Genomic DNA, 41,936 nt, shown 5'->3' with positions numbered 1-41,936 from the left:
ACAGGGGGAAATCTACTTCGGTAGAGATACCGTGTTGTGCCACTGGGCGACGGTTTCGGCGCTGATACTCACCCCGCCACACACAATCACCACCACATCCTCAACCCCGGCAATCGCCGGGTGATCCAGATACGCCACCGCCAACGATACCCCGCATGCGGGCTCTACCAATTGGCGCAAATCATCGGCATAACGCGCAACGCCCATCATTGCCTCGGCATCACTGAGCACCACGCATTGATGGGCAAATTTGCCGATATGCTCCACCGGCCACGCCGCCACCTGGGTCGCTGCCAGGGACTTGGCGACCGTATCAATCTTCGCCAATCGCACCGGTTGCCCAGCCTCCACAGCGGCAGCAAACGACGCCGCGCCTGCCGTTTCACACGCGATCACCTTGCAGTCATAACGCGCATGACGTTCAAGCCCCGTCAGCACACCCGCCAGCAGCCCACCGCCGCCCACGGAGGTGACGACGGCGCCGACTTGAGGGCAGTCCTCCAGAATCTCGTCGATCATACGGCTATGGCCTTCCCACAGCAGAGAATGGTCGAAGGCCGGTACATACAGGGCATCCGGTGCTTCAGCCAATTGCAAAGCGAGTTGATTGGACTCATCCCAAAGATCACCGTGCACGATCACTTCAGCCCCGGCCTGCTGGATACGGACCCGGGTCGCTTCAGCCGTGGTGGTCGGTACCACGATCCGCGCCTGCAAGCCCAGGCCACGCGCCGCAAAGGCCGTGGCCAGTCCGGCATTGCCACCGGAAGGGCAGACCACCGTGGTCTTGCCCTGGCTCGCTGCATAGGCACACAGGGTGGTCATCCCGCGCAGCTTGAACGAGCCACAGGGTTGCAGGTTTTCCAGTTTGAGCCAGATCCGCCTGCCAGAGGTAGACAGGCCTGGGTGCAGAATCAATGGGGTGCGAATCGGCAGCATCGGGCAATTTCCTTATTGGTAGGCTGCCATCGTACATCAGCTCGTGGCTTGCACCAGTGGCTCGGCCGGCGTCTTGCGTCGTGTCACATGGCTGATGCCCATGATGATCAGCGGCGTGAACAGCGCGATGTAGGCGTTATCAATGCCCCACGGATTACCGGCGAGGAACCAGCTCACCGTCGCCACCAGGGAGGCGACGATGCTGAGGAACGCACCCGTTGCCGTGCCGAATTTCGGCGCATAAAACACCATCAATACCAAGACGGCGAGGGAGGCGCGCAGGGCTTTGCCGAGGAAGGCGATCATCAGCACCTTGTCCGAGGTCAGCGCCAAGGCAATCGGCAACAGGCCGACGGCGATGGTCGCCAGGCGCACGAAGCGCAGGGATTTGGCATCGCTTTTTTCCGGGTTGAACCAGGGCTCGTAGAAGTCCCGCAACAGCAACGTGGCCGAGCCCATGCTCACCGCCGAGATGGTACCGAACAGCGAGCCGGCCAGCCCTGCGACTACCAGCCCGGCGGTCAGTTGGTCCATGCTGGCGATCAGTGTAGGGAAGGCTTGCAGTGAGTCGACGTTGGGGAACAGCACGGCGCTGCACATGCCGATCAACGCAGCACCGATGCCGAACGGCACCATCAGGATTGCCACATAGAAACAGGCGTGTTGAGCCTTGCCCGCATGACTGACGGTGTTCACCGCCTGGATCACGTACTGGGTGGAGAAGATCGAGCCGATACCGGCAATCATCCAGGCGATGATCTGGCCCCAACCGATGGCGGTCCAGTCGAACATTCTGGCAGGCAGTTGCGCCTGCAACTGGCCGATGCCGCCCACTTGTTTGAGGCCGAACCACAGGGCCAGCCCCACACCCAGGTACTTCAGGGCGGCATGGACGAAGTTGGTGTAGATCACCGAACGCATGCCGCCAATGCTCACGTACAGCACCGAGACCACACCGACTATGACAATCGCCAGGGTCCGGTCCACTTGCATCACGCTGGCCAATACCGCGCCACCGCTGGCATAGATCGATACCGCGACGATCTCCAGGGCAAAGATGGTGATGATCGAGGTGGCGAAGCGGGTGCGTTGGCCGTAGTTACGCGCGAGCACGCCAGAGATGGTGTTGTCTCCCAACTCTTTGTACTTACGGGCCAGCAACCAGGCGAAGAGCACAAAACCCAGGGCCAGGGCGAACAGGTTCCAGGCGGCCGAGATGCCTACCTTGAAACCGGTCTGGGCGGTGCCGATGCTCACGGCGGTGCCGATGAATTCGGAGAGCATCAGAAAACCAATCAGAAACGCCGGGAAATGCCCGCCGCCGGTGGTGTAGTTGGTGGCGCTGCGCGAATGGCGGCGTACGCCATAACTGATCAACGCGAGGCTGAGCATGTACAGGCCGGTAATGGACAGGACGATCCAGGAGGAGTGGGTGGGCATCTTGATACTCTTGAAGTATTTTTATAATTGGCGCTAGTTTCCTCCCTAGGTTTTGCTCTCGTCTAATATCGAACGAGTATGGTTTGATGCTTATTAGGTATTGATCGGGCGCGGCAGGTACCCTTTCAATAATCCATATGCTAGCGTTCCGGGCTTCTCTGATCCGTAGAGGGCTCGACCTTGATTCGACTTGCCGATTACCTCCCGCACATTGCCGATTCGGCGCTGGCACCCTGGGCCGACCTGACGCCGTGGGACCTGGTCACCCAGGCGCCCGCCATTGTCCGGCAACTGTTGGCCGGGCTGCCCGCTGCCGACTACGACATTCGTGACGATATCGCCGTCCATCGCTCAGCCACAGTGGAGGCCGGCGCAATACTCAAGGGCCCGCTGATCATCGGTGCTCACTGTTTTATCGCCGCTGGCGGCTATCTGCGCGGTGGTTGTTGGGTGGATGAAGGTTGCATCTTCGGGCCCGGTGCCGAGTTGAAAACCTCGTTTGTGTTCAAGGGCAGCAAGCTGGCGCATTTCAACTTTGTCGGGGATTCGGTGCTGGGTGTCGGGGTCAATCTGGAGGCCGGCAGTATCGTCGCGAACTATCGCAACGAACGGGCGGACAAGGAGGTGCAGGTGCGCATCGATGGCCGGTTGCAGCGCACCGGGTGCGACAAGTTTGGCGCGCTATTGGGGGATCAGTGTCGGGTCGGTGCCAATGGGGTATTGGCGCCGGGCGCGGTGCTCAAACCGGGCAGTGTGGTGGGGCGTGGGCAAGTGTTTGATGGTGAAGTACAGGGCGACTGACGGGCAGGGCATTGAAAAGAATATGGTGTGCTGGCGGGATATTAAATAGAATGAATCTCATTTGAGATTAACTCGCGCCGCGCAGGTCTGTTTGCCATGAATGATGCTGTAATGCCGACGGACCTCCCTGAGCCCAGTCTCCACACCTTGTACCGTGACCATCGTAGTTGGCTGGAAAGCTGGCTGCGGCGGCGGTTGGGTAATGCCTGGGATGCGGCCGACCTGAGCCAGGATACTTTTCTGCGGGTGCTCGCCAGCGCCCAGCCGATCGCGCAATTGCAGGAGCCACGGGCCTACCTGGTGACGGTAGGCAAGCGTCTGCTGGTCAATTTTCATCAACGGCGCAGCCTCGAGCAGGCTTATCTGAATGCCTTGGCACGTTTGCCTGAAGATTGTGTGCCGTCCCCCGAACAGCGTTGGTTGCTGCTGGAAACCCTGCAAGCCCTGGATGAGCTGCTCGATGGACTGGCGTCGCCAGTCAGGCGGGCGTTTCTCTGGAGCCAACTGGAGGGCCTGGGTTATCGGGAGATTGCCGAGCGGTTGAAGGTGTCCGAGCGCACGGTAAAACGCTACATGGCCCAAGCGTATGAGCATTGTTTGCTGGTGGCGCTGTGACGGAGCCTTCTACGCAAGCACGGGAGGTTGCTCGCGCCGCCGCGCAGTGGTTGGCGTTGCTTGAGTCGGGCAATGCCAGCGAGCGTGATCATGCGGGCTTGCAGCACTGGCGGGACAGTCACTCCAGCCACGAGCAGGCGTGGCAAAAGGCGCAATTGCTGCGCCAACGCTTTGCCGAATTGCCCCAGGCCTTGGCCATGGCCAGCCTGGACCGCCCGCAACCGGGCCGGCGTGCCGTGCTCAAGCGCGCCCTGGGTGTCGCGGCCGTGGTGCCAGCGGCGTGGTTGCTCAGCCGGCAATTGCCGATCGATGCCTGGCGTGCAGACCTGCACACCGCCACGGGTGAGCGTAAACGCGTGCAACTGGCCGAGGGCGCTCTCCTGCAGCTCAATACGGCCAGTGCAGTGGATGTTGATTGGGCACAACGACGGCTGACGCTGGTGGAGGGTGAGCTGGCGTTGAAGGTGCCGGGTGACGCGACGTTGATGGTGCAGACGCGTTACGGGCAAGTCAGTGTCGGTGAAGCGGATGTCGGTGTGCGCCAACTGTCTTCCGGTTGCCGGGTGTCGGTCTACAAAGGTGCGGTGCGGGTGCGCGATTTACGTGGGCAAGACTCGATTGTGCAAGCCGGGCAACAAGCGCACCTGCTGACCACGGGCCTGGGTGTGATGACGCTGTTCGACACGCAGCAACTGGGCTGGCAGGACGGTGTCCTGACGGCACAGGACCAACCACTGGGGGACTTCCTGCGTGAGCTTGAGCGTTATCGCCCGGGTGTATTGCGTTGGGATCCGGCCCTTGAACCGTTGCGGGTGACCGGCAGTTTTCGCCTGGAAGACACGGATCGCATTCTTGCCTTGCTGGCTTCGACCCTGCCGTTGCAAGTGCAGTCGCGTACGCGCTATTGGGTGACGTTGATGCCGAGTAAAAAACTTGCCTGAGGGCTGTCCCTTTTTTTCACCTCGCCTGTCATCCAAGGCAAGTGAACGAAAACAGAGAGCCTCTTCAATGCCCGTCGTCCCGCCATCGCCGTTGCGCCCGTTGTGGCGCTTGAGTCTGCTGCTGAGCCTGAGTGCCAGCCCGTTATTTGTTGCTGTGAGCTGGGCCGAGGACGCGGCCCGACGCAGCTATGAGGTGCCGGCCGGCAACCTGGGCACTGCCTTGACCCGGTTTGCCGGGTTGGCCGGGGTTAACCTGTCGGTGGACCCCGCCCTGGTCAGCGGCCATAACAGTGCTGGCATCTCCGGCGAGTTTGCGGTGGAAGAGGGGTTTGCCCGGTTGCTCCAGGGTTCCGGCTTGCAATTGCAGGTGCTGGGGGATCGTGCCTACACCCTGGTCCCGGCTCCGCAAAGCGGCACCTACCAACTGCCCGCCACGTCGATTCTCGGTGTTGGCAACACGCCGGTGGCTGAAACCTACGCCGGCGATCAAGTCACCCGCAAAGGCGCCCAGGGCATGTTGGGCGAGGCCGACTTCCTGGACACGCCCTTCAACCAGACGTCCTATACCGCCAAGGCCGTGAAAAACCTGCAGGCGCGGACCCTCGGCGAGATGGTTGCCAGCGATCCTTCGGTGCGTATCACCAACCCGGCAGGCGGGCGTTTCGAGCAGTTTTCCGTGCGCGGTTTCAGTCTGTTCAACAGTGATGTGTCCTATGGCGGCCTGTACGGCGTGCTGCCGACCTACGCCATTGACATGGAAATGGTTGAGCGCGTCGACATCCTCAAAGGCCCGGGTGCCTTGCTCGGCGGCATCGCGCCCCGGGGCAGCGTTGGCGGTACGATCAATATTGAACCCAAGCGCGCCACCGACGCGCCAATCACCGAATTCACCGGCAGCTATGCGTCGGCGGGGCAGTTCGGTGGCGCAGTCGACATTGGCCGGCGCTTTGGTGACGAGCAGGAGTTTGGCGTGCGTTTCAACGGCGTGAAACAGTCCGGTGATACCGAGTGGGACCACCAGAGTGTTGATCGGGAAATGGCCGTGATCGGCCTGGATTTTCGCAAGGAACGGGTGCGCTTGTCCCTTGACCTCGGTCGCCAGGAACGCACCGCCGATGCCCCTCAGGAACGGGTCGAGATCGCCAAGGGCAGCGTGATGCCAAAGGCCGAGGACATTCGCCGCAACTTCGCCCAGGCCTGGACCTATGCCCATACCAAGGACACCTTTGGTGCGGTGCGCGGTGAGTTTGATGTCAACGATTCGCTGATGGTCTATGCCTCGGCGGGGGCGCGCAAAGGTAACTATGACTTCCTGCGCCATGGGGTGCAGAGCACCCAGAGCAACGGTGATTTCACGGTTGTACCGCGCAGTTTTCGCCGTGATGAAGAGGTCAAGACCATTACCGTCGGCGCTCGCAGCTGGTTCAGCACCGGGCCGGTGGGGCATACGATTAACGTCAGCCTGAACCGCTTCAACATGGATTTCGACAATGCTGGCGAGCGCTACACTCCAGGCAAAAGCAACCTCTACAACCCAATTGTATTGCCCAAGCCCGGCAAGGCGGTGCGCTTCGATACCAGCACCCACACCGAAGACCGCTTCACCAGCCTGGCGCTGGCGGACACCTTGAGTTTTCTCGATGAGCGCGTGTTGTTGACCTTGGGCGCACGTTTGCAAAAGGTCGAGGTGACGTCGTGGAGCAACGGGGTGAAGGACCAGCCGGAATACGATGAGCAAGCACTGTCGCCTGCCCTGGGGCTGGTGGTGAAGCTCACCGATCAGTTCTCGCTCTACAGCAACTACATGGAAGGTTTGAGTCAGGGCGAGACGGCCCCGTCCAGCGGGGTCAATAATGAAAACGCGATCTTCCCACCGACCAAAAGCAAGCAGGTGGAAGTGGGTGCCAAGTACGACATGGGCAGCTTCGGGATGACCGCCAGTGTGTTCCGCATCAAGCAACCGGCGTACGGCATCGACGCACAGAACAACTTCAAGCCCAACGGTGAATTGCGTAACCAGGGCGTGGAGTTGAGCGTATTCGGCGAGCCGGTTGAGCATGTGCGCTTGCTCGGTGGCGTGATGTTGCTGGACAGTGAGCAAACCAAGACGGCCCAGGGTCTGACCGATGGCAAGCGCGGAACCGGTTCGCCCATCTCCAACATCAACCTTGGCGCAGAGTGGGACATCGAACGCCTGCATGGCCTGACCCTTACCGCGCGCGCCATTCACACCGGCTCCCAGTACCTGGACCCGGCCAACGAACAGAAGATCGACAGCTGGAACCGCTACGACCTCGGGGCGCGCTACGCCTTCAAACTGGACGACAAGCAGATCACCCTGCGTGCCACCGTGGAGAACGTGTTGAACACCACGTATTGGGCTTCGGCGGCCACTTCGTCCGACAGCGCCCCGGGGTTGACCTTGTCGACGCCGCGCACTTGGCTGGTGTCGGCGACGGTGGGGTTCTGACCGTTTAATGTTTTGGCGAAGGGTTTGTTGTGGCGAGGGGACAAGCCCTCTCGCCACAGGTGTTTTGTCGGCTCACTAAATCACATGCGCCCGCTGCAACTCGGTCAAGCTCAGCACCTTGAGTTGCGCCAGCAGCGGGTCGCGCCTGTCCCTCGGATGCGCCAGATCCACTGCCAGTTCCTGGCGAATGCTGCTGGGCCGGTTATCCATCACCAGCACCCGATCACTCAGGTACAGCGCTTCATCCACATCGTGTGTCACCAGCAACAGGGCGATGGCGTGGTGTTTGGCCAGTTGCAGCAACAGGTCTTGCAGCTTCATCCGGGTGAAGGCATCCACCGCGCTGAAGGGTTCGTCCAGCAGCAGAACGTGCGGGCGTGAGTACAGGCCGCGAGCGATGGCGACGCGCTGGGCCATACCGCCGGACAGGGCCTTGGGCAAGGCCTGGGCGAAGCCGCTGAGGCCGACTTCGTCGATCAGTTGTGTTACCCAGGCTTTGTCATAGTGCTGATCGTCACTGAAGCCGATGTTCTGTTCGACGGTCAGCCATGGCATCAAGCGCGGCTCTTGAAAGACGAACGCCACTTCACCGCCCGTGCGAAGTAACTCGCCTTGAAAGTCCTTCTCCAGGCCGGCGATGATCCGCAGCAAGGTACTTTTGCCACAACCACTAGGGCCCAGCAGGCTCACGGTTTCCCGTGGCTGCAAGGTCAGGTGGATGTTGGTCAGTACAGTGGTGCTGGCGAAGCTTTTACGCTCCACATGAATATCCAGTAGCGGTTCGCTCATGGTCAGTTTCCTGCGCCTTGGCCGTTGAAGGTGTCACGCCAGGCCAGGCAGCGTTTTTCCAGGGCGGCCAGCAGACCGTCGCTGATCTTGCCCAGTAGGGCGAGGACGATGATCGCGGCCAGCACGATGTCTGGTCGTGAGGTTTCCCGACCGTCGCTGAGCAGATAACCCAAGCCTTTGGTGGCGGCGATCAGTTCGGCTGCCACCAGGAACATCCAGGCCAGGCTCAGGCCGCTGCGCAATCCGGTGAACAGGCCGGGCAGGGCGGCGGGCAAGAGAATTCGTCGCACCAGGCGCCGGCGGTTGAAGCCATACATCTGCCCGACTTCCACCAGCTTGCGGTCGATGTCGCGAATCGCCGCCACGCCATTGAGGTACACCGGAAAGAACGCGCCGATGGCGATCAGCACGATTTTCGAGGTTTCATCGATCCCCAGCCACAGCAACAACAAGGGTACCCAAGCCAGGCTCGGGATCGAGCGCAAGCCCGCAAAGGTAGGTTCCAGGTACGCCTCGGCTTCGCGGCTCAAACCGACCCAGGCAGCGAACACCAGGGCCAGGCTGGCGCCGATGGCGAACCCGAACCCAACCCGCAACAGGCTGGCGCTGATGTGCTTCCACAAGGCGCCTTGGGCAAGGTCGGCGAGAGTGACGGCGATCTCGCTGGGCGCCGGCATCTGGTAGGACGGCAGCCAGCCGATCCGTACGATCACCTCCAGCAGCATGATGATCAGCACCGGCAAGGCCAGGCCCTTGAGGCGGCGCGGCCAGGTACTGCGGCTGGCAGGCGACGGGATCAGGGCCAAGTCGATGGGCAGGGATTTGATTTTGCTGGTCATGACTGGCTCCCTTATGGATGCGCCAGCGCTTGGCCGAATGAGCGGTCGATCAATTCGTCGATCACCTGATCGACATTGACCCCACGACGGACCAGTTCTTCGGATATCAGAATCGGTGCGGCCGCTTTTGACGAAACAACGTCCTGGGCGGTCAACAACGGGCTGCTCAAGTCAGTGCGCGACAGTTGCAGCCTGGCCACTTCCAGGGGCAGGCCGGACTCATCGGCCAGCAGTTTCGCCAACTCATCGGGGTGTTTCACTGACCAGTTCCGGGCCTTTTCATAGGCGCCCAACACCGTGGCGATGGTCTGCGGATGCTCCTTGGCATAGCGCTCGGTCACGCTGATCACGCCGTAACTGTTGAAATCCTTGTTGCGATACAGCAGGCGCGAACCGGCCTGGATCTCACTGGCCGCCATGTGCGGGTCGAGGCCGGCCCAGGCATCGACATCACCTTTCTCCAGCGCGGTGCGACCGTCCGGGTGCTGCAAGTGCACCAACTCCACGTCGTCCTTGGTCAGCCCGGCCTTTTGCAGGCTGCGCAGGGTAAACAGATACGGGTCGGTGCCCTTGGTGGCGGCGATCTTTTTGCCTTTGAGGTCAGCGATGCTTTGGTACGTCGAGTCCTTGCGCACCACCAGGGCTGTCCACTCGGCGCGGCTGTACACGTAGATCGATTTGATCGGGCTGCCATTGGCCCGGCTTAACACCGCAGACAGGCTGGCGGAAGAGGCGAAATCGACACCGCCGCTGTTGAGGTACTCCAGGGAGCGGTTGCTGCCCTGGCTCAACACCCAGCCGACCTTGGTTTGCGGCAGGGCCTGTTCCAGCCAGCCGAAATGCTTGAGCACCAGGCTGACGGGGGAGTAATAGGCGTAGTCCAGATGGACTTCGGCAGGTGCGGTTTCAGCGGCCTGGGATTGCAGGCTGAAGGCAAGGGCGCAGGCGCCCAGGAACAGGTTGGCGAAAGGCTTCATGGAACGGCTCCGGACAAGGCGGGGAGAGAGAAGGCAGTCTTATATTCAGAAGAATAAGTCGGCATGTTCCATCATGCATTTAGGGAATATGCAGTCTCTGTGCCATTGGATACGCAGGTGTCATGAACAGGTTCAAACATCCATGCGTAGCAGCTGTCGAGCCCCGGCGAGGCTGCGTATGCGGTACATCAGACACACCGCATACGCAGCCTCGCCGGGTTCGACAGCTGCTACGGGGAGGTGGGGAAGTCGGGCACTTTGTTGAATGAGTGTTGGCCAGGCAACAGTGGTGAGATTGAATGCATATGTTTTTATGGAATAAATAAAGAGTTATATATTCCTTTTAATGTTTTTGCGGAGCGTGCATTTTGAACGCCTGCGCATTCGTGCGGATTGACCCATCAGCTAAAGGAAAGCCGACATGACCATTAAAGCGATCAACGTGCGCAATCAGTTCAAAGGCGTGATCAAGGAAATCCTGCTGGGTGAAGTGGTGTCCGAGATTGACGTGCAAACGGCGTCCGGCATCGTCACTTCAGTGATTACTACGCGCTCGGTGCGGGATCTGGAATTGAAGGTGGGCAGCGAGGTGATTGCGTTTGTGAAGTCGACTGAAGTCTCCATCGCCAAGTTGTGAACCCCACCAACGGTGGGAGAGGCGTATCGCCGCTCCCACACTGATTGACGTCTACACGCCCTGAAGGCTGCGCTCCATGCGCTGCAAACCTTCTTCAAGCATCGACCTTGGGCAACCGAAGTTCAGGCGCACGAATTGCTGGCTGTCATCGCCAAACTCCAGACCGGCGCTGAGGCCGACCTTGGCCTGTTGCAGAAAGAACTGCTGCGGATCATCCAGGCCCAGGGCGCTGCAATCCAGCCACGCCAGGTACGTGCCTTGCGGGGCATGCATCACGATCCCCGGCAGGCGGGTTTGCACCGCGTTCAACAGGTAATCCCGGTTGGCTTGCAGGTACTTGACCAACGCCTCCAGCCATTCCCCGCATTGGCTGTAGGCCGCTCGCGTAGCTTCCAGGCCCAACGGGCTGACGCTGTCGACCATGCCGCAGCGGGCATGATTGAAGCGTTCGCGAATGGCCGGGTCCTGGATCACCGCAAAGCAGGTTTTCAGCCCGGCGATGTTATAGGCCTTGCTCGCCGACATCAGGGTGATGGTGCGCTGGGCGATCTCGGGGCTGAGGCTTGCTGTGGGGATATGCCGGCGGCCGTCAAAGCACAACTCGGCATGGATTTCATCGGAGATGATCAGCGCGCCCTGGTCCAGGCACGCGGTGGCTACCGCCAACAATTCTTCTCGAGGGAAGACCTTGCCGATCGGGTTGTGGGGGTTGCTCAACAGCAGCGCACCGGCACCGGCCAGCGCCTGACGCAGGGCCGGCAAGGGCGTGAAGTATTCCCCTTCGGCGCTGAGTTCGAACGGCACCTCGATCTTCGGTAGGTTCCAATGGCCGGGTGCCAAGCGCAACGGACGATAGTTGGGGGTTTGCAACACCACCGGCTGCCCGGGTTGAACAAAGGCGTGCAGAGCCATGTTGAAGCCCGGCTCTACACCGGGCAAAAACAGCAGTTCATCAGGCTGTACACGCCAGGCGTACTTGGCCCACAGATCGTCCACGATGGCCTCGCGTACCTTGTTGCACGCCACACTGTAGCCGAGGATTTGCTGGTCCAGGCGCTGGTGCAATGCCTCAAGGACCGCCGGTGGCGCAGCGATGTCCATGTCGGCAATCCACATCGGCAGGACGTCTTGCGGGTAGCGACTCCACTTGGTGCTGCCGGTGCCGAGGCGGGAGTGGATCGTATCGAAATTAAAGTGCATGGGGGCTCGTGTCAGTGAGGCTGTCGGAGTGGGGTAGATTCTAACGACTTCCGGCGTTGGCACCATGGGTGATTGGAATTAGCCGAAAGCGCTCTGCTCAAAACGCTTTCGGCGAGAGGGGCTTAGTCAAAATGGCTCACCGCGAATTGACCGGAGTTACCCTAAGTAAAGTCTTCGTAATCACCGAAATCAGTATTGTTGTTGATGGCATCTTGTTCAGCACGCTGGGCACTCGCGACCCGTTTGTTGTGCTGTTCGATTTCAGCCTTTGTCACTGGTCGCGGGGTTTTGGCGGTAGAAGGTTGAACAACCCCTTCGGCAGAAAATTTCACGGGTTTGTATCTGGGATCCGGGTAGTACTTCATGACGCCGTTATCCATTACGCCTATCTCAACGTACTTGTTTTCTACTTTTCGTGTAGCACCCAGAAACCGATCGTCCAGATAATCTCTGCGAGCAGCCCTGTTGGGGAAATTATCCAGATGCATGGATTCCACATTAGGGTGCACATACATTGTTCCTTCATAGCCTTTCACCGGTTTTTTCGTGAGTTTTGCAAACTCCGCAGCAAATGAATTGGTGCCGCCGTTAGCAGAGTGGCAAACGGTCAGGCGTATTTCGTCATAGTCTTCAATCTTTACCTTACAACTTTTTAAATGCGCTAAAAATTCATTGGGCGTCAGGTTCTTACCGTTAACCAAAATGGCTGTGGAATCATAGCCTGGAAATAGAACGCCATGAGCATCCAGAGTGAGACGCTTGGCTCCGCCATGAAGATCCTCAAATAACACAAGACCTTCATCCAATACCTTGATGTTTTTAATCTCGCCGCCCATTGCGATGCTGTTGGGATTAAACAAAGCCAGTGGTTTTCCATAGGGGGCCTTGTTCACCAGACTATAGGGGTACCATTTGCCCTTGAAGAAAACGGCGGTCCCTTCGAACACTTCGTCCATGACCTTGAACGTGCCGGTGGCGGCAGCATCGAAGCGTTTGCTGGCTGCCACCAAATCATGATTATTCATTGACCCAAGCAATCGTCTGGAACCTGTCAGGTCACCGATAGCTCCCCCCATTTTTGAAGCCAGCCGGCCTCCCAGAGAGAGCGCCTTTTGGCCACCTCTCACAATCAGTCGACCCAGGTCATCAATACCGCCCAAGGGGTTGAGGGCACTGAGCGTCAGTCGGCCGATGACCCTTGCCCCCAGGAGCGCGCGCGCGGCTCTCGAGGCACCGGCGGCGGCTTTGGCGCCAATGGAAGCACCTCCAGTCGCAAACGTCATGACAAGGCCCAGGATATCCAGGCCCAAGTCGACGAGACCGTCGCCAATCTTGCCTTGTTGAAAATTGACAATCGCCGACCTGAGTGGAATGAGGTTCATCACCGTTTCATGCAGGAACTTGGCGGTGTTGAATTCGGTATCGAAGGTTGTCACACCTTTTGCCTGGGTTTGCAGCCTGTCGACAGCGGCGTCCTGGATCGCGGTACCGGCAATATAAGCAGTTCTGTCGCTGAAGTAACTCTTGGGTGTGGTGTCGGTGTTGGCTTGTTCCAGGAGCAGAGTCCGCAGTGCATTTGAGGGGGCAAGGGGCTGCATGTATTCAGTGTCGACTTCGTACTCGCTAACAATTCCGGCCTTGACATCATTAAGATCACGCCGATGGCGGAAGCCGGCCTCTTTCAAGTCAAATTCAAACGTCTTGGATACTCCGTCGAGCGTGGTTTTTATGATGAGGCGGTCCGGGTCTGGCTTATAGGTATAAGTGGGGGCCGCTGAGATACCAAGACCCTTGTTTTTGTGGGCATCAGTTACTTTAAATAGCTCCAGCTTTCCAAACTCAATGCGCTTGCGGTCATCCAGGGGCATCTGTGAAATCAGATGCTTTACGACAGTTGGCAAGTGTTGTTTAAGCTTGGGCCTGTAGGTGGAGAAGGCTTGATCGAATTTACTGGTTATGTTGGGAAGCTCCCGCTGCCGGGCGAGCAGGTTGCCGATGTCGACCTTGCTGTTAGAAGACACCCAGTAGTTCAGCTTCAAGCGATCACTCGTGTTGGACCCTGTACCCAGCGTTCCGTTTACAACGGTGTCTGCAGGTTTGAGACTACCGGCAGGCGGCCCCAGTTTGTCCGCCATATACAGATCCAGAAACGAGTAAGGCCCCTTATAGTCCCGATGAGGTGAGGCCACATTGATGCATTTTTCTTCGAACGGTATCTGATCACCGAAGACCCTTTTCAGCTCGGCCAATGCCATGGTCTTTCGATTCGGCATGTCGATATGCAGGATCGTAGACGCGGCTTTCAACTCGGTGATTTGGTTGTTAAACGCGTTGAGAACGGTATTCAGTTGCTCGTCGGTATACTCGTCCTGAGCGTTAACCGTCAGAAGGCCTTGGGCGACCCCCCAATCCTTCAATGCCGATTTTCTGGCCGCTTGCTCGGTGCCTTGTGCCGACAGGGTAATTGGGGCCAAGTCTGCGTAAGCCATTATTTGGGCAAACGTCATTTTCGCTGAGGCACCCGGTGCTTGCGCCTCGACGCGGGCGACGGCTGTCGTAAAGGTGACCCAGGTATGTGAACCCATGGTGACGGTTTTGGGAATATCTTTAACCAGTAACGCCGGGGCCTTGCGTGACAACAGTAAGACTGCGGCTGCGTAGGCCATGTCCCGAGTGATTCTGCGACTGTTGACCAGATGATCGGTCAGGCCCTTGACCAAGACAGAGGGGGGAGTGCTCCAGTACATGCTATCGGTCAGGTCAAAACCCGCAACGGTTGTTCTTGTCGGGGAGGCCGGGCGTTCAAGGTCGACACTGAGCGCCGCGAGGACCAGGTCATTGGCACTCGATGGGGAGGCGATGCCTTTATATTCATTTTGAAGGGCTATTCCCAGCGCCTTGGCGCCAGGTGTGTCGAGCACTTGGTTGAGCCATTTTCGGGCGTTGTCCAACGTTATTTCGAGACTGCCATGAGGGGGGGTAAGCGTTGAGCCCAGGCTACCGAGCAATCCTTTCGAGGGGTCGTAATCCTTGGATAGTTTCAGGGAGGCTTCCAGCCCGGCGCGAGCTTTATCATCTAGAGGGATAGGCCAGGACAGGGCACCACCGAAATTGCCATGCAAAGCAGAGGTCAATGGATGGCGCTTGAGATGGCTGACCAGATTGATCAGTTCTTCAGTGTTTTGTGGTTGAAGCCAGCCATTCGTATGGATGAACTGTTCCAGGCTGACGGACTTCGGAGCCGAAGCCAGCGCTGAAGACAGGAAAGAATCGGGTACAAGTGTGATCATGGTGGTTTTCAGCGCATTGGCCAGCGCTTGTTTGAGCTTGGTGTCCACTTGCGTTGCTTGAAGATGCTGAGGGTCATTGGCCGCCAATTCGGCTCGCGCGTTCAAGGCTGTAGCAAGCTCAGTTTGAGTGTCGCTGATGGTGCTTAACTGACGGGTCAGGGAATGTTCATTCAGAATGACGCCCAAGCGTCTCTGTGCCACCTCAAGGGCTGTTTCCGATCTTGACGGGGAGGCTGCATATGAAGAGCGATTTTGCAGGGCGGGAAAGGCCTTGGTCTTGCCAAGTATCGCAACCCGTTGCGCCAAGTTGGCCTCTGACCACCCAGGTGGCTCATCGTAAAAAGCCGCTATCTCTTCGAGAGTGGCGTCTTCGGGGCTGTCGGACAGCGACAGTTGCGAAACCAGTATCCGGTCGGCGGCGGCGCAGATCAGCGGCCAGGTCGCCGGCAACGATTCTGAGGCTGGGTCGCCAAACACTTTAGGCGTGCCGTTGACATAGCATTTCAGTTCGCCGTCATCGGTGATCTTGATTGGCTTGGACAAGTCCACTTGGTTAAGGCTTGCCCAGCTTTTGAACTCCGCATTATTGAGCAGCGAGTGAAGGTGAGCCTTCCATTGCCCGAGTGCTGAGTGCCGTGGAATGTTTTTGACAACGTGTTGAAGATCGGTAGGGGTTTTGCTTTCTGCATATTCGTCCAACTCATTTGCGTAAAGCTGTGCCAACTCACTGTCACCGACTTCTCGCAGAGTACCGTCAGTCAGCTCGATGGAGCCCAACCGCTCGGACAGCGCGATAACAGTTTGCCTGTCGATCGGCAGGGGCCACCCGTTCGCTTTTATGAAGTCTGCGACACTTGCGGTCTCGTCAGCATTCACCGTCCGTTGGCTATACGTGCTGTCTGGATCTATAGGGATGCGTTGCGCCGTTAACCCGGTCAACAGCGAACTGATAGAGTGAGTTGATTTCGCGTCAGGGCTCAGAAGGGCGGCTATGGAATCGAGCGCTTTGATCAATGCTCGTTGATTGGCTATGTTGCCAAGAGCGACTTTGGCAGTCGCCAGGGTTGCCTCGTTGCGGGGGTCGGCAGGGCTCAGTGTCAATGCGCCCTTGGTACTGCTCAAGAGAGTATCCAGGGTTTCGTAAGAGCCCCTATGACCGAGCTCGTTATGACGATAAAAGTGACTCACTTCATACAGGGGGGCGATGCTCTCCCAGCCATCTTTCATCTGATAACGATCTACCCCCAGCGCTTTGGCAGCATTCATCAACAAACGCCACCACTGTGGCGGATTTTGGATGAAGGTATACAGCACCGTTTCGCCATTCTCGTCATACATGATCCCCCCTGCACCTCCGGACTCTCTGGGGTCGACCACAAACGTCTTGGTCAGGTCAATCCCTTCCTTGGCGGCCCAGTCCTTGACGTCTGTCGTATCGAGGATCTTTTTGAAGTGGGCCCGCCATTGTCCGAACAGTGAGTCTTTCGGGATATTTTCAAGTGTTTGAAAACCGGGATAATTGTTTGGGTAACTTAACATCTTCTGATGAAACAGCACGGCCAGGGCGCTGTTCCCGGCAAGATGGGGGTTAACCGGCGGCGTTGACAAGGAGGCGCTTTGAGTTTCGTCCGGGGTGTTAGCTGTGCGCTTAATGAACGTTTCCAGCGCCTGTTTCTGGATGTTGAGATGATCTTCACCGCGTGGATCGTCCAGCTTCAGGTTGAGCGTGCCCCCGTTGTTTTCCAGGTCGAGGGCGCGCTGTTCCAGTCCCGCTTTGGTCGGGTGTGAGGTCCAGTCATTGCCATGGAATAGACCCACTTCACGCACGGTGACCCGATTAATATCGGGGTGGACACCAATAGAGTTTCTGCCGGGTGCCAGCACCTTGGCTGCCGCCAATAGTAAGTTCCACTCCTTCGGATTTGCCCTTCTCGCCTCCAATCCAAAGACAGACGTTGCGCTTCCGTCTGCCTTGTGCTGAAGGACGCGGGCGTTCGATGGGTAAATACTAAAGCCCTGTGATAAATCGAATCCGTTTGCGACAAGCCATGAGTTCAAGGCAGGAAGCTGCAATACATTGTGCAAGTGAGCTCGCCACTGACCGAAGAGTGACGCCGGTGGGATACCGGGCATCACGTCAGCCAGAGGGAGCGTGGAAGGCAGTTCGTTTGCGTATTTGCGCAGTGCTGTGGCGTAAGTCGTTGCGAGGTCTTTGTCGGCTTGGGTCCGGGGCGTCAGAGCGTTCGTCTCTGAGGCACGCTGAGAGTCTGTTTCTTCCAGCTGCATATCCCTCAACATGGCAGCAGCAGGTTGTGGTGCGATATTGCGTAAGGTGTCGACGCTTCTCATGGGGAGGCTTCTCGCGTTACCGAAATAGTTGCCCTCAACAGGGGTCTTGTTGAGTGGCTACTGAGGCGAGGAGATTCCAGCGTTTGTGGAGGTTGTTATGTGAATGGATGCTACCCCGTCACTCACCAGAGCCACGGGGTATTTTTCCAGGCGTTACCGGATGACTTTTTACCGACTTGGCAAGACGAACAAGGCTCAACGATTCACCAGTTTCGCCGGCAGGGCGATCACCAGGAAGCTGCTGAAAATCAGGCAACCGGCGAAAAACCACAGGGCGCCGGCACTGCTGCCGGTGACGTCGATTGCGACCCCCATCAACGAGTTGCTCACCAGGCCCGCGATGTTCGCCACGGAGCAGGCCAAGGCGAAGCCGGTAGCGGCGGCGGTGCCTTTGAGAAAGGTCGCCGGCAGGCTGAAAAATACCGGCACCGCACCAATGATTGCCGCCGAGGCGATCGCAAACAGGGCCACGGTGGCAACTACGTTGTGGGTGAAGAACGTGCTGGTGGCCATGGCGGCGGCGCCTACAAAGAACGGCACGATGATGTGCCAGCGTCGCTCGCGGTGCTTGTCGGAACTGGCGCCGATCAGCAGCATGCCGAGTAACGCGGCAACGCTTGGCAGGGCGGTGAGGATACCGATGTGGAAGGTGTCGATGATCCCGGCGTTGCGGATGAAGGTCGGCATCCAGAAGCCCATGGCGTAGGCACTGAGCAGGATCGAGAAGTCGATGCCGCCGAGCATCCACACCTTGAGGTTGAAGAAGCCGTCACGGAAGCTGTGCTGGCTGCCGGCACCGTCGGCGTCGTCTTTGCGCAGCTCGCTTTCCAGCAAGGACTTTTCTTGCGGCGAAAGCCATTTGGCTTGTTGGTAGTTGTTGGGCAGTGCCCAGAAGGTCCAGATGCCGAGCAACACGCTGGGCACTGCTTCGATCAGGAACAGCCACTGCCAGCCACGCAGCCCGCCCATATGGTCGAAGTGGCCCATGATCCACCCGGACAATGGCCCGCCAATCACGCTGGATAGCGGCAGGCCGATCATGAACAGCGCGATGATCCGGCCCCGGCGGTAGGTGGGGAACCACGTGGTCAGGTAATACAGCACTCCCGGCAGGAACCCGGCCTCGGCGGCGCCGAGCAGGAAACGCAGGATGTAGAACTGGGTGGTGGAGGTGACCAGCATGGTGCAGGCCGAGAGCAGGCCCCAGGTGATCATGATGCGGGCGATCCAGATCTTTGCGCCGACCTTCTCCAGCACCAGGTTGCTCGGCACTTCGAAGAGGATGTAGCCGACAAAGAACAGGCCGGCGCCGAGGCCGAAGGCAGTTTCGCTGAACTGCAACTGGTCGAGCATTTGCAGTTTGGCGAAGCCGATATTGATCCGGTCCAGGTACGCGGCCAGGTAGCAGAAACACAGGAAGGGAATCAGTTTCCAGGTGATCTTGTGGTAAAGCGCGTGGATCGGGTCGGCGAGGGTGGTCGCCGGTGCTGCATTCGCAATGGGCATGGGTGTCTCCTGGCGGTGACTTATGGTTTTTATACAGCCGCTTTTTCAGCACTTCGGCGTGCTGTATCAGCGACGTCCAAAGGCAGTGTCAGAAGACTGAGTTGGCCCTGCTGGAGGCGATCCATGCAGGAGCTGGCTCCCACACAAACCAACTCCCACATTTGAATGCATTCCAAAGTGGGCGCTCAGTTTTTTGCAAGACCACGCTCTATGGCGCGGTTCTTGATGAAGCCTTATTGCTCCCTGAACTTGTCCATCGCCTCCTGCTTGCTCACGACGTCGCCATACTTGCTGTCGATATCAAACAAGTTCGCTTCGTGGGGCGCCGGGTGTCGGTCACCGACGCATTCGCGCACGACGATGGTGCGAAAACCATGCTGCACCGCATCCACGGCGGTCGCGCGGATGCAGCCGCTGGTTGAACAGCCGGCCAGCACCACCGTATCGATCCCTTGGGCGTGCAGCATGGGGGCCAGGCTGCTGCCGAAAAATGCACTGGCGTACTGCTTGCTGATCACTACTTCATCGTCCCGGGGCAACACCTCGGTGCAGAACGCAGCAAGGGGATTGCCTTCGACCATGTCTTTCATCACCGGGGCTTTTTTCACCCAGATACCACCGTCGGCGAAATGGCCGGGATGATAACGGATATTGGTGTGCACCACCGTAATCCCGTAGCGCCTTGCGCTGGTCAACAGCTCAACGCTTTCAGCCACGGCGCTGACCACGCCCGGTGCAAACAGCGGCGCGCCCTCAGTGGTATAGCCCTGCATGAAATCGATCATCAGCAGCGCGGCTTTTTTGCCGAAGCCGATGCGATTGCCCCACACGCCCTGGTAGTTGGCGTCGGCAGATTGTTCACTCATCGCGCGGTTCCTCAGTAAGCGCCCGACAACAAGGCACCGGCGCCGGGAACGATGGGCTCCAGGTCCAGGGCCTTGAGCATGGCGTAGGTGGTGGCGATAGCGGCGGTGAGCACCGGTTTGCCGGTTTGCGCTTCGACCTTGGCCACCACTGGCAGCGACTGCATCTGCACGCAGGCTGACAGGACGATAACGTCGACGCCTTCCAGGTTCATGCCAGCGACGATGGCCGGCAGGTTGGCCGGGTCGTGGCGGGCCACTTCGAGGTTGTCGGGGATCTCCAGGGCGCGCCAGTCCACGACTTCAAAGCCTTCTTCGCGAATGTAATCCACCACCAGTTCGGTCAGGGGCTTCATATAGGGCGCGACGATGGCGATGCGTTTGGCACCCATCACTTTCAAGCCTTCGATCAACGCGCCGGCACTGGTGATCACCGGGGCGTTGCCGTCGTTATCGGCGGTGGCCTTGCGCAGGCGCTGTTCGGAATGGCGGTGGTAACCCAGACCCATCGCCATGATCGCCACCAGGCAGGCGTAGCCCAGCACGTCGACCTTGGCATCGGACAGTTCAACGGCGCAACGATCGGACTCGCCATCCATCGCCGCCAGTTCTTCCTTGCGTACCTGCTTCATGCGCATGCGGCTGGAGTGAAAGGTGAAGCGCTCCGGGCGGATCAACTGGCGTGCAGTGAGCATCGCCGGAATCTCGGTTTCCATGGTGGTGTTGGAGCTCGGCACGATCTGGCCGATGCGGTAAGGCTTGAGCATGGTGGTCTCCATTATTCAGTTCAGGCGCGGGCCAAGAAAATCGTCGAAAGCGTGGAAGAAGCCTTCCAGGTCATCCCAGGGAATCATGTGCCCGGCGTTGGCGACGTGGGCCACCTTGATCGATGGTTGCAGGTCTTGGATTTCGGCGATGTCCTGGGGCTCGATCACGCCGCCGCGCCCGGCCACGATCAACAGGGTAGGGGCCTTGAGGTGGGGCAGGTCCTGGTGGAAATCCACGTCGTGGAAATCGTTGAAGGCCCGCACGATGGCGGGTTCGTAGCAGGTGTGCAGCCATTCGGCGCGCAGTTGCAGTTGTTCTTCGGTCCAGGTGGCACAGAAGGCGCGCATCGCCTCTGCATCCATGCCGATCAGCGACTGGCGGATCGAGTCGACGTACCACGGTAGTTTGCTTGGGTATTCACGACGACCAGGGCCAGAGACCGGCGGGTCGATCAGCACCACACGGTTGACACCCTCTGGATGGCGCACTGCGCTGCGTACCGCGAATCGCGCGCCCATGGAGTGGCCGACCAGGTGATAGTTGTCGAGTTTCAAGGCGTCGGCAAAAGCGCCAATGTCATCGGCGCAGGTGTCGGCGCTGTAGTCCAGCTCGGGGCCGGTTGCGGACAGGCCGCGACCACGCACGTCCAGCACGTAGGTGTCGAAATGCATGCCCAGGCGTTGCGCGACAAAGCCCCAGGTGATCGCCGGGCTGGTGATGCCGGGAATCAGGATCAGCGCCGGACCCTTGCCGCCATAGCGCAGGTAGTGCTGGCGAATGCCATTGGCCTGGACGTTGCCGCCGTAGAGAAAGGTACTCACGCCGCCACCCCCGATTTCAGTGGCTGGGCGTAGAGGTCATAGCCGTAGACCCAGGCGGGATCTTCCTGGGTGCGCAGCCAGGTGTTGGCGTTGGACACCGCCTGGACGCGGGAGGCGCGCTCCTTGCGATTGGCCTCATACAGTTCGAACGCGGTGCGGTAGTCGCTCAGGCCGACTTCCTGCAAGCAGCGGGTCAGCATCGCGGCGTCTTCGATGGCCATGCCGGCGCCCTGGGCCATGTGTGGCTTCATCGGATGGCAGGCGTCGCCCAGCAACACCAGGCGACCACGGCTCCAGAGCGGCAACGGGTTGCGGTTACGCAGCGGCCATTTGGTCACGCTTTGCGTGGATTCGATCAATGCCTGCACGGTGGGGTGATAGCCCTGGAAGGCTTCGAACATCTCTTCGCGACTGCTGTCGACGAACGCGCCCTGGAAGTCCCATTCCGGGTGCGGCACGCCGGTGACGTAGTAGTACTCGTCGCGCTTGCCGGTGGTGTAGTAGACCATCATGTGTCGGTCTTCGGTCCACCATTTGATGCAGTCTTCGAACTTCAAATCGTACTTGGCCAGTTGATCGCCACGGATCAATGCACGGTGGGCGACCCAGCCGCTGTACAGCGGTTTTTCCGCACCGAGCAATTCTTCACGAATGCGCGAGTTGATACCGTCGGCGCCGATCACGATGTCGGCATAAGTCACCTCGCCATCGGCGAAGGTCAGGCGTACCTGGGTGTCGGTTTCTTCCAGGGTTTCCAGGCGCTTGTTGAAGTGCACGGTGCCGGGCTTGATGGTCGACATCTGCAACGCATGCAGGTCACCACGGTGCACGGTGATGTAAGAGGCGCCGTAGTCTTTCAGCGGGATGCGTGACAAGTAATCGCCGGTCTGGCCGTCGCGGCTGAACCAGAAGTCGGGGTGGGAACCCATCAGGTCCAGCTGCTTTTCAATGCCCATGCGGCGGAAGATTTTCATGATGTTGGGACCCATATGGATCCCGGCGCCCAGGCGGGAAAACTCCGGTGCCTGCTCGTAAATGTCCACGTCGAAACCGGCTTGTTGCAGCAGGGTGGCAGCGGCGGCACCGCCCAGGCCGGCGCCGACGATTGCGATTTTTTGAGTGCTTGGCATGGGGCGTGGTCCTCTTGTTCGAATGATTGTCGGCGGCGTCTGCCTGCAGGTTTTTAAAGTGTATACGCTCATTTTTTCAAATGAAAAGCCCACAATGAAAAAATCATAATTTTGGCCATATTTATCCTGTTTAACCGATATTGTCCTTGTTCTATTGGGTTTGTTTCTATTGGTAACGTTTTTTGATGATGCTTGCAGTCCATGAATAATTCAGGTTTCATCGTTGTTAATTGGCGTATACGCTATAAAAATGCACTAGAGTGAAGCGCGATGCCTGAACTTGGTGCGGCACCTGAGGAGACGGGAAATGCCGGTGAGTGATTGCGAACTGACCCAGATGTTCGAGCACGTGTTGAAGCTGTCGAAGGTCGATCCGACCCAGAGCGTCGCCGTGCTCAAGAGCCATTATTCCGACCCGCGCACCGTGCGCGCCGCGATGGATGCGGCGCAGCGCCTGGGGGCCAAGGTGTATGCGGTGGAGTTACCGTCGTTCAACCACCCCAAGGCCATGGGCAACGACATGACGGCTTACTGCGGCGACACCGCGCTCACCGGCAATATCGCGGCGCAACGGGCGTTGGAAGCGGCGGACCTGATTGTCGATACGATGATGTTGCTGCACTCGCCGGAGCAAGAGCAGATCCTCAAGACCGGCACGCGCATTTTGCTGGCCGTGGAGCCACCAGAAGTGCTGGCACGAATGCTGCCCACCGAGGAAGACAAGGTGCGCGTGCTGGCCGCCGAACAGGTGCTGAAAAAGGCCCGCTCGATCCACGTCAAGTCCCGCGCCGGCAGCGATTTTCGGGCGGCCCTGGGGCAATATCCGTCCGTGACCGAGTACGGTTTTGCCGATGAGCCCGGACGCTGGGACCACTGGCCCAGCGGTTTCCTGTTTTCCTGGCCTAACGAACAAACCGCCGAAGGCGTGCTGGTACTGGACGTTGGTGACATTCTGCTGCCGTTCAAGACCTACGCCCGGGAGAAGATCACCCTGGAGATCGAGAAGGGTTTCATCACCAGGATTCACGGTGGTTTCGAGGCTGAATACCTGCGCGACTACATGAAGTACTTCAATGATCCCGAGGTGTACGGCATCTCGCATATCGGCTGGGGCTTGCAGCCGCGGGCGCAGTGGACGGCCATGGGTTTGCACGACAAGAATGACGGCATGTGCATGGATGCCCGGGCGTTTTACGGCAACTTCCTGTTTTCCACCGGGCCGAATACCGAGGTTGGCGGGACACGCAAGACGCCGTGCCATATGGATATTCCGCTGCGCAATTGTGATGTCTACCTCGATGATGAGGCGGTGGTGATGGGTGGAGATGTGGTGGCGCCGCCAGCTTCCCTGGCACGCTGAAGACCTAATGTGGGAGCTGGCTTGCCTGCGATAGCGGTGTGTCAGTCGCTGGAGATATCGCCTGTGACTCCGTCATCGCAGGCAAGCCAGCTCCCACAGTTTGACTCGGTTCCGTCAATGAGCACCTTGAGTCCAACCCGTATCCCCGCCATCATGCCTGTCCATCGTTCATCGCCTGTCGAGCCCGCCGTGCCTGATTCCTATGTTTTCTCTGAACAAGTTGGCCACCTGCTGCGCAAGGCCTATCAGCGCCACCTGGCGATTTTTCAGCAGAATGTCGGTGACTCCCAACTCACCGCCGTGCAGTTCGTCACCTTGTGTGCGCTGCGCGATCATGGCGCAAGTTCGCTGACAGAGCTGGTCAAGGCCACCGCCGTCGACCAGGCGACCATCCGCGGTATCGTTGAACGCTTGAAGGCCCGAGAGCTGATTACCCTGGTGCCGGACCCACAGGACAAGCGCAAAGTGGTGGTCGATCTGTCCGAGTCCGGCGCCGCTCTGGTACAGCAAACCGTGCCTTGCGCGGCACAGATTACCGAACTGACCCTGAGCAACCTCAACCCCGCCGAGCGCGTGGCAGTGCTGTTTTTGCTGCGCAAGATGATTGACGATCCACAAGACTGAAACGCCTCCCAAAATGCCAGCTGCCTCGGGCTGGCATCGTTCTTGCTCTGCATTGATGTAGTAACCACTTCACCAGTCAAGTGTGTCGCGAGACCCCACGTGCGCGACTTTTTTCACGGCTGTTTCATGTAGTGAGTACTTCACCAACTGCAATGGGCGAAGCGAATGATCAGCCAGCACATCACGGTAGCGCTTGAGGTCAATGGCCACACCACAGAGGTCAGCGCGATGGCGGATACGCCGCTGTTGCTGATCCTGCGCAATGACCTGCAACTCAACGGCCCCAAGTACGGCTGCGGCCTGGGGGAGTGTGGCGCCTGCACGGTAATTATTGATGGTGTGGCGGCCAGGGCTTGCGTATTTCCGCTGTCCGGCGCTGCTGGTCGCGAGATTGTCACCCTGGAAGGCCTGGGCACTCGCGAGGCGCCGCACCCGGTGCAACAAGCCTTTATCGACGAACAGGCCGCGCAGTGTGGTTATTGCCTCAACGGCATGATCATGACCACCAAGGCCTTGCTCGACCGTAATCCGCACCCCAGCGAAACCGAGATCCGCAACGAACTCTCGGCCAATCTCTGCCGTTGCGGCACCCATATCGAAATCCTCCGGGCGGTGCTGCGTGCCGCCCGGCAAATGCCTTGAACGTGGATCGATAACCATGACAGACCCAATCCCTTCCCGCGACCAATGGCTGGCCAAGGCCGGCGTCCTGTTGGTCGTCGATGACGTGTTGCCACCGTCGGGGCCGGTGGCCAAAGGCGGTACACCGACGGTCAAGCCCACGGAGTTGGGACTGTTTATCGCGGTGAATGACGACGGCTTGGTTTATGCCTTCAATGGCCACGTCGACCTGGGCACCGGCATTCGCACCTCCTTGGCGCAGATCGTCGCTGAAGAACTGGACCTGACCCTGGAGCAGGTGCGCATGGTACTCGGCGACACCGAGCGAGCGCCGAACCAAGGTGCGACCATCGCCAGTGCAACGTTGCAGATTTCGGCGATTCCGTTGCGTAACGCGGCCGCCGAAGCCCGACGCTTCCTATTGGCACGAGCAGCCCGGCGCTGGGATGTTGCGGCAGATAGCTTGAAGGTCGACGCCGGGGTGATTCGCGCCGAAGACGGGCGCACGACCACCTACGGCCAACTGGTGCACGGCGAACATGATGAGTTGCGTATTTCTGGCGATGCACCGCTCAAGGCTTTCGGCGATTATCGGCTGGTGGGCAAGGGCGCTGCTCGGGTGGATATCCCCGCCAAGGCCACCGGCGAGTTGACTTACGTCCATGACATGCGCGTGCCGGACATGCTCCACGGTCGGGTCGTACGCCCGCCCTATGCCGGGTTGGATTGCGGTGACTTTGTGGGCAATAGCCTGTTGAGTGTGGATGAGTCGTCCATTGCCCATATCCCAGGGGTCGTCGCGGTAGTGGTGATCCGCGATTTTGTTGGCGTGGTCGCACTGCGCGAAGAACAGGCGATCAAGGCTGCCGAGGCGTTGCAGGTTCATTGGAAGCCGTGGAACCACACGCTGGTGGACTTGAGCGATGTCGAGCAGGCCATTCGCGATAACCCGAGAGTACGCCGCACGGTGCTCGATCAAGGCAGCGTCGACGAAGCCCTGGCCGCAGCTGCTCAGCGTATGCCGCGCACCTACCTGTGGCCGTATCAGATGCACGGTTCCATCGGTCCATCCTGTGGCGTGGCGGATTATCAGCCGACGGGCAGTCGGGTCTGGTCCGGTAGCCAGAACCCGCACCTGCTGCGGGCCGATCTGGCTTGGTTGCTGGAGTGTGCGGAAGAATCGATCGAGGTGATCCGCATGGAGGCCGCCGGTTGCTACGGCCGCAATTGCGCCGACGATGTGTGTGCCGACGCCTTGCTGTTGTCCCGTGCAGTGGGCAAGCCCGTACGGGTGCAACTGACCCGTGAGCAGGAACACCTGTGGGAGCCCAAGGGCACTGCGCAGTTGATGGATGTCGACGGCGGGCTGAATGCCGATGGCAGTATCGCCGCTTATGATTTCGAAACCAGCTACCCATCCAACGGTGCGCCGACCTTGGCGCTGTTGTTGACCGGCCGGGTGGAGCCGGTGTCGGCGATGTTCGAGATGGGCGACCGTACCTCGATCCCGCCTTACGACATTGAAAACATGCGCGTGACCATCAACGACATGGCGCCGATTGTCCGCGCCTCGTGGATGCGTGGGGTGTCGGCACTGCCCAACACCTTCGCTCATGAATCCTATATCGACGAACTGGCCTTCGCGGCGGGTGTTGATCCGGTGGAGTACCGCCTGCGTTATCTCAGGGACGAGCGCGCTATCGATCTGGTGAAGTCCACTGCCGAGCGCGCGGGTTGGGCACCGCGCACGGCGCCAATGCAAACCGCTAACGAGGATCATCTGCTGCGGGGCCGGGGGTTTGCCTACGCGCGCTATATCCACAGCAAGTTCCCTGGCTTTGGCGCGGCCTGGGCGGCGTGGGTGGCGGATGTGGCCATCGACAAGCAGACCGGCGATGTCTCGGTCACGCGGGTCGTGATCGGCCACGACTCGGGGATGATGATCAACCCGGCGGGAGTACAGCACCAGATCCACGGCAATGTGATCCAGTCCACCAGCCGCGTACTCAAAGAACGGGTGACGTTTGAAGAGTCGACCGTGGCGAGCAAGGAGTGGGGCGGTTACCCGATCCTGACCTTTCCTGAGGTGCCGCAGATCGACGTGCTGATGATGCCGCGCCAGGACCAGCCGCCGATGGGCGCAGGTGAGTCGGCGTCGGTACCCAGCGCAGCGGCGATTGCCAATGCGATCTATGACGCTACCGGGATTCGTTTTCGCGAGTTGCCGATTACCCCCGAGCGGGTGCTGGCGGCGCTGAATGCAGGCGCTTTGGGCGAGCCCGCCAAATCACCGGGAAAACGCAGGAAATGGTTGTTTGGCTCGTTGTTCGCAGCCTTTGGTGCGGTGCTGGGCATGGCCGCCACCGCCTGGCCATTCCACGGAGAAATCGCGCCGATTGTGCCGCCCAGCGCCGGTACCTGGTCCAAGGCCACCCTGGAGCGCGGGCGCTTACTGGCGGCAGTCGGAGACTGCGCGGTGTGCCACACGGCGCCGGGTGGGGCGACCAACGCAGGCGGCCTGGCGATGCACACACCGTTCGGCACCCTCTATAGCAGCAACATCACTCCGGATGTGAAGACCGGGATTGGCAACTGGTCATACCCGGCGTTCGAGCGGGCGATGCGTGACGGTATTGGCCGCGATGGGCGCAATTTGTACCCGGCATTTCCCTATACGGCGTTTCGCAATATCAACGATGCAGACATGCAGGCGCTGTATGCCTACTTGATGTCCCAGGCTCCGGTGAGTCAGGCGCCGACACCCAATGCGATGAGTTTTCCATTCAATCTTCGGCCATTGATGGCGGGGTGGAATACGCTGTTTTTGCGCCGAGGGGAAATCACCGTGCAATCGCAGCGTAGCGAGCAATGGAATCGCGGTGCTTACCTGGTCAATGGGTTGGGGCATTGCGCGGCCTGCCACTCGCCACGTAACGTGATGGGGGCAGAGAAGGGCGGTGCGGCATTCCTCGCTGGGGGCCGGGTGGACGGGTGGGAGGCACCGGCGCTGAACGGGTTGTCCAAGGCGCCCACGCCGTGGACCGAGGATCAACTGTTCACCTACCTGAGCACCGGCTACTCGGATGCCCACGGCGTGGCAACAGGGCCGATGGGGCCGGTGGTGACCGAACTGGCCAAATTGCCCAAGACGGATATCCGGGCAATGGCGGTCTACCTGGCGTCTCTCAACCGCGATGCCTCTGCCGAGGTGCCGGTCGTTGCCGCTGCAACGGTTCCCAATGCGAACGGGCGACGGCTATTCGAAGGGGCGTGCAAGGCCTGTCACGCCGATGGGCTGGGGCCGAAGTTGTTTGGGGTCAGCCCATCATTGGCGGCCAGCACCAATGTGCACAGCGATCAACCGGACAATCTGATCAAGGTGATCTTGCAGGGCATCAGCTCACCGGCGACCAAGGATCTGGGCTACATGCCTGGCTTCAAGGACAGCCTGTCCAATACCCAGGTGTCAGAGTTGGCGGCTTATCTGCGCGGTCGGTTTGCACCGAATGCGCCGGGGTGGGAAGGGCTGGAGCAGAAGGTGGCGCATTTGCGGGCCAATCCTGGCAATCATTGATTGGCACAATCAAATGTGGGAGCGGGCTTGCTCGCGAATGCGTAGTGTCAGTCAGCACATCTGATACTGATACACCGTATTCGCGAGCAAGCCCGCTCCCACATTTTGATCCGGTTTCTAACGTTGGATGGGTGGGGTGACGCCACGCAGCACCAAGTCACTGATAAACCCGAGCCAATCCTTTTGCTGGCCTTTGTCTGCCAGATCTTCCCCGAGGAACGAACTGAGGGTGTGCCGGTTGGAGTTGTAGAAGTAACACAGCGAGGCAATCATCAAGTACACGTGCTTGATGTCGATGTCCTCGCGAAATAGCCCCTGAAGCTGACCGGCCTCGATAATCGGCCGCAGCACGCCAACCGCCTCACCGGACAACCGGCGCAGTTCGCCGGACTGCTTGGCATGCTTGCCTTTGTGCAGGTTTTCGATGCTGAGGATGGCGACGAACTCGGGATGCTTGACGTAGTAGTTCCAGATAAACGCCACCAGGTCCTGCAGCGCCTGGACCGGGGCGCTCAGGTCGAGCTTGAGCTTGCCCTCGGCCTTGTTGAACTGCTCGTAGGTGTGCTCCAGCACGCAGACGAACAGATGCTCCTTGCTGCCGAAGTAGTAATAGAGCATGCGGTCGTTGGAGTCAGCTTCCCGAGAGATGCTGTCTACCCGCCCGCCAGAGTAGCCGTCACGGGTGAAGACCTTGATCGCCGCCTGGAGAATCCGCGCGCGCGTCTGGTCGGCTTGCTGGGCGCGGATGCCGGTCTTCTTGATCACCATCGGGCTGTGTCCTGCACGGCGTAAAGGCCGCGAATATAGCATGGGCCTGATTGGGTCCGTTCCGTCACCGACAGGCTCTGTCATAAAAACGCCAGGGCACTTGGGTATCGGATCCTGGAAGGGCTACTTTTAACACTTCAAATAATTAGAGTATCCGCGGATGAACTACCAACCCTTTACCCGAACATTGATAGCCACGGCGCTGGTGCTGACCGTCAGTGGTGTGCAGGCGGCGTCCCAGGCCCCGGTGGGTGGCGAAAACGGCATGGTGGTTACGGCCCAGCACCTGGCGACCCATGTTGGCGTCGATGTGCTGAAAGCCGGCGGCAATGCCGTGGATGCGGCGGTAGCGGTGGGCTACGCCCTGGCTGTGGTGTACCCGGCCGCCGGCAACCTGGGCGGTGGTGGTTTCATGACCGTGCAGTTGGCAGACGGGCGCAAGACCTTTCTCGACTTTCGCGAAAAGGCCCCGTTGGCAGCGACTGCCGACATGTACCTGGACAAGGCAGGCAATGTCGTCCCTGACCTGAGCTCCAAAGGGCACCTGGCTGTCGGCGTGCCCGGCACCGTGTCGGGCATGGAGCTGGCCCTGAGCAAATACGGCACACTCAAGCGTGCGCAGGTGATTGCCCCGGCCATCAAACTGGCGGAAAACGGCTTCGAGCTGGAACAGGGTGATATCGACCTGCTGCATACCGCCACCGACGAATTCAAAAAAGACCAGGACCTGCGCGGGATCTTCCTGCACAACGGTGAACCGATGCAGGTGGGCCAGAAGCTGGTACAGAAAGACCTGGCGAAAACCCTGCGGGAAATCTCCGCCAAAGGCACCGATGGCTTCTACAAGGGCTGGGTGGCCAAGTCGATTGTCGACTCCAGCCAGGCCGGTAAAGGCATCATCACCCAGGCTGACCTGGACAAATACAAGACCCGCGAGCTGGCGCCCATCGAGTGTGATTACCGTGGCTACCACGTCGTCTCCGCGCCGCCACCGAGCTCCGGCGGTGTGGTGATCTGCGAGATCATGAACATCCTTGAAGGCTACCCTATGGCCGAGCTGGGCTATCACTCGGCCCAGGGCCTGCACTACCAGATCGAGGCCATGCGTCACGCCTACGTCGACCGTAATAGCTACCTTGGTGATCCGGACTTCGTGAAGAACCCGGTCACCCATCTGCTGGACAAGGACTACGCCGCCAAACTGCGGGCTGCCATCGAGCCGCAAAAAGCCGGCATCTCCCAGGACATCAAGCCTGGCGTTTCACCCCATGAAGGCAACAACACCACCCACTATTCCATCGTCGACAAGTGGGGCAACGCGGTGTCGGTGACCTACACCCTCAACGACTGGTTCGGTGCCGGCGTCATGGCCAGCAAGACCGGGGTGATCCTCAACGACGAGATGGACGACTTCACCTCCAAGATCGGCGTGCCGAACATGTACGGCCTGGTCCAGGGCGAAGCCAACGCCATCGCCCCCGGTAAAACCCCGTTGTCGTCCATGAGCCCGACCATCGTCACCAAAGATGGCAAGGCCGTGATGGTGGTCGGTACGCCCGGTGGCAGCCGCATCATTACCGCGACCTTGCTGACCATCCTCAACGTCATCGACTACAAGATGAACATTCAGGAAGCCGTGGATGCACCGCGCTTCCACCAGCAATGGCTGCCTGAGGCGACCAATATCGAAACGTTTGCCCTGAGTCCTGACACACAGAAAATCCTCGAAGGCTGGGGCCACAAGTTTGCAGGCCCTCAGGATGCCAACCACCTGGCGGCGATCCTGGTTGGCGCACCGTCCCTGGATGGCAAACCAGTGGGCAAGAATCGTTTCTATGGCGCTAACGATCCGCGGCGCAATACGGGATTGTCTCTGGGTTACTAGGTCTGCCCAGTGCAGGAGCGAGGGAACTCGCTCCTGCAATATCCGTGTCCGGCAGGAGAATATTTTTTGAAATCAAGGGGTTGCAAGCCCTGGTAAATAAGTACATAATTGCGCCCATCGAACGCACTGAAGCAGAAAAAACTTCAATGTTTTCAATGAGATAGAGTAGAGGTTGTTTTACGTAGCCCACTCAAGTTTGTATGCGGTGAATGTCAGTTTCAAGGGCATTGATCGTTTGAGGCCGAGTAGCAAAATGGTTATGCAGCGGATTGCAAATCCGCCTACGCCGGTTCGATTCCGACCTCGGCCTCCACTCTTAAAAACCCCGTAGATTAACGTCTACGGGGTTTTTTATTGGGTGCGGGAAAGTGCAGGTGTACCAAAACATTTGGGGCGGCGTACCAAAACTTTTCTATTTTGTCGGGTTGGCAATAGCTCCAACGCGGACATAAATCTTCTTGGTCGTCTCCTGTTTCGAGTGGCCAAGGAGCCGGCTTGCATCGCCCAAGTCGAGGATTTCAGAGGCAGCCTTCGGTCGGATATCCCTGAACTGGAACCCTGCGATTTTATGGGCCAAGCCCTCATCTCCATTGGCAACCGCTTCTGCTACAGCTTTTGACCTGGCGTCATCCCATCGCTGACACAGCATCCGCTCGGAAACTTTCTTTCCCGACTTGTTCACGATGAGATAGCCAGAGTTGAGCTTCTTTGGCCTGGCAACAATTCTCTCGATGAGCAAGCCAAGGCTATTTTTCTGGCCGTCAACTTCCATGAGAATCCTGATTTTCTTGGCGGTTTTGCCCTGGCCCACACGCAAATACACTCCCTCGACATCTTCCATTCGCATCAGTCGAACATCCGCGGGACGCTGGCCGGTGAGATAAGCCAGGTCCATCGCCTCCTGCAGCTCGATCTCTCCTTTCTGATAGACCGCCTTCCATACCACGTCGTTTGCGTAGTAGTCGCGGGGAGTCTCCTTGTTCTTTCGAACACCCTGGCAGGGGTTCTCTCTGTTAGTCAGCCCCCACTCCCGTGCAATATTGAAGACGTGAGAGAGCAGGGCGATCTCTCTGTTGGCCCTGGTCTTTGCCGTGCGCTTATCCCGATATGCTGCAATCATCGATGGCGTTATCGCATCGATTGGAATCTGGTCAAAAACTGGTCGTAGTTGCCGAAGCTCGGCAGTGTTGTCTTTCTGAGTACGTTCAGATTTTTTCGGGATGATGTCCCGCTTGTACCTGTCAAACACCCCGCTCATTATTTTAAGATCGACGGGTATAGCCTTCGACTCAAGTTCTGCCCACTTCAATCGGGCTTGAGTTAGGTCGCGGCCCAGCTGGATATCGACTCCATCGGTGCCGCGATAAATATAACTGACCCATACCTGACCATTTTTTCGTTTGCGGTTTACTTGGTACATTCGCTGGGGAAGGTGGCGGTTATGGGTCTTTCTAGGGCGCATTTCATCTCACTCGTGACAGATCAAAAGTCCACTGAGGTATATCGGCAGGCGGCTTGTTTTGCCCCTCTACCGGCGTCCCCAGCTGTATTCTCGCGTACAGTCGGCCAACCAGCGGCCGCTTGCCCCGGCTCTCGACATAGTGCCAATGCCGATCCTCCAACCACCGGCGCTGCCAGGCTCTAGCCTTGTAGCCGGTGATCTCGGCCAACTCCTCGTCTGACAGGATTTCGGTTTCCATGTCTACCTCCCGCCGCCCGCAGTGGGCCGCGCTGTCTTGATGATGTGGATGATGAAACCGAAGGTGATCAGCACCCAGGTGATGATGCCGGCAAAGGCGGCAATGATTTCTTGTGTGCTACCAGACTCGAACAGGGCAGGTATGCCCACGACGAACCCGACTACGGTTCCGAGCAGGTACAGCAAAGCGCCCAGCAGAATCAGGGTGAGTTTCGTTGCGTACATGGGGTGTCCTTGCCGCGCTGGGCGGCAGAAGGTGGCGTGTGAATTGTTCAGAAACTGGACAGGGACGCAGCCATCAAAGACGGGTAGCCTTCTGTCGTTCGCCCGGTCAGATGCTTCAGAGCAAACGCTGAGTGGCCGCAGCTGGCTGGGTGAACCCTTATTACGTACTTCGTCGCCCGCCGCTCACCGGCAGGCATGTAGGGGGGATTGGGGTTAGGGGTTTTCTTTTGAGGTCAGCTCGCAGTCTGCGGCCAGCTTCAGCAGGTTGCGTGTGGTCGGCCTGAAGCCTTCCGTGTTGGGGAACATCGCGTGTTCATGGCCGTGCGGGTATTCCTCAAACGGACCATGCCAGGGCCAGTGCATGAGCCAAGAGGCCCACGCCGTGTATACCTCGTTGCTATCGCCCGTATACGAATCGTACTCACCACCGACGCTCGGGCAGTGACGCACCCGACTGTTCTGGTCGTAGGCCAGTTCTGAGTGGTCCTTGTCGATCCAAGCGTGCCCGTAGTTATACGGGTACAGCAGAACAAGGCGCTTGCTCAGTTTCTTCTCGATACGCGCCTTCATGGCCTCGGCCCCTTATGGATATTCCAGGCCATGAATAGGAGGGCGGGAAATAGGCCGATGACGATCATGGCGTCACCTCGCGCCACTGTTCATAACCGTCGCCATATTCCCAGCAGTAGGTTGCCGGCCATGCTCCGCGAGTCGCCTGGTCGACGATGTTGTAGCTCCATCCGCCTTTCGCTGGCGTGGTTTTGATCCAGACGTGCTGTGCGCCGCCGAGATTCCAGTCGCCGTAATCCTTGATGACCTCGACCATGAACTCGCGCAGGTCGTGGTGCCCGCGGCTCATTACTATGTAGGTGTCACCGCCAACGCTCTCGACGGCGAGCGGATACTTTTCTTCGGGCATGACTTCGTCCTTGCCGCTATAGCGGCTATCAAGTTCATAGGGGGGAGAGGTATCGTTGCCTCCTCAGATAGGGAGGTGCGATGTGGTCGTACACGGAGTTGAATACGAGTTTCTTACTGCCTCAAGCGTGACCAAGGGTCATGACGGCCTGGGGATTGAGTGCTGGCGCGGCAACGATATGGTCTTTGAGATATTCAGGAATGACGAAACGCTGCGTTTTGAGGTAACCCTGTTTGAGCCAAGCGTTCCCCTAGAATTGATCGAGTACGCTGTTCAAATTGCGCGGGATAGCCTCGGGGACTTTTGCCCATAGCTCCGACTCAGGATCACAGAATGAACAAATGCAACATATGTCAGCGGCCCCTAAATACCTGCCCAGAACTCATGGACTGCGGAGGCGATTGTCTTGAGTGCATGGCTGAATGCGGAGATCCTGATGCGCAGTTGGCAATGCAACAGATTCTTTTAGCTCGAAGCCGTGCACGCGGTCCAGGCAACGACGATGACGAACGCCCGGATTAGCGGCTGACTTTGAAGGGGGAGGGGTTACAGGTTTTGCGGGAAGAGTACGGATGTACTCCTATCAGGATTTGGTGGGGTCGAGCACCAGCCTGAAGTTCATCGAGTAAATCAGCTCGGCTCGGTTCTGGCCGATACCGTCGATGCGCTTCAGCCAGGCTATCGGCTCGGCGCGGGATGCCACCGCTACCGGTGCGGGCTGCTCTATGCCAGCAGACATTTCGCCGATAGCCAAGGTCGCAATTTCAAATGGCTTTTCGTACATAGCTGAGGCCTTGACTACCTCATTGAGGGCGTCCGCGGCGTAGGCTAGCTGCGCTTCCAGATCTCGAACCCGCTTCGTCCGTCGGGAAACAGCCGCCTTCAGGTCGTCTATCGTTTGGTCCGCGGTGTTCAAACTCACCTGCAGGCCGTCACGCTCAGCGACAACGCGGTCATATGCCCAGTCCTTAACAACGCAGGTATCGTCCGGATGTCAGCCTTCCTGTACCAGTCTGCTTGGGTCGATCCAGTACCGTTCAATTTCGCTCATGGCCTTTCTCCTGCAAGGGTCAGGTATTCGCGATTGAACGCCTCAACCGTTTTGTAGTGGCTGCGGCCTTCCCATATCGGCACCAGGTGATAGCAGTCGCCCCAGTGGTCCCAGCCTGGACGGCGGCAAACCTTTCGGTTCGTCGAGTACAGCGCGCCGTCACGCTTCCTTCGGAAATCAGCCATTGGTGACAGCCTCCCTCGTTACCAGATCATGGGCATTCACAACCGTCATGCCGAGGCGTTCGGCGATCAGGACTTCCAAGCGGGCACCCTTTGAATGCTCCCATCCGGGAAGGGTGGCCACGGTGTCGCAGTCCATCAGGGCTGCAATGTCGCGGCGCATGCAGTCGTTCCAGGTGCCGCCGTCAGGGTTAATCTCGGCGGGATTAGTTACGGTGTGGCCGGCGGCGCGGAGGCTGGTGGTCATGGTAGCGAAGGCGGGGAAGTTCAGGCCGGGAAGGCCGGTCATGGGGCCGCTCAGGTAGATGCACTTCATGCCGCCACCGCCTGCTGGTCCTGGCGTAATGCCTGCTGCACGGCTTGAATGATTCGTTCGAGATAATCCCAGTCCGGATTTGGCTCGGTCGCATCCACGCTAAGATGCCACCACTCATCACCAAGGACCTGCCGCATTAACTGGTGGTGCGCACCACCAAGTGAGTCAATGGAGTTCACATGGCGGATGTCATCCGCCTCGTCATACAGATCTCGGGCATCAGAATCGTCGAGATCATGATCCCTACGCATCTGCAGTATTTCCCGACGAACTTTGTCGGCCAGTGCTTCAGCGCTGAACTGCTGAGAGCTCATCCCTTGGGCGAAGTAGCCGATGATGTAGCTGGTGTTCAGCTCGCAGAAAAATTGCCCTACATTCAGACCGTCCCACATGCCACCCCAGTAGGCAGTCCAGCTCTTGCCCCAGCAGCTGACGGTGATCTTGCCCTTGCATGGGGCCAGGTCCTCGAGGAACACGGTGATCGGGTCAAGGTTCGGCGCGCCGGTGATAACCAGCTTGGTGACTGTCGAGCGCTCTACTTGCAGCGGCGCGGCGACTTTGTTTTCTGTAGGCATGGGGAGTCCTTGCCGGGCCATGCCCGGGCGGTGGAGTGGCGGAAGCCAGGTTTGTGGGCTATCAGTTGAGGACTCGGTATTTCACCGAGACAGGGAGGTGCACATGAGCAACAAGCCAACAAATGACGAGATTGCAAGGCTGGCCAAAATCACAACGAACGAGGTGGGCACCTATAAGTGTCACGAGCAGCATCGATCCGATGATTCGTGGCTTATCGTATTTGGCGTTGAAATCCCTCCAGAGCTTAGGGGGGAGCTTTCTCATCATTTGACTTTACTTGTTCCGGCAAAACGCTAAGCGCAATTGATATGAGCGTGCTAGGCCGCCGCTTGGTCTTGTTGCTTCGGCGGCCACTCCGTAAACCCGACCTTCGGCGCCTTGGTCTTAGGGTTGATGATCGGCTCGCCCTGGGCGTCGACCAGCGTGCGCTTGGCCTTGATTCGCATGTCCCGGCATTTGCTGCCTTTGCGGGCAAGCTCAATGAAGTGCTCCGCGTACTGCGGCGCGTCGAAGAGCGGGCTGAGCTGCTTTACCCTGACCCCCCCCATGATCTGTTCGGCCCTCTGGGCGACCTTGTACAGCCAGTCATCAACCGAAAGCTCAATCTTGCAGCCGGGACGCTTTGGGTCGGGCCGGGTCGTTTTGACAGTCTTCCTGGCCTCGGCCATGGCGACATCGAGGGTCATTCCAAACACTGCAAAGGTGCTCATGGGTTATCTCCAAGCGTGCGCCTGCCTCGCCGGCTGGCGTGATTCGTTGATATGGGGTATTTGTATCTTTCAAATAACGCGAGGGATCGTAGATGGCGCCTATAACGAAAAAATTCGAAGTGACGCTAGACGAGTCGATTGAAAAGTTTCCTTGCAAGAAGTGCTGCTTGAAGTCAAACCACAAGGTGGTGGCAACTTACACCGAAAGAGGTTCCGAGGATTGCGGCGGTGGCAATACCTTTGATTGGACCGCTTTCAATCAGATAATCCAGTGCTTAGGGTGTGAAGAAATATCTTTCAGAGTTGAGTCGTCAAACTCTGAGGACTGGGACCATGATGATGAAGGTAATACCTATTGGATTGCGACGGTTACCTATTACCCTGGTCGCGTTGTGGGCTCCAAGATCATAGATCATGCCTCCCTTCCCTTGGACATAGGTGAGATTTACCAGGAGGCGCGAAGCGCGCTAGATAGTGACCTTCTGATTATCAGCGGGATCGGTATAAGAGCTATATTGGATACCATTTGTTCTGATGTGAAAGCGAAAGGTCGCAACCTCGAACAGAAAATAGACGATCTACATGAGCGATCTTTAGTAACTAAAGAAGGTGTTCAAACACTCCACCAAATTCGGGTTTTGGGAAACAACGCCGCGCATCGAGGGAAGGCCCATACAAAAAGCCAGCTACTCTTAGCTCTTGAGGTTATTGAACATATATTGATCGGGACATACATAATCCCGTATCGCGCAAAAAAGGTGTTCAAGCATATTGAGCCTAAAAAAATTGCTGCTCCAGTCGCACCCAACAATGAACCGGCTGCGTGACAATTACTTTGGATTGATGATTTCGTCGTCAGGCTCGGGCGGTTCGTCGGCGAGCGACTTCAGGCCCGCCGCTCGAATGATATGCGACACCTTTTCAGTAACAACAAAAGGTGTCGTGACACACTTGAGCATCTGCGCCGCCATCTCGAAGTCAGCGGCGATCACGTTGCGCAGTAGGTTCTGGTGTACCTCCTGCTGGTTGTTGAAGCCGTGCTGCTTCATCAGGCGCTTGAGGTCTTTCTTGAAGATCCCTGCAACCTCAACCGTAAACTTCTCGACGCCCAATGCAGCGTTCTTCTCGGCCGCCTTCTCGCGCTTGCGGCGCTGCTTCAGTGCCTCCGCTGTCGGCTCCTGCTCTTCCTCGGCCATGGCCTACCTCTTCGATTTCATGCGTTGGCAAATCAAGCCATGCCTGTCGCCGGCGTTGTCGCACCTGGTTGTTAATGCGCTTCATGGGGTGTCGGCGAACTTGAAGCCGTTCTCCTGGGCGATCAGGGTGACGCGCTTGATGTGTATTCCCAGATTCTTTGCCGCCACGCTGGCTACTACGCCCTTGTCCGCTTCGGCGCGCACTGAGGGTGCCAGCTTGTCGCGTTCTTTCCGGAGGCGTTCGTGGTGGGCGGTGGTGCCATTGAAAGGCCCATCAACACCGACGCCGTTCGGGATGATCTGGGCGGTCTTGCCTGCACCGAAGAAAGCATCCAACTGCCGATTCAGTTCCTCGCTGATCGTGTCCCGAGGGTTGGCCATCGGTTCGCCGATCATTGCAACCACCCATCGATATTCACCTTCTTACCGTCTGCGCGAGCTTCCAGTACCTGGGCACGATTGATCGCAGCCTTCCATGTGAAGCACATGCCCATGACCTTGCCGGTGGAGCGCTCAACGACGTGATAGGCGCCGCTGCCCTTGTTGACTACCTGGAAGCGAACCTCTTGCACGGGAAGCTCCTTGCCGATCATTGCGTACAGCGTGCTGGTGGCGATGGTTGTGCGGACGCGGAGGGCCGCAAGCCCTTCTGACCGTTGCTGGATAAGTGGGTGCATGACGTTCCCTCTGTGTTGGCTTGCGTTCATTCGTCAGCAACCTGACCGCCTGCTGTTTGCCGTGGGGCGCAGGGGAGGGTGCTGACGGATAAAGGCGAGGCGTAAAAAAGCCCGAGGGTTGCTCGGGCTTTCGGTGCGAAACATAGACCTCCCTACGTCACGCAGGTAGACGCTTTGGCGTCTTGGGTTCGTTGTGGTTCACATGGCTGCCAATCCTCCGCGCCAGGGTTAAGTTGATAAGCTTTCAGGCCGGCTTTACTCGGCCTGGAGTGCTTCGATTGCCTGCCGATAGTCGGCGGCGTTGATGCGGTTGGCGGCGGCGCTTTCGTGTTCGCCTTCACGCTCCTGGATCGCTGCGTTGTTGTCGCAGTTGGATGCGTGGATTTCGAGCTGGGCTATTGCTGCTGCGTGTTTCATGGGCGGATGCCTCGGTTGGGTTAATCAGGCGAGCAGTACCGGTTGCTCAGCGCGGCGCGTCACCCTCACTTGCGCTGTACGGCGTTCCGGTACTCGGCGGTCACGACGCATCGACTCGTCACCGATCATTGCGTGCATGGCGATCAGAGCCGCCAGAACGAAGCACATCGGCGAGATGATCTGCCGTCGCATGGCTTCGGCGATCATCGCTGTCTGGCGAGTCACGCCGAGTTTGAACATGGCGCAGGAAAGCCGCTTGGCCACGGTGCAAGCGGCCACGTCGTACTGCCTGGCTATTTCCTTTGCTGTCTTGCCCTGGGCAGAGGACAGAAGGTATTGAAGTTCTCGCGGCGCAAGGCCACGGCCGAGATGACCCTTCCATGCTCCGCTGATGATTGTTGCGTCCATCGTTGTGACTCCCGGTTGGTTTCCGAAAGCGCCTGATGCAGGCGCTGACGTGAAATCTTCTGGTGTCGCTTGCCGGCTTCCCGCTACTGGCGCTGCCGCCGGCCCCATCAAATTGTTTGTCCAGCCACGGGCCTTTCGGCTTGTTCTCCCGCTGGATAACTCGTCTTGGCGCTTTACGCTGCACGCCCGGGTCAGTTGCCAACCCTCTGAACCGTTGAGGCCGGTTCATCGCTGCCTTCCATCTGGCCGGTTGTTATCCGGCGACGAAGTAAACAATACCTCCGGTATTTATAATGGTCAATACCGCCGGTCATGTATTTTTAGAAGTCAATAAAAAGCCCGCTCATCGGCGGGCTCGTTTGGCTGGCTGCTCTATTTGTTGAGGGTTTTCCAGGCCACCCAAACAAAAAAACTGATGCCGGCAATAAGCGAAACAGCGTCCTCTGTCCTTGCCCCTCCCTCGCGCCTCAAAGCAGAAACGAGCCCGGCAAGCAGGACAGCAATCATGCCAGCAAGGAAGACGTATCCGTCTTGGGGTAGGTTGAACAAATACAGGACGGCGCTAACAGCCAGCGCTGCGAGTCCGCAAGCCAAAACTATGAAGATGGCCGTCGATAAACTGCGAGAGGCGGTATTGCTCACGACAGCATTCCGCCGCGCCATACAACGCGCCCAATGATGCGAATTTCGTTGATCTCGCCATCACGCAGTGTCTCGTCTCCATAGCGTGCCTTGTCCGGGTTGTCGCTACGGATGATCCATCCATCGAAGTCCGACTTCACCAGGCGCTTCACAATTGTTCCTTTGGACTCGCTTTGCATGGCGAAAATCTGCCCGTCTTTAGGCTCGAGCTTTGATTCGTCGATCAACAGCACGTCACCATCATTGATGGTCGGCTCCATGCTGTGTCCGTTGGCGTAAATCACGTCGAGGTGGCGCTGGTTTAGGTTGTTCGCGCGCAGCCATTGCGATTTGAAGGCCATGACACCCCGGATCTCGACGTGCGAATTATCTTCGCCAGCGCCGGTTGAACCACGAGCGGTCAGCTGCAGCACGCCGGTGTAGTTATTGTCGTCGGCGAGATCAAAATTTCGCGGCGGAATGCGGCTGTCGCCTGCCGAGTCGTCACTGTGACGCCCTGGAATGCCCGAGGTCATCTTCTCTATCTGAGCTGCAAGAGTAGGGCTTATTTCTGAAACCGGGACCTGGAGCGCCCTGGCAAAAACAACCGCAGCGTTGATGCTAAGCGCGGTTCGCCCATTCATGAAATGGCTCACAGCGCCCTGCGTAACTCCGTCGCCAAGCTCTCCCGCAATCTTTTCCTGGGTGAGCTTCAGCTCTCCACGTTTCGCCTGGAAAAGCGCTTTCAGTCGAGCGCTGTCTTGGAGCTGCCAATCGGCCAGCGGGAGCCTTCGAGAATCTTTCTTCATCTGCTGATGTTATTACCTGCGGTATTGAGTTAACCAATATCGCCGGTATTGACTATTAACAATACCGGCGGTCATACTTCTAATGAATACTTGTCGAGGACGCCGCAATGCGCCGTATCCCACTAACTGAATTTGCCAAAGAGCATGGGCACACAAAGGCGGCCCAGATGCTCGGGTGCACCCAGGGCGCTCTGAGCAAAGCCATCCGCGTTGGTCGAGATGTTTTCGTGACTGTCGAGGAGGACGGCACTTTGTCTGCTCAAGAACAGCGTCCGTTCCCGTCTCAACGATCAGTAGCTTGAGCGCTTGATGTAGTGATTTTCCGCCTCTTTGAGCGGCGGAAGTAGTGATCTGGATTAGCTGTTGATTCATCCAGTACCCAAATTGCAGACATAAAAAAACCGCCTGGCAGGGCGGTTCAGTACAGCTTTATTTCGAGGTGAATAATGATCAATAACGCCCCCACAGTCAACAGTTCAGGCGATGTCGCGACACTTTCCGACGGCCCTGAAAAGGTGTCTCGACACCAGATCACAAATCAAACCGCAGCGATGAATGCCGCTCTCATGATCAGCGGCCAGTACTCGCATGCATCCAAGTCCCAATACCGCCGGGAATGCCTCGATTATTTGAAGGCGTCCCTGGCACCTGCCCAGGATGTTTCCGCATGAGCACCATAATCATGAGCCTGTGCTGGCCGTTGCAAGGCATGAGCGGCCCGCAGAAGGCTGTTCTGATATCACTGGCTGACAACGCAAACGACGAGGGTGTTTGCTGGCCTTCAGTTGCCCGAATCGTTGAGCGTACTTGCTTGGGTGAGCGCACGGTTCAGTCGGCAATTAAGTGGCTGGGGACAACTGGGATTCTGTCGTTTCGCGAACGCATGGGGCGCTCGACTATGTACACCCTGACCCCCGCAGCAT

General features: G+C 58.5%; 44 protein-coding genes and 1 tRNA gene. 16 read left to right on the top strand and 29 right to left on the bottom strand.

The window, feature by feature from the left end; genetic code table 11:
- Positions 1–12: 12 nt before the first annotated feature.
- A complete protein-coding gene (locus GNF76_RS27325) occupies positions 13–939 on the bottom strand; it encodes a pyridoxal-phosphate dependent enzyme (protein WP_155586174.1) in 927 nt (308 codons plus the stop codon).
- 36 nt (positions 940–975) lie between these two features.
- The gene (locus GNF76_RS27320) at positions 976–2,379 is read right to left on the bottom strand and encodes a sodium:solute symporter family protein (protein WP_155586173.1); all 1,404 of its coding nucleotides are present in this window, start codon (positions 2,377–2,379) and stop codon (positions 976–978) included.
- Positions 2,380–2,559: 180 nt separating this feature from the next.
- Between GNF76_RS27320 and GNF76_RS27315 the strand changes: the two genes are divergently transcribed.
- The 4 genes from GNF76_RS27315 to GNF76_RS27300 all read left to right on the top strand — a co-directional run bounded on the left by GNF76_RS27315 (position 2,560) and on the right by GNF76_RS27300 (position 7,206).
- Complete coding sequence (locus GNF76_RS27315; RefSeq protein WP_155586172.1) at positions 2,560–3,180, top strand: LbetaH domain-containing protein; 621 nt, start codon at positions 2,560–2,562, stop codon at positions 3,178–3,180.
- Positions 3,181–3,276: 96 nt separating this feature from the next.
- Positions 3,277–3,795: a sigma-70 family RNA polymerase sigma factor gene (locus GNF76_RS27310; protein WP_155586171.1), complete on the top strand. Its 519-nt coding sequence runs from the start codon at positions 3,277–3,279 to the stop codon at positions 3,793–3,795.
- On the top strand, positions 3,792–4,736 hold the full coding sequence (locus GNF76_RS27305; protein ID WP_178123619.1) for a FecR domain-containing protein: 945 nt from the start codon (positions 3,792–3,794) through the stop codon (positions 4,734–4,736). The genes GNF76_RS27310 and GNF76_RS27305 overlap by 4 nt, the downstream gene beginning before the upstream one ends.
- A 67-nt stretch (positions 4,737–4,803) precedes the next feature.
- Positions 4,804–7,206, top strand: a complete 2,403-nt coding sequence (locus GNF76_RS27300; RefSeq protein WP_155586169.1) for a TonB-dependent receptor — start codon at positions 4,804–4,806, stop codon at positions 7,204–7,206.
- Positions 7,207–7,281: 75 nt separating this feature from the next.
- Here the strand turns inward: GNF76_RS27300 and GNF76_RS27295 are convergent, their stop codons facing one another.
- From GNF76_RS27295 to GNF76_RS27285, 3 genes are read right to left on the bottom strand one after another with little or no spacing between them, the layout of a single operon-like run.
- A complete protein-coding gene (locus GNF76_RS27295; protein WP_155586168.1) occupies positions 7,282–7,995 on the bottom strand; it encodes an ABC transporter ATP-binding protein in 714 nt (237 codons plus the stop codon).
- Between the two features lie 2 nt (positions 7,996–7,997).
- Entirely contained in the window at positions 7,998–8,834 is an 837-nt protein-coding gene (locus GNF76_RS27290) for an ABC transporter permease (RefSeq protein ID WP_155586167.1), read from the bottom strand.
- A gap of 11 nt (positions 8,835–8,845) precedes the next feature.
- Positions 8,846–9,811 carry an aliphatic sulfonate ABC transporter substrate-binding protein gene (locus tag GNF76_RS27285; protein WP_155586166.1) on the bottom strand — a complete coding sequence of 322 codons (966 nt, stop codon included), beginning with the start codon at positions 9,809–9,811 and terminating at the stop codon, positions 8,846–8,848.
- 421 nt (positions 9,812–10,232) lie between these two features.
- Here GNF76_RS27285 and GNF76_RS27280 point away from each other — a divergent pair, with 421 nt between their 5' ends.
- Positions 10,233–10,448, top strand: a complete 216-nt coding sequence (locus GNF76_RS27280) for a TOBE domain-containing protein (RefSeq protein WP_003173733.1) — start codon at positions 10,233–10,235, stop codon at positions 10,446–10,448.
- A gap of 51 nt (positions 10,449–10,499) precedes the next feature.
- Here GNF76_RS27280 and GNF76_RS27275 read toward each other — a convergent pair whose 3' ends face one another.
- From GNF76_RS27275 to GNF76_RS27245, 7 genes are all read right to left on the bottom strand, one after another.
- Positions 10,500–11,648: a MalY/PatB family protein gene (locus GNF76_RS27275; RefSeq protein WP_155586165.1), complete on the bottom strand. Its 1,149-nt coding sequence runs from the start codon at positions 11,646–11,648 to the stop codon at positions 10,500–10,502.
- Positions 11,649–11,809: 161 nt separating this feature from the next.
- Positions 11,810–17,287, bottom strand: a complete 5,478-nt coding sequence (locus GNF76_RS27270) for a hypothetical protein (RefSeq protein WP_155586164.1) — start codon at positions 17,285–17,287, stop codon at positions 11,810–11,812.
- A 195-nt stretch (positions 17,288–17,482) separates the two neighbouring features.
- Positions 17,483–18,793, bottom strand: a complete 1,311-nt coding sequence (locus tag GNF76_RS27265) for an MFS transporter (RefSeq protein ID WP_155586163.1) — start codon at positions 18,791–18,793, stop codon at positions 17,483–17,485.
- Positions 18,794–19,026: 233 nt separating this feature from the next.
- Positions 19,027–19,659: an N-carbamoylsarcosine amidohydrolase gene (locus GNF76_RS27260; protein ID WP_155586162.1), complete on the bottom strand. Its 633-nt coding sequence runs from the start codon at positions 19,657–19,659 to the stop codon at positions 19,027–19,029.
- Positions 19,660–19,670: 11 nt separating this feature from the next.
- Positions 19,671–20,423, bottom strand: coding sequence for a maleate cis-trans isomerase family protein (locus GNF76_RS27255; protein ID WP_155586161.1), 753 nt, complete (start codon positions 20,421–20,423; stop codon positions 19,671–19,673).
- Between the two features lie 15 nt (positions 20,424–20,438).
- A complete protein-coding gene (locus tag GNF76_RS27250) occupies positions 20,439–21,245 on the bottom strand; it encodes an alpha/beta fold hydrolase (protein WP_178123618.1) in 807 nt (268 codons plus the stop codon).
- The gene (locus GNF76_RS27245; protein WP_155586160.1) at positions 21,242–22,375 is read right to left on the bottom strand and encodes an FAD-dependent monooxygenase; all 1,134 of its coding nucleotides are present in this window, start codon (positions 22,373–22,375) and stop codon (positions 21,242–21,244) included. Before GNF76_RS27245 ends, GNF76_RS27250 begins: the two co-directional genes overlap by 4 nt.
- Before the next feature lie 307 nt (positions 22,376–22,682).
- On the opposite strand from GNF76_RS27245, the gene GNF76_RS27240 reads away from it, so the two are divergent.
- The 4 genes from GNF76_RS27240 (at position 22,683) to GNF76_RS27225 (ending at position 28,554) form a co-directional block, all read left to right on the top strand.
- A complete protein-coding gene (locus GNF76_RS27240) occupies positions 22,683–23,735 on the top strand; it encodes a 2,5-dihydroxypyridine 5,6-dioxygenase (protein ID WP_155586159.1) in 1,053 nt (350 codons plus the stop codon).
- A gap of 189 nt (positions 23,736–23,924) precedes the next feature.
- Positions 23,925–24,359 (top strand): MarR family transcriptional regulator, encoded by a 435-nt coding sequence (locus GNF76_RS27235; RefSeq protein ID WP_178123617.1) that lies wholly within the window; start codon positions 23,925–23,927, stop codon positions 24,357–24,359.
- Between the two features lie 165 nt (positions 24,360–24,524).
- Positions 24,525–25,001 (top strand): (2Fe-2S)-binding protein, encoded by a 477-nt coding sequence (locus GNF76_RS27230; protein ID WP_155586158.1) that lies wholly within the window; start codon positions 24,525–24,527, stop codon positions 24,999–25,001.
- 16 nt (positions 25,002–25,017) lie between these two features.
- Positions 25,018–28,554: a molybdopterin cofactor-binding domain-containing protein gene (locus GNF76_RS27225; RefSeq protein WP_155586157.1), complete on the top strand. Its 3,537-nt coding sequence runs from the start codon at positions 25,018–25,020 to the stop codon at positions 28,552–28,554.
- A gap of 117 nt (positions 28,555–28,671) precedes the next feature.
- Here GNF76_RS27225 and GNF76_RS27220 read toward each other — a convergent pair whose 3' ends face one another.
- Positions 28,672–29,322 carry a TetR/AcrR family transcriptional regulator gene (locus GNF76_RS27220; protein ID WP_155586156.1) on the bottom strand — a complete coding sequence of 217 codons (651 nt, stop codon included), beginning with the start codon at positions 29,320–29,322 and terminating at the stop codon, positions 28,672–28,674.
- A gap of 160 nt (positions 29,323–29,482) precedes the next feature.
- Between GNF76_RS27220 and ggt the strand changes: the two genes are divergently transcribed.
- Both ggt and GNF76_RS27210 read left to right on the top strand, forming a co-directional pair.
- Positions 29,483–31,207 carry a gamma-glutamyltransferase gene (gene ggt, locus GNF76_RS27215; RefSeq protein WP_155586155.1) on the top strand — a complete coding sequence of 575 codons (1,725 nt, stop codon included), beginning with the start codon at positions 29,483–29,485 and terminating at the stop codon, positions 31,205–31,207.
- A gap of 239 nt (positions 31,208–31,446) precedes the next feature.
- Positions 31,447–31,520: transfer RNA gene (locus tag GNF76_RS27210), tRNA-Cys, on the top strand.
- A 99-nt stretch (positions 31,521–31,619) separates the two neighbouring features.
- Here the strand turns inward: GNF76_RS27210 and GNF76_RS27205 are convergent.
- The 8 genes from GNF76_RS27205 to GNF76_RS27170 all read right to left on the bottom strand — a co-directional run bounded on the left by GNF76_RS27205 (position 31,620) and on the right by GNF76_RS27170 (position 36,174).
- Positions 31,620–32,669, bottom strand: a complete 1,050-nt coding sequence (locus GNF76_RS27205) for a tyrosine-type recombinase/integrase (RefSeq protein ID WP_155586154.1) — start codon at positions 32,667–32,669, stop codon at positions 31,620–31,622.
- A gap of 1 nt (position 32,670) precedes the next feature.
- Positions 32,671–32,907, bottom strand: a complete 237-nt coding sequence (locus tag GNF76_RS27200; RefSeq protein ID WP_155586153.1) for a DUF4224 domain-containing protein — start codon at positions 32,905–32,907, stop codon at positions 32,671–32,673.
- Positions 32,908–32,909: 2 nt separating this feature from the next.
- Complete coding sequence (locus GNF76_RS27195) at positions 32,910–33,131, bottom strand: hypothetical protein (protein ID WP_155586152.1); 222 nt, start codon at positions 33,129–33,131, stop codon at positions 32,910–32,912.
- Positions 33,132–33,344: 213 nt separating this feature from the next.
- The gene (locus tag GNF76_RS27190) at positions 33,345–33,701 is read right to left on the bottom strand and encodes a hypothetical protein (RefSeq protein WP_155586151.1); all 357 of its coding nucleotides are present in this window, start codon (positions 33,699–33,701) and stop codon (positions 33,345–33,347) included.
- A 64-nt stretch (positions 33,702–33,765) separates the two neighbouring features.
- Positions 33,766–34,050, bottom strand: coding sequence for a hypothetical protein (locus GNF76_RS27185; protein WP_155586150.1), 285 nt, complete (start codon positions 34,048–34,050; stop codon positions 33,766–33,768).
- Positions 34,051–34,633: 583 nt separating this feature from the next.
- Positions 34,634–34,972 carry a hypothetical protein gene (locus tag GNF76_RS27180; protein ID WP_155586149.1) on the bottom strand — a complete coding sequence of 113 codons (339 nt, stop codon included), beginning with the start codon at positions 34,970–34,972 and terminating at the stop codon, positions 34,634–34,636.
- Between the two features lie 306 nt (positions 34,973–35,278).
- Positions 35,279–35,599: a DUF4406 domain-containing protein gene (locus GNF76_RS27175; protein WP_155586148.1), complete on the bottom strand. Its 321-nt coding sequence runs from the start codon at positions 35,597–35,599 to the stop codon at positions 35,279–35,281.
- Positions 35,596–36,174 carry a phiTE_072 family protein gene (locus GNF76_RS27170; RefSeq protein WP_155586147.1) on the bottom strand — a complete coding sequence of 193 codons (579 nt, stop codon included), beginning with the start codon at positions 36,172–36,174 and terminating at the stop codon, positions 35,596–35,598. Before GNF76_RS27170 ends, GNF76_RS27175 begins: the two co-directional genes overlap by 4 nt.
- Positions 36,175–36,277: 103 nt before the next feature.
- On the opposite strand from GNF76_RS27170, the gene GNF76_RS27165 reads away from it, so the two are divergent.
- The gene (locus tag GNF76_RS27165; RefSeq protein WP_155586146.1) at positions 36,278–36,472 is read left to right on the top strand and encodes a hypothetical protein; all 195 of its coding nucleotides are present in this window, start codon (positions 36,278–36,280) and stop codon (positions 36,470–36,472) included.
- Positions 36,473–36,492: 20 nt separating this feature from the next.
- Here GNF76_RS27165 and GNF76_RS27160 read toward each other — a convergent pair whose 3' ends face one another.
- Complete coding sequence (locus GNF76_RS27160; RefSeq protein WP_155586145.1) at positions 36,493–36,885, bottom strand: hypothetical protein; 393 nt, start codon at positions 36,883–36,885, stop codon at positions 36,493–36,495.
- A gap of 92 nt (positions 36,886–36,977) precedes the next feature.
- Here GNF76_RS27160 and GNF76_RS27155 point away from each other — a divergent pair, with 92 nt between their 5' ends.
- The gene (locus GNF76_RS27155) at positions 36,978–37,712 is read left to right on the top strand and encodes a DUF4145 domain-containing protein (protein ID WP_155586144.1); all 735 of its coding nucleotides are present in this window, start codon (positions 36,978–36,980) and stop codon (positions 37,710–37,712) included.
- Between the two features lie 3 nt (positions 37,713–37,715).
- On the opposite strand, the gene GNF76_RS27150 is transcribed toward GNF76_RS27155, so the two are convergent.
- The 7 genes from GNF76_RS27150 to GNF76_RS27120 all read right to left on the bottom strand — a co-directional run bounded on the left by GNF76_RS27150 (position 37,716) and on the right by GNF76_RS27120 (position 41,013).
- Positions 37,716–38,081 (bottom strand): hypothetical protein, encoded by a 366-nt coding sequence (locus GNF76_RS27150; RefSeq protein ID WP_155586143.1) that lies wholly within the window; start codon positions 38,079–38,081, stop codon positions 37,716–37,718.
- A gap of 81 nt (positions 38,082–38,162) precedes the next feature.
- Complete coding sequence (locus GNF76_RS27145) at positions 38,163–38,477, bottom strand: hypothetical protein (protein WP_155586142.1); 315 nt, start codon at positions 38,475–38,477, stop codon at positions 38,163–38,165.
- Positions 38,474–38,653: a hypothetical protein gene (locus GNF76_RS29710; RefSeq protein ID WP_246212019.1), complete on the bottom strand. Its 180-nt coding sequence runs from the start codon at positions 38,651–38,653 to the stop codon at positions 38,474–38,476. Before GNF76_RS29710 ends, GNF76_RS27145 begins: the two co-directional genes overlap by 4 nt.
- A 360-nt stretch (positions 38,654–39,013) precedes the next feature.
- Complete coding sequence (locus GNF76_RS27135) at positions 39,014–39,175, bottom strand: hypothetical protein (protein WP_155586140.1); 162 nt, start codon at positions 39,173–39,175, stop codon at positions 39,014–39,016.
- Positions 39,176–39,199: 24 nt separating this feature from the next.
- Entirely contained in the window at positions 39,200–39,583 is a 384-nt protein-coding gene (locus GNF76_RS27130) for a LuxR C-terminal-related transcriptional regulator (protein ID WP_155586139.1), read from the bottom strand.
- 372 nt (positions 39,584–39,955) lie between these two features.
- Positions 39,956–40,225, bottom strand: a complete 270-nt coding sequence (locus GNF76_RS27125; protein WP_155586138.1) for a hypothetical protein — start codon at positions 40,223–40,225, stop codon at positions 39,956–39,958.
- Complete coding sequence (locus tag GNF76_RS27120) at positions 40,222–41,013, bottom strand: LexA family transcriptional regulator (protein WP_155586137.1); 792 nt, start codon at positions 41,011–41,013, stop codon at positions 40,222–40,224. Before GNF76_RS27120 ends, GNF76_RS27125 begins: the two co-directional genes overlap by 4 nt.
- Before the next feature lie 107 nt (positions 41,014–41,120).
- Here GNF76_RS27120 and GNF76_RS27115 point away from each other — a divergent pair, with 107 nt between their 5' ends.
- The 3 genes from GNF76_RS27115 to GNF76_RS27105 all read left to right on the top strand — a co-directional run.
- Positions 41,121–41,315, top strand: coding sequence for a Cro/CI family transcriptional regulator (locus GNF76_RS27115; protein WP_155586136.1), 195 nt, complete (start codon positions 41,121–41,123; stop codon positions 41,313–41,315).
- 144 nt (positions 41,316–41,459) lie between these two features.
- The gene (locus GNF76_RS27110; RefSeq protein WP_155586135.1) at positions 41,460–41,684 is read left to right on the top strand and encodes a hypothetical protein; all 225 of its coding nucleotides are present in this window, start codon (positions 41,460–41,462) and stop codon (positions 41,682–41,684) included.
- A partial coding sequence (locus GNF76_RS27105) for a helix-turn-helix domain-containing protein (protein WP_178123616.1) occupies positions 41,681–41,936 on the top strand: 256 nt, incomplete at its 3' end. The genes GNF76_RS27110 and GNF76_RS27105, both read left to right, overlap by 4 nt.

Source organism: Pseudomonas spelaei (assembly GCF_009724245.1).
GTDB classification, from domain to species: domain Bacteria; phylum Pseudomonadota; class Gammaproteobacteria; order Pseudomonadales; family Pseudomonadaceae; genus Aquipseudomonas; species Aquipseudomonas spelaei.
Note: the sequence above shows the minus strand (reverse complement) of the source record. Positions and strands in the feature narration are given on the sequence as shown.

Excerpts from the sequence above, each read along its gene's own strand:
- GNF76_RS27110 (WP_155586135.1), top strand. The coding sequence starts at position 41,460 with ATGATCAATAACGCCCCCACAGTCAACAGTTCAGGCGATGTCGCGACA.
- GNF76_RS27285 (WP_155586166.1), bottom strand. The coding sequence starts at position 9,811 with ATGAAGCCTTTCGCCAACCTGTTCCTGGGCGCCTGCGCCCTTGCCTTC.
- GNF76_RS27165 (WP_155586146.1), top strand. The coding sequence starts at position 36,278 with ATGAGCAACAAGCCAACAAATGACGAGATTGCAAGGCTGGCCAAAATC.
- GNF76_RS27135 (WP_155586140.1), bottom strand. The coding sequence starts at position 39,175 with ATGAAACACGCAGCAGCAATAGCCCAGCTCGAAATCCACGCATCCAAC.
- ggt (WP_155586155.1), top strand. The coding sequence starts at position 29,483 with ATGAACTACCAACCCTTTACCCGAACATTGATAGCCACGGCGCTGGTG.
- GNF76_RS27245 (WP_155586160.1), bottom strand. The coding sequence starts at position 22,375 with ATGCCAAGCACTCAAAAAATCGCAATCGTCGGCGCCGGCCTGGGCGGT.
- GNF76_RS27145 (WP_155586142.1), bottom strand. The coding sequence starts at position 38,477 with ATGATCGGCGAACCGATGGCCAACCCTCGGGACACGATCAGCGAGGAA.
- GNF76_RS27170 (WP_155586147.1), bottom strand. The coding sequence starts at position 36,174 with ATGCCTACAGAAAACAAAGTCGCCGCGCCGCTGCAAGTAGAGCGCTCG.
- GNF76_RS27195 (WP_155586152.1), bottom strand. The coding sequence starts at position 33,131 with ATGTACGCAACGAAACTCACCCTGATTCTGCTGGGCGCTTTGCTGTAC.
- GNF76_RS27225 (WP_155586157.1), top strand. The coding sequence starts at position 25,018 with ATGACAGACCCAATCCCTTCCCGCGACCAATGGCTGGCCAAGGCCGGC.
- GNF76_RS27120 (WP_155586137.1), bottom strand. The coding sequence starts at position 41,013 with ATGAAGAAAGATTCTCGAAGGCTCCCGCTGGCCGATTGGCAGCTCCAA.
- GNF76_RS27325 (WP_155586174.1), bottom strand. The coding sequence starts at position 939 with ATGCTGCCGATTCGCACCCCATTGATTCTGCACCCAGGCCTGTCTACC.
- GNF76_RS27280 (WP_003173733.1), top strand. The coding sequence starts at position 10,233 with ATGACCATTAAAGCGATCAACGTGCGCAATCAGTTCAAAGGCGTGATC.
- GNF76_RS27320 (WP_155586173.1), bottom strand. The coding sequence starts at position 2,379 with ATGCCCACCCACTCCTCCTGGATCGTCCTGTCCATTACCGGCCTGTAC.
- GNF76_RS27150 (WP_155586143.1), bottom strand. The coding sequence starts at position 38,081 with ATGGCCGAGGAAGAGCAGGAGCCGACAGCGGAGGCACTGAAGCAGCGC.
- GNF76_RS27295 (WP_155586168.1), bottom strand. The coding sequence starts at position 7,995 with ATGAGCGAACCGCTACTGGATATTCATGTGGAGCGTAAAAGCTTCGCC.
- GNF76_RS27230 (WP_155586158.1), top strand. The coding sequence starts at position 24,525 with ATGATCAGCCAGCACATCACGGTAGCGCTTGAGGTCAATGGCCACACC.
- GNF76_RS27290 (WP_155586167.1), bottom strand. The coding sequence starts at position 8,834 with ATGACCAGCAAAATCAAATCCCTGCCCATCGACTTGGCCCTGATCCCG.
- GNF76_RS27310 (WP_155586171.1), top strand. The coding sequence starts at position 3,277 with ATGAATGATGCTGTAATGCCGACGGACCTCCCTGAGCCCAGTCTCCAC.
- GNF76_RS27255 (WP_155586161.1), bottom strand. The coding sequence starts at position 20,423 with ATGCTCAAGCCTTACCGCATCGGCCAGATCGTGCCGAGCTCCAACACC.
- GNF76_RS27160 (WP_155586145.1), bottom strand. The coding sequence starts at position 36,885 with ATGAGCACCTTTGCAGTGTTTGGAATGACCCTCGATGTCGCCATGGCC.
- GNF76_RS27220 (WP_155586156.1), bottom strand. The coding sequence starts at position 29,322 with ATGGTGATCAAGAAGACCGGCATCCGCGCCCAGCAAGCCGACCAGACG.
- GNF76_RS27190 (WP_155586151.1), bottom strand. The coding sequence starts at position 33,701 with ATGAAGGCGCGTATCGAGAAGAAACTGAGCAAGCGCCTTGTTCTGCTG.
- GNF76_RS27200 (WP_155586153.1), bottom strand. The coding sequence starts at position 32,907 with ATGGAAACCGAAATCCTGTCAGACGAGGAGTTGGCCGAGATCACCGGC.
- GNF76_RS27185 (WP_155586150.1), bottom strand. The coding sequence starts at position 34,050 with ATGCCCGAAGAAAAGTATCCGCTCGCCGTCGAGAGCGTTGGCGGTGAC.
- GNF76_RS27260 (WP_155586162.1), bottom strand. The coding sequence starts at position 19,659 with ATGAGTGAACAATCTGCCGACGCCAACTACCAGGGCGTGTGGGGCAAT.
- GNF76_RS27270 (WP_155586164.1), bottom strand. The coding sequence starts at position 17,287 with ATGAGAAGCGTCGACACCTTACGCAATATCGCACCACAACCTGCTGCT.
- GNF76_RS27205 (WP_155586154.1), bottom strand. The coding sequence starts at position 32,669 with ATGCGCCCTAGAAAGACCCATAACCGCCACCTTCCCCAGCGAATGTAC.
- GNF76_RS27130 (WP_155586139.1), bottom strand. The coding sequence starts at position 39,583 with ATGGACGCAACAATCATCAGCGGAGCATGGAAGGGTCATCTCGGCCGT.
- GNF76_RS27275 (WP_155586165.1), bottom strand. The coding sequence starts at position 11,648 with ATGCACTTTAATTTCGATACGATCCACTCCCGCCTCGGCACCGGCAGC.
- GNF76_RS27240 (WP_155586159.1), top strand. The coding sequence starts at position 22,683 with ATGCCGGTGAGTGATTGCGAACTGACCCAGATGTTCGAGCACGTGTTG.
- GNF76_RS27155 (WP_155586144.1), top strand. The coding sequence starts at position 36,978 with ATGGCGCCTATAACGAAAAAATTCGAAGTGACGCTAGACGAGTCGATT.
- GNF76_RS27265 (WP_155586163.1), bottom strand. The coding sequence starts at position 18,793 with ATGCCCATTGCGAATGCAGCACCGGCGACCACCCTCGCCGACCCGATC.
- GNF76_RS27175 (WP_155586148.1), bottom strand. The coding sequence starts at position 35,599 with ATGAAGTGCATCTACCTGAGCGGCCCCATGACCGGCCTTCCCGGCCTG.
- GNF76_RS27115 (WP_155586136.1), top strand. The coding sequence starts at position 41,121 with ATGCGCCGTATCCCACTAACTGAATTTGCCAAAGAGCATGGGCACACA.
- GNF76_RS27300 (WP_155586169.1), top strand. The coding sequence starts at position 4,804 with ATGCCCGTCGTCCCGCCATCGCCGTTGCGCCCGTTGTGGCGCTTGAGT.